General features: G+C 71.9%; 49 protein-coding genes and 1 riboswitch. Of the genes, 20 read left to right on the top strand and 29 right to left on the bottom strand.

Going from position 1 to position 56,769, the window contains the following annotated elements; all coding sequences use genetic code 11:
• From OERS_RS12620 to OERS_RS12590, 7 genes are all read right to left on the bottom strand, one after another.
• The coding region (locus OERS_RS12620) for a hypothetical protein (RefSeq protein WP_211268478.1) at positions 1-554 on the bottom strand (554 nt) is incomplete at its 3' end.
• Between the two features lie 116 nt (positions 555-670).
• The gene (locus OERS_RS12615) at positions 671-2,560 is read right to left on the bottom strand and encodes a heavy metal translocating P-type ATPase (RefSeq protein WP_068626024.1); all 1,890 of its coding nucleotides are present in this window, start codon (positions 2,558-2,560) and stop codon (positions 671-673) included.
• Positions 2,561-2,868: 308 nt separating this feature from the next.
• Positions 2,869-3,228: a hypothetical protein gene (locus OERS_RS21545; protein ID WP_068626023.1), complete on the bottom strand. Its 360-nt coding sequence runs from the start codon at positions 3,226-3,228 to the stop codon at positions 2,869-2,871.
• Positions 3,225-5,246 (bottom strand): ferrous iron transporter B, encoded by a 2,022-nt coding sequence (feoB, locus tag OERS_RS12605; RefSeq protein ID WP_083201425.1) that lies wholly within the window; start codon positions 5,244-5,246, stop codon positions 3,225-3,227. The genes OERS_RS21545 and feoB overlap by 4 nt, the downstream gene beginning before the upstream one ends.
• Positions 5,243-5,473, bottom strand: a complete 231-nt coding sequence (locus OERS_RS12600) for a FeoA family protein (RefSeq protein WP_056653215.1) — start codon at positions 5,471-5,473, stop codon at positions 5,243-5,245. Before OERS_RS12600 ends, feoB begins: the two co-directional genes overlap by 4 nt.
• A gap of 74 nt (positions 5,474-5,547) precedes the next feature.
• Positions 5,548-5,754 (bottom strand): hypothetical protein, encoded by a 207-nt coding sequence (locus tag OERS_RS12595; protein WP_056653206.1) that lies wholly within the window; start codon positions 5,752-5,754, stop codon positions 5,548-5,550.
• Between the two features lie 155 nt (positions 5,755-5,909).
• Positions 5,910-6,929 carry a LacI family DNA-binding transcriptional regulator gene (locus OERS_RS12590; protein WP_068626022.1) on the bottom strand — a complete coding sequence of 340 codons (1,020 nt, stop codon included), beginning with the start codon at positions 6,927-6,929 and terminating at the stop codon, positions 5,910-5,912.
• Between the two features lie 187 nt (positions 6,930-7,116).
• Here OERS_RS12590 and OERS_RS12585 point away from each other — a divergent pair, with 187 nt between their 5' ends.
• Genes OERS_RS12585 through OERS_RS12565 form a run of 5 tightly spaced genes read left to right on the top strand, consistent with a single transcriptional unit; the run spans position 7,117 to position 14,669 of the window.
• Positions 7,117-8,427: an ABC transporter substrate-binding protein gene (locus OERS_RS12585; RefSeq protein WP_211268477.1), complete on the top strand. Its 1,311-nt coding sequence runs from the start codon at positions 7,117-7,119 to the stop codon at positions 8,425-8,427.
• A gap of 22 nt (positions 8,428-8,449) precedes the next feature.
• Positions 8,450-9,370, top strand: coding sequence for a carbohydrate ABC transporter permease (locus OERS_RS12580; protein WP_068626021.1), 921 nt, complete (start codon positions 8,450-8,452; stop codon positions 9,368-9,370).
• Positions 9,370-10,332, top strand: a complete 963-nt coding sequence (locus tag OERS_RS22005; RefSeq protein WP_082609097.1) for a carbohydrate ABC transporter permease — start codon at positions 9,370-9,372, stop codon at positions 10,330-10,332. Before OERS_RS12580 ends, OERS_RS22005 begins: the two co-directional genes overlap by 1 nt.
• Before the next feature lie 7 nt (positions 10,333-10,339).
• Positions 10,340-12,850 carry a beta-xylosidase/alpha-l-arabinosidase gene (locus tag OERS_RS12570; protein ID WP_068626020.1) on the top strand — a complete coding sequence of 837 codons (2,511 nt, stop codon included), beginning with the start codon at positions 10,340-10,342 and terminating at the stop codon, positions 12,848-12,850.
• A 49-nt stretch (positions 12,851-12,899) separates the two neighbouring features.
• Positions 12,900-14,669 carry a glycoside hydrolase family 43 protein gene (locus OERS_RS12565; protein ID WP_068626019.1) on the top strand — a complete coding sequence of 590 codons (1,770 nt, stop codon included), beginning with the start codon at positions 12,900-12,902 and terminating at the stop codon, positions 14,667-14,669.
• 75 nt (positions 14,670-14,744) lie between these two features.
• On the opposite strand, the gene OERS_RS12560 is transcribed toward OERS_RS12565, so the two are convergent.
• The 4 genes from OERS_RS12560 to OERS_RS12545 form a co-directional block, all read right to left on the bottom strand.
• Positions 14,745-15,101: an iron chaperone gene (locus OERS_RS12560; RefSeq protein WP_068626018.1), complete on the bottom strand. Its 357-nt coding sequence runs from the start codon at positions 15,099-15,101 to the stop codon at positions 14,745-14,747.
• Positions 15,102-15,182: 81 nt separating this feature from the next.
• Positions 15,183-15,764: a VanZ family protein gene (locus OERS_RS12555; RefSeq protein WP_068626017.1), complete on the bottom strand. Its 582-nt coding sequence runs from the start codon at positions 15,762-15,764 to the stop codon at positions 15,183-15,185.
• 163 nt (positions 15,765-15,927) lie between these two features.
• Positions 15,928-16,665 (bottom strand): HEAT repeat domain-containing protein, encoded by a 738-nt coding sequence (locus OERS_RS12550; RefSeq protein ID WP_068626027.1) that lies wholly within the window; start codon positions 16,663-16,665, stop codon positions 15,928-15,930.
• Between the two features lie 187 nt (positions 16,666-16,852).
• Positions 16,853-17,455 (bottom strand): TetR/AcrR family transcriptional regulator, encoded by a 603-nt coding sequence (locus OERS_RS12545; protein WP_068626016.1) that lies wholly within the window; start codon positions 17,453-17,455, stop codon positions 16,853-16,855.
• A 185-nt stretch (positions 17,456-17,640) separates the two neighbouring features.
• Between OERS_RS12545 and OERS_RS12540 the strand changes: the two genes are divergently transcribed.
• Both OERS_RS12540 and OERS_RS12535 read left to right on the top strand, forming a co-directional pair.
• Positions 17,641-18,717 carry an alkene reductase gene (locus OERS_RS12540; RefSeq protein ID WP_068626015.1) on the top strand — a complete coding sequence of 359 codons (1,077 nt, stop codon included), beginning with the start codon at positions 17,641-17,643 and terminating at the stop codon, positions 18,715-18,717.
• A gap of 108 nt (positions 18,718-18,825) precedes the next feature.
• Positions 18,826-19,539, top strand: coding sequence for an SDR family oxidoreductase (locus OERS_RS12535; RefSeq protein ID WP_068626014.1), 714 nt, complete (start codon positions 18,826-18,828; stop codon positions 19,537-19,539).
• A 118-nt stretch (positions 19,540-19,657) separates the two neighbouring features.
• On the opposite strand, the gene OERS_RS12530 is transcribed toward OERS_RS12535, so the two are convergent.
• The 9 genes from OERS_RS12530 to OERS_RS12490 form a co-directional block, all read right to left on the bottom strand.
• A complete protein-coding gene (locus OERS_RS12530) occupies positions 19,658-20,461 on the bottom strand; it encodes a strictosidine synthase (protein WP_248948543.1) in 804 nt (267 codons plus the stop codon).
• Positions 20,462-20,492: 31 nt separating this feature from the next.
• Positions 20,493-21,350: an alpha/beta fold hydrolase gene (locus OERS_RS12525; RefSeq protein WP_068626013.1), complete on the bottom strand. Its 858-nt coding sequence runs from the start codon at positions 21,348-21,350 to the stop codon at positions 20,493-20,495.
• 47 nt (positions 21,351-21,397) lie between these two features.
• A complete protein-coding gene (locus OERS_RS12520) occupies positions 21,398-22,393 on the bottom strand; it encodes an NADP-dependent oxidoreductase (RefSeq protein WP_068626012.1) in 996 nt (331 codons plus the stop codon).
• Between the two features lie 43 nt (positions 22,394-22,436).
• Positions 22,437-23,174 carry an alpha/beta fold hydrolase gene (locus tag OERS_RS12515; RefSeq protein ID WP_211268476.1) on the bottom strand — a complete coding sequence of 246 codons (738 nt, stop codon included), beginning with the start codon at positions 23,172-23,174 and terminating at the stop codon, positions 22,437-22,439.
• A gap of 351 nt (positions 23,175-23,525) precedes the next feature.
• Positions 23,526-24,290, bottom strand: a complete 765-nt coding sequence (locus OERS_RS12510) for an SAM-dependent methyltransferase (protein WP_068626010.1) — start codon at positions 24,288-24,290, stop codon at positions 23,526-23,528.
• A 104-nt stretch (positions 24,291-24,394) separates the two neighbouring features.
• The gene (locus OERS_RS12505; protein ID WP_068626009.1) at positions 24,395-25,231 is read right to left on the bottom strand and encodes an MBL fold metallo-hydrolase; all 837 of its coding nucleotides are present in this window, start codon (positions 25,229-25,231) and stop codon (positions 24,395-24,397) included.
• A 136-nt stretch (positions 25,232-25,367) separates the two neighbouring features.
• On the bottom strand, positions 25,368-26,120 hold the full coding sequence (locus tag OERS_RS12500; protein WP_068626008.1) for a DinB family protein: 753 nt from the start codon (positions 26,118-26,120) through the stop codon (positions 25,368-25,370).
• Between the two features lie 48 nt (positions 26,121-26,168).
• On the bottom strand, positions 26,169-27,185 hold the full coding sequence (locus tag OERS_RS12495) for a diacylglycerol kinase catalytic domain-containing protein (RefSeq protein WP_068626007.1): 1,017 nt from the start codon (positions 27,183-27,185) through the stop codon (positions 26,169-26,171).
• A 1-nt stretch (position 27,186) separates the two neighbouring features.
• Complete coding sequence (locus tag OERS_RS12490) at positions 27,187-28,239, bottom strand: SPFH domain-containing protein (protein ID WP_068626006.1); 1,053 nt, start codon at positions 28,237-28,239, stop codon at positions 27,187-27,189.
• Positions 28,240-28,336: 97 nt separating this feature from the next.
• Here OERS_RS12490 and OERS_RS12485 point away from each other — a divergent pair, with 97 nt between their 5' ends.
• Positions 28,337-29,131, top strand: a complete 795-nt coding sequence (locus OERS_RS12485) for an NUDIX hydrolase (RefSeq protein WP_068626005.1) — start codon at positions 28,337-28,339, stop codon at positions 29,129-29,131.
• 4 nt (positions 29,132-29,135) lie between these two features.
• Here OERS_RS12485 and OERS_RS12480 read toward each other — a convergent pair whose 3' ends face one another.
• Positions 29,136-30,116 (bottom strand): helix-turn-helix transcriptional regulator, encoded by a 981-nt coding sequence (locus OERS_RS12480; protein WP_068626004.1) that lies wholly within the window; start codon positions 30,114-30,116, stop codon positions 29,136-29,138.
• Positions 30,117-30,224: 108 nt separating this feature from the next.
• Here OERS_RS12480 and OERS_RS12475 point away from each other — a divergent pair, with 108 nt between their 5' ends.
• The 4 genes from OERS_RS12475 (at position 30,225) to OERS_RS12460 (ending at position 37,146) form a co-directional block, all read left to right on the top strand.
• Positions 30,225-30,701 carry a VOC family protein gene (locus OERS_RS12475; protein ID WP_068626003.1) on the top strand — a complete coding sequence of 159 codons (477 nt, stop codon included), beginning with the start codon at positions 30,225-30,227 and terminating at the stop codon, positions 30,699-30,701.
• Positions 30,702-30,874: 173 nt separating this feature from the next.
• Positions 30,875-32,125, top strand: a complete 1,251-nt coding sequence (locus tag OERS_RS12470) for an inorganic phosphate transporter (RefSeq protein WP_082618509.1) — start codon at positions 30,875-30,877, stop codon at positions 32,123-32,125.
• Complete coding sequence (locus tag OERS_RS12465) at positions 32,122-32,403, top strand: hypothetical protein (protein WP_068626002.1); 282 nt, start codon at positions 32,122-32,124, stop codon at positions 32,401-32,403. Before OERS_RS12470 ends, OERS_RS12465 begins: the two co-directional genes overlap by 4 nt.
• 273 nt (positions 32,404-32,676) lie before the next feature.
• Entirely contained in the window at positions 32,677-37,146 is a 4,470-nt protein-coding gene (locus OERS_RS12460) for a DUF5979 domain-containing protein (protein WP_083201424.1), read from the top strand.
• Between the two features lie 75 nt (positions 37,147-37,221).
• On the opposite strand, the gene OERS_RS12455 is transcribed toward OERS_RS12460, so the two are convergent.
• From OERS_RS12455 to OERS_RS12440, 4 genes are all read right to left on the bottom strand, one after another.
• On the bottom strand, positions 37,222-39,582 hold the full coding sequence (locus tag OERS_RS12455) for a HelD family protein (RefSeq protein WP_169834222.1): 2,361 nt from the start codon (positions 39,580-39,582) through the stop codon (positions 37,222-37,224).
• 161 nt (positions 39,583-39,743) lie between these two features.
• The gene (locus OERS_RS12450) at positions 39,744-40,853 is read right to left on the bottom strand and encodes a threonine aldolase family protein (protein ID WP_068625999.1); all 1,110 of its coding nucleotides are present in this window, start codon (positions 40,851-40,853) and stop codon (positions 39,744-39,746) included.
• 19 nt (positions 40,854-40,872) lie between these two features.
• Positions 40,873-41,508 (bottom strand): hypothetical protein, encoded by a 636-nt coding sequence (locus OERS_RS12445; RefSeq protein WP_068625998.1) that lies wholly within the window; start codon positions 41,506-41,508, stop codon positions 40,873-40,875.
• 56 nt (positions 41,509-41,564) lie between these two features.
• Positions 41,565-42,011 carry a YchJ family protein gene (locus OERS_RS12440; RefSeq protein WP_248948541.1) on the bottom strand — a complete coding sequence of 149 codons (447 nt, stop codon included), beginning with the start codon at positions 42,009-42,011 and terminating at the stop codon, positions 41,565-41,567.
• A 28-nt stretch (positions 42,012-42,039) separates the two neighbouring features.
• On the opposite strand from OERS_RS12440, the gene OERS_RS12435 reads away from it, so the two are divergent.
• On the top strand, positions 42,040-42,504 hold the full coding sequence (locus tag OERS_RS12435) for a VanZ family protein (RefSeq protein WP_068625997.1): 465 nt from the start codon (positions 42,040-42,042) through the stop codon (positions 42,502-42,504).
• A gap of 85 nt (positions 42,505-42,589) precedes the next feature.
• Here OERS_RS12435 and OERS_RS12430 read toward each other — a convergent pair whose 3' ends face one another.
• Positions 42,590-44,179, bottom strand: a complete 1,590-nt coding sequence (locus tag OERS_RS12430) for an asparaginase (protein ID WP_068625996.1) — start codon at positions 44,177-44,179, stop codon at positions 42,590-42,592.
• A 179-nt stretch (positions 44,180-44,358) separates the two neighbouring features.
• On the opposite strand from OERS_RS12430, the gene OERS_RS12425 reads away from it, so the two are divergent.
• Complete coding sequence (locus OERS_RS12425; RefSeq protein ID WP_056653118.1) at positions 44,359-45,105, top strand: SDR family NAD(P)-dependent oxidoreductase; 747 nt, start codon at positions 44,359-44,361, stop codon at positions 45,103-45,105.
• Positions 45,102-45,644, top strand: coding sequence for a MarR family winged helix-turn-helix transcriptional regulator (locus tag OERS_RS12420; protein WP_068625995.1), 543 nt, complete (start codon positions 45,102-45,104; stop codon positions 45,642-45,644). The genes OERS_RS12425 and OERS_RS12420 overlap by 4 nt, the downstream gene beginning before the upstream one ends.
• Before the next feature lie 86 nt (positions 45,645-45,730).
• On the opposite strand, the gene OERS_RS12415 is transcribed toward OERS_RS12420, so the two are convergent.
• Positions 45,731-46,360, bottom strand: a complete 630-nt coding sequence (locus OERS_RS12415; RefSeq protein ID WP_056653112.1) for a hypothetical protein — start codon at positions 46,358-46,360, stop codon at positions 45,731-45,733.
• Positions 46,361-46,541: 181 nt separating this feature from the next.
• On the opposite strand from OERS_RS12415, the gene OERS_RS12410 reads away from it, so the two are divergent.
• Positions 46,542-47,312, top strand: a complete 771-nt coding sequence (locus OERS_RS12410; RefSeq protein ID WP_056653109.1) for an SDR family oxidoreductase — start codon at positions 46,542-46,544, stop codon at positions 47,310-47,312.
• Between the two features lie 79 nt (positions 47,313-47,391).
• On the opposite strand, the gene OERS_RS12405 is transcribed toward OERS_RS12410, so the two are convergent.
• Positions 47,392-49,287 carry a glycosyl hydrolase 53 family protein gene (locus OERS_RS12405; RefSeq protein ID WP_083201423.1) on the bottom strand — a complete coding sequence of 632 codons (1,896 nt, stop codon included), beginning with the start codon at positions 49,285-49,287 and terminating at the stop codon, positions 47,392-47,394.
• Positions 49,288-49,395: 108 nt separating this feature from the next.
• Complete coding sequence (locus OERS_RS12400; protein WP_068625994.1) at positions 49,396-51,465, bottom strand: beta-galactosidase; 2,070 nt, start codon at positions 51,463-51,465, stop codon at positions 49,396-49,398.
• A 201-nt stretch (positions 51,466-51,666) separates the two neighbouring features.
• On the opposite strand from OERS_RS12400, the gene OERS_RS12395 reads away from it, so the two are divergent.
• The 4 genes from OERS_RS12395 (at position 51,667) to OERS_RS12380 (ending at position 56,217) form a co-directional block, all read left to right on the top strand.
• Positions 51,667-52,980 (top strand): ABC transporter substrate-binding protein, encoded by a 1,314-nt coding sequence (locus OERS_RS12395; protein ID WP_068625993.1) that lies wholly within the window; start codon positions 51,667-51,669, stop codon positions 52,978-52,980.
• A gap of 161 nt (positions 52,981-53,141) precedes the next feature.
• Positions 53,142-54,104, top strand: coding sequence for a carbohydrate ABC transporter permease (locus OERS_RS12390; protein ID WP_083201422.1), 963 nt, complete (start codon positions 53,142-53,144; stop codon positions 54,102-54,104).
• Positions 54,105-54,106: 2 nt separating this feature from the next.
• A complete protein-coding gene (locus OERS_RS12385; RefSeq protein WP_082609057.1) occupies positions 54,107-55,048 on the top strand; it encodes a carbohydrate ABC transporter permease in 942 nt (313 codons plus the stop codon).
• A gap of 134 nt (positions 55,049-55,182) precedes the next feature.
• Entirely contained in the window at positions 55,183-56,217 is a 1,035-nt protein-coding gene (locus tag OERS_RS12380) for a LacI family DNA-binding transcriptional regulator (protein ID WP_056653599.1), read from the top strand.
• A gap of 130 nt (positions 56,218-56,347) precedes the next feature.
• A riboswitch (SAM riboswitch) is annotated at positions 56,348-56,467 on the top strand.
• Positions 56,468-56,769: the final 302 nt, after the last annotated feature.

Raw genomic sequence — 56,769 nt, 5'->3', positions numbered from 1 at the left:
GCCCAGAGCCACCCCGTGCGCGCGCCCACCCCCGCGTCCGGCAGCCCGCGCAGCAGCAGGACCACCCCGCCGAGCAGGCACAGCGAGCCGAGCGGCTCGAGCAGCGTGATGCGCTCGGCCCACGCCGCGGCGAACGAGACCGCGTACAGGACCCCGCCCACGACCGCTGCGGTGGTCCCCCAGCGTCCGGCGATGCGCGTCACCAGGACGGCGTTCGCCGCCCCGACGAGCATGACGCCCACGCGCGCGGCGACCAAGGCGTCGCTGTCGCTCGTCCACGCGGTCAGGGCCGCGAACGGGGTCAGGGCGAGCATCGAGCCGGGTGGGTGCAGGAGCGTGAAGTCGCGGTAGGGCACGAGCCCGTGCACCAGGGCGACGGCCGAGGAGAAGTACACCCCGTCGTCGTACCCCGTGTAGTCGCGGACGCCGACCGTCCCGCCCGCGAGGCTCCAGCGCACCGTGAAGGCGAGGACGGCGACCCCGGCGGCGACGATCCAGCCCGTCGCGCGGGTGGGGCGTCGGGCGGTGCGGTGGGTGCGGGGCGCCGGGCTCACTCGTTCGAGTCTGCCCGGCTTCGGCGCGGGGCGCCCGGGGGGACGGGGGCCGCGCCCGGGACGGACCTGCGTGCCCGACGGCGGCGCTCGCCTCGGGGGCTCGGGTCCGGCCGGGCTCAGCGCGCGGCGACCGCGGGTTCGGCCGGCGAGGGGGCGTAGGCAGTCTGCGGAGGACCGGAGAGGCGCGCGCCGCGGCTCGCTCGCAGCGCCCAGAGGATCGCGACGAGGTCGACGCCCTCCTGCATCCAGGCGCCCGCGAGCGCGGGGAGGTACCCGAGTGCCGCGACCAGCATGAGCGCGACGCTGAGCCCGATGCCGACCCAGATGCTCTGCAGCGCGACCCGGAGCGTGTCCTTGCTGACCCGCACGGCTGCTGCGACGGCCGAGACGTCGTCGCGCAGGACGACCGCGTCGGCCGAGTCGCTCGCGGCCGTGGCGCCGCGCGCTCCCATGGCGATCCCGACGTCGGCCGAGGCCAGGACCGGCGCGTCGTTCACACCGTCGCCCACCATGACCACGGGGCGCGCGGGGGCGTCCCGGACCGCCTCGACCTTGTCGAGCGGCAGGCACTCTGCGCGCACGTCGTCGATGCCCAGGGCAGCCGCGACGTGCTCGGCCGTCGTCCGCTGGTCGCCCGTGAGCATCATGACGTGGTCGACGCCCAGGGACCGGAGCGTGCTCACCGTGGTCGCGGCCTCGGCCCGCACCTCGTCGCGCAGGACCAGCGCCCCGACGGGGACCCCGTCGACCGCGACGTGGACCGCGAGCTCGCCGGGCTGGAGCACGGCGGGCTCGACCGCGGTGCGGGTCTCGGCGGCGACGTAGGACCGTTTCCCCACCACGACCTCCCGGCCCGCGACGAGAGCCCGGACACCGTGCGCCGGGACCTCGTGCGCGCCGGTGCCCTCGGTCGGCAGGAGCCCGCGCTGCCGTGCGCCCTCCACGACGGCGTCGGCCAGGACGTGGCTCGAGTACTGCTCGGCCGACGCTGCCAGCCGCAGCACCTCGTCGGCAGCCAGGCCCCCGGTGGTCTCGACGCGCGCGAGCGCGGGACGACCGTGGGTGAGGGTCCCGGTCTTGTCGAAGGCCACGGTGCGGGCGCGGTCGAGCCTCTCCAGGGTCTCGCTCGACTTGACGATCACGCCCTCGCGCGCGGCGCGGCTCATCCCGCCCATGAAGGCGACCGGCGCCGCGATGAGCAACGGGCACGGTGTCGCGACGACGAGAACTTCCGCGAACCGGGTGCCGTCCCCGCTGACCCACCAGGCGAGCCCGGCGATCGCGAGCGCGACGAGGGTGAAGGGGACCGCGAAGCGGTCGGCCAGCCGGACGGTCCGTGACCGGCTCGTGGTCGCCTGCTCGACCAGCGCGACGATCTGCTGGTACTGGCTGTCGCGGGCCGACCTGGTCGCGCGCAGCGTGACGGCCTGCTGCCCGTTGATGCCACCTGAGGGGACCTCGTCCCCGCGCTGCCGCTCGACCGGCAGGGGCTCGCCCGTGAGCGACGACTCGTCGAGGTCGGCTCGGTCGCTCACGAGCTCGCCGTCGACCGGGACCACCTCGGCCGGACGGACCACGACCAGGTCGCCGGGGCGCACGTCGTCGACGCGGACGTCGCGCAGCGAGCCGCCGTCGAGCACGTGCGCGGTCGCGGGGGCGCGGGACATGAGCGCCGAGAGGTCGCGGCGGGCCCGGTTCGCCGCGTAGTCCTCGAGCGCCTCGCCTCCCGTCAGCATGAGCACCACGACGAGGGCCGCCCAGTGCTCGCCGACGACGACTGCGGCCGTCACGGCCGTCACCGCGAGGATGTCGATCCCGGCGTGCCCGCGGAGCAGGTCACGGAGCATACCCACGCCCGTCCATCCTGCGACGGCCAGCGCGTAGGCGGACACGAGCCACGGGACGGCCGGGGACCAGGGGGTGAGCGAGAGGACCCCGGCGACGGCCGCGACCAGGACCGTCGCCATCACCAGCGGATACCGCCCGAGGTTCTTCACTGTGGTCATACCACGTTGTCTAGCATTTCGTGCACATTCTTTCCAGCAAGGAAAGGCTCGCCTGGGACTGTGTGAGGAAAGGCATTCCTTCGCTGGGGTCCCCACATTTCTTCGGGGCTTCTCGGGTGGCCCCGGTGTCGCGACATGAGTGCCAGGAGCCGCGAGATGCCGCCGATCTTCGGTGCTTGCGCCAGGGGTGGGTCAGCGACAACGCGGACCTTTTCGGCGAATGTGGCGATCGTGGCGGCGCGTGGCGCAGGAATGTCCCGCCGGTGCGCGAAGAATGTGTTGGTGCGGGGTTCTGCCGTAGGTGGGTGTCAGCAGCGCCGGGGCGACGCAGACGCGAGCGGGCACCCCGCGCACGCCAGGGGGATCCGGCGCCGCGTGCCCGCCGCGGGTGGGGGCGTGCAGCCCGGGCCTCCGGCACCCGTCGCGCAGCCGAGGGCGGGTGCCGTGCCCGGCCGCGTCGGGCGGGGTCCCGCGACCTGCGCGAGCCCCAGGCGGACGAGCTGAGCGACCGCCGCGTCGACGAGCCGCGGGTCGAGGCCCAGGTCGGCGGCCAGGGCGCCGACCGCGACCCCGGCGCGGAGCCGTGCCAGCACGGGCCGCAGGAGCTCGCGGGGTCCTGCGCCGTCACGGAGGCCGAGCTCCTCGCTCGGCGCCGTCGGGGCGCTCACCAGACGAGCCGCAGGAGCTGGAAGGTCGCGACCGACAGGACCCACGCGACGCTCAGCTGGATCGCGACGGCCCCCAGGGTCCAGCGCCACCCGAACATCCGCTGCTGCTCGGCGACCGTCGCGAGGCACGGCGTGTAGGCGAGCACGAAGACCATGAAGGCCAGTGCCGCCGCAGGGGCGTGACCGCCCGACGTCTCGTCGAGCGTGGCCCGGAGCTGCTCGCCGAGCTCGCCCGGCGACGAGCCCACTGGCTCGTCGACCGCGTACGCCTGCGCGAGCGCGCCCACTGCGACCTCCTTGGCCACGAAGCCCGTGACGAGCGCGCTCGTGGTGCGCCAGTCGCCGTAGCCGGCGGGGGAGAAGACGGGGGCGACCTGGTCGGTCAGGCGCCCGTAGGCCGAGTCGTGCACGGGCACCTCGCCGAACGTGTGGCCGGGCGTCACGGGGACCGAGAGCAGGAGCCAGACGACGACGAGGACGCCCACGATGATCGTGCCCGCCCCGCGCAGGAACGCGAGCACACGACGGCCCGTCGTCACGAGCAGCGGGACCGGGCGCGGCACGTGGTAGGCGGGGAGGACGAGCGCGAGGGGCTCGTGGGTCAGGTCGCGGAACAACGTGCCTCGCAGCACGAGCGCCCCGACGAGCACGAGTGCGACGCTCAGCACGTACATCGCGAGCACCACGAGCCCGGTGTGCCGCGGGAAGAACGTGCCTGCGAGCAGGACGTACACCGTCAAGCGGGCGGGGCACGAGGCGTACGGGATCAGGAGGCCCGTGAGCAGCCGCTGCCGCGCGTTCGGGAGCGTGCGCGTCGCGGCGAGCGCCGGGAGGTTGCACCCGAAGCCCACGATCAGGGGCATGATGACCCGCCCGTCGAGTCCGACCGACCGCATGAGGCGGTCGGCCAGGACCGCGACCCGCGCGACGTAGCCCGAGTCCTCGAGCAGCCCGATCGCCAGGAACATCAGGGCCATGAGCGGCGCGAACGCGACGACGACGCCGACGCCCGCGACCAGGCCGTCGACCAGGAGCCCCTCGAGCCACCCGCCGCTCAGGCCCACGCCGTCGAGCGCCCAGGTCACGAGGCCCGCGACGGGCCCCGTGACCAGGGCCTCGGTCGCGCCCATGATCGGTGCCGCGACCCAGGTCGCGAGCTGGAACAGCGCCCAGAGCGTCACGACGAAGACCGGCAGGCCCACCCAGGGGTCGAGGAGGAGCGCGTCGATCCGGTCCGCACGGCTGCGCGTCGCGGAGCCGTGCGCGCCGACCGACTCGACGACGTCGTCCGCCCACCCGAGCAGCGCGTCGATGCGGTCGAGCTCGTCGTCGGGTGCGGTGCCCGGTGCTGCTGCGCCCGGCAGGCCCGGGACGGGCCGAGGGTGCTCGGACACCGCGCGGACCGCCGCGACCAGCCCGTCGGTCCCGCGCCCCGTCCGAGGATCGACCTCGACCACGGGCACGCCCAGACGGGCGGCGAGCCGCCTGGGGTCGACCGTCACCCCGTCGGCCGTGGCGACGTCGGTCATCGTGAGGGCCACGACGACGCGCTCGGTCCGCGCCCCGACCTGACCGAGCAGGAACAGGGCGCTGTGCAGCTCGGCCGCGTTGGCGACGAGGAGCGTCACGGTGCCCGGCTCGGCCCCTGCCCGGTCGATCTCGGCGACCGTCACGGCCTCGTCGGGCGAGACCGGGGTGAGCGAGTAGGTGCCGGGGAGGTCGACGAGCGCGAGCGGGGTCGCGGTCGTCGTACCGGCACCGGTGCGGGGCCGCCAGGTCCCCCGGGCCAGGTCGACCGTGGTCCCGGGCACGTTCCGGGTGGTCTGCCGCGCGCCCGTGAGGTGGTTGAAGAGCGTCGACTTCCCGGCGTTGGGCGTGCCCACGAGCAGCACCCGCAGGACGGGAGCGGGAGCCGTGGTCGCGCCACCGCCCGGGGCGCGGCGACCGCGGGGGTGAGCGGCGCCGTCGGGCCCCTCGTGCGTGCGCGGTGCGCCGCCCTCGCAGCGCGGACAGCTCACGGGGCGGTCTCGAACCGGCGGACCGTCGCGGCGTCGAGCGCGATGCGCCGGCGCCCGACGAGCACGACGCGCCCGCCGAACGGGGTCCGGAGCGCGACGGTCACGCCCGCGCCGGGGCGCAGGCCCAGCTCGCGCAGCCGCACGTCGGACGTCGGGGTGAGCCGCGCGCCCGCGCGCGCCGAGGTCAGGACGACGTGGGTGCCCGGGGGGACCTCGGCAAGGTTCATGCTGCCGACGCTAGTGATGAGGTGAGGCTTGCCTCAGATGCCGGAGGTCCTGGCGCTGCGGGCCGTAGGTCCCGTCAGAGGCTCAGGAGCGCGCCCGTCCCGATCCCGGCGAGCGTGCCGACCACGATCGTCACCGCGGCGATGGCCACGGGGTGCGCGGGCGTGCCGTGCAGGCGCTGCCACAGGCTCGGGGTCGCGGGAGCGGTCGCGGCATGGTGGATCTCGCGGCGCGAGAGTCCCGCGGTCACGGGGGCGGGCTCGGTGACGTGCTGCGTGCTCATGGTTCTACCTCCTGGAGATCTGCTTCTGGGAGGAGAGACGCCGTCCTGCGGTCGGCATGACGCGGAAGTCGTGGTGAGGAGAGTCACGCGGCCCCCGGTGGCGGAGCGACCGGCTCCGGCGTAGGGCCGCCCGCCGCAGGGCGAGCCTGCCCGGCCTAGGCGCTCGCGGGCGCCGCCGTGCTCCCGCGGACCACGAGGCTCGTCGCGAGGTCCATGCGCGTGTTGGTCACGGCGCCCTCGCGCGCCTTGAGGACGAGCCGGGCCGCTTCCTGGCCCATCTCCTGGAGCGGTTGGTGGACCGTGGTGAGCGCGGGGCTCGACCAGCGGGCCACGGGGACGTCGTCGTAGCCCACGATCGAGAGGTCCTCGGGCACGCGCAGGCCGTGGCGCCGGGCGGCCTCGAGCACGCCGAGAGCCTGGAGGTCCGAGCCCGCGAAGATCGCGGTGGGCGGCTCGGGCAGGCTGAGGAGCTCGTCGGCGCGGTCGGTGCCGCCCTGGGGGTGGAAGTCGCCGAACCGGACCAGGTCCGGGTCCGCGGTGAGCCCGGCCGTGCCGAGGGCCGAGCGGTAGCCGTCGAGGCGGGCGAGCGAGCACATCATGTCCTCGGGCCCCGTGATGACGCCGATGCGGCGGTGGCCGAGCTCGATCAGGTGCCGGGTCGCCATGAGGCCGCCCTGCCAGTTCGCCGAGCCGACCGAGGGGACGTCGGGCTCGGGGTCGCCCGCGGGGTCGATGACCGCGAACGGGATGGCGCGGGACCGGAGCTGCTCCTTGACCGCGGCCGGGAGGGTCGAGAAGACGAGCACGACGCCGAGCGGGCGGCGCGCGAGCACGCCCTCGATCCACTCGGGCCCCGGAGCGTGCCGGGTGCCGGACTCGGTCAGCACGACGCTCGCGCCGTTCTCCCGCGCGACGTCCTCGACGCCGCGGATGAGCTCCATGGCCCAGATGCTCTCGAGCTCGTGGAACACGATCTCGATGAGGGGGGCCGAGGCGGTGGGGCTCTTGCGGCGCCGGTAGCCGTGCTGGACCAGGAGGGCCTCGACCCGGTCGCGCGTCCCGGCCGCGACGTCGGTCCGCCCGTTGAGCACCTTGGACACGGTCGAGAGGGACACCTGGGCCTCGGCGGCCACGGCGGCGAGCGTGACCCGCCCCGGAAGAACTTCGTCGGTCATGCCGGTCAGCGTAGCGCCTCGGGGGAAAGTTTCGAAGGGTGGGCAGCCGTGTCTCGGTGCGGAGGTCCCAGTCTTCTCCCAGTGGATAACGGTTGGGACTCGTTGTTGACCCCGGCGGATTCGCGTCTTAGAGTCCAGGACAACCGAGTACTTTCGGCGCAGGCGCCGAAACTTTCGAAAGGGTTCGATGATGAACACAAGAACGCGGAAGTCGCTCACGGCCGCGGCCGTGGCGTCGGCGCTGGTCCTCCCGCTCGCAGCGTGCGCGAGCGGCGACTCCGGCGGCTCCGGCCGTCCCGAGAACGAGATCCACGTGATGGTCTACGGGGACGCGACCAACAAGGTCGAGCAGCAGATGGTCGACACGTTCAACAAGACCTCGGACGTCAAGGTCGTCCTCGACACCATCCCGGGCGCCGACTACCAGCAGAAGCTCCAGACGATCATCGACACCAACGCGGCGCCGGACGTCTTCTTCAACTGGGGCGGCGGCTCGATCGAACCCTTCGTCGACGCCGACCTGCTGCTCCCCCTCGACGACTTCATCGCCGAGGACCCCCAGCTCAAGGACGCGTTCCTGCCCGCGGTGTTCAACTCGGCCGTGATCGACGGGAAGTCCTACGGCATCCCCATGCGCGGCACGCAGCCCGTCATGCTGTTCCACAACAAGCAGGTCCTCGCGGACGCGGGCATCGAGGCCCCCCAGACGTGGGACGAGCTCCTCGCCGCGGTGGAGACCCTCAAGGCGCAGGGCGTGACCCCGATCGCGCTCGGCGGCGCCGACCAGTGGCCGACCCTCATGTGGTACCAGTACGCGTTCGACCGCGTCGCCGGCCCCGAGCTGTTCGAGAAGGCGCTCGCGGGCGACACCGACGTGTGGGACTCGGCCGAGAGCCACGAGGCGCTCGACAAGCTGTCCGAGCTCATCGACGCGGGCGCGTTCGGCACCAACTTCGACTCGGTCAAGTTCACCGACGGCGGCTCGCCCGCGCTCCTGCGCTCGGGCAAGGCCGCGTTCGAGCTCATGGGCTCGTGGAACTACTCGACGCACTACGACGTGGACCCCGGGTGGACCGACGCGAACCTCGGCTACACGGCGTTCCCCGCGATCGACGGCGGCAAGGGCGACGCGGCCAACATCACGGGCAACACCAACAACTTCTACTCGGTGCTCGCCAAGACCCGCTACCCGGACGCCGTGCGTGACTTCCTCAAGCTCATGTACTCGGACGAGTTCGTCGAGGCGCAGCTCGCGATCGGGAACCTGCCGACCACGACCAACACCGAGCAGTTCCTGGACCAGGCCGCGAGCCCCGAGTACGCCGCCTTCCAGTTCGACCTCGTGAAGAACGCGCCGCACTTCCAGATGTCCTGGGACCAGGCGTACCCCCCGGCTGCCGGCACCCCGCTCAAGATCGCGGTCCAGCAGTTCTTCAGCGGCCAGATCGACGCCGACGGCTTCATCGCTGCGATGAAGTCCCTGCCGGCCTCGCGCTGACCGGTCCCGGACGGAGATCGTCATGACCACCCGCGCACCCCAGGGGCGCACGCGCTCGGGCGCCGCCGACCTCCAGGTCGGCCGCCCGGGCGTGGTCTGGGCCCTGCCCGCCGCCCTGTTCTTCGGGCTCTTCGCCCTCCTGCCCATGGTCCTCGTGCTCGTGCTGTCGTTCACGCAGTGGAGCGGCCTGGGCAGCCCCGAGTTCGTCGGGACCGAGAACTGGTCCCGCCTCCTCGACGACCCCGTGATGCTCAAGAGCATCGGGCTCTCGCTCGTGCTGACGGCGCTCGGCGTCGTGACCCAGACCCCGGTCGCGATGCTGCTGGGCGTGTGGGCCGCAGGGCACCAGTGGAACCGCGCGGTGCTCTCGGCGATCTTCTTCGTGCCGCTGCTGCTGTCCGCGGCCGCGGTCTCGGTCCTGTGGCGCGCGGTGCTCGACCCGAACTTCGGCGTCCCGGCCCAGATGGAGTGGCTGTTCGGCGACGGCAACCTGTTCGGGAACCAGTCGACCGCGATCGCGGTCCTGGTGTTCGTGAGCCTGTGGCAGTTCACGCCGCTGCACGCCCTGATCTACCAGGGCGCCGCGAAGGCCGTGCCACCCATGCTCTACGAGGCGGCCGAGATCGACGGCGCGGGACGCGTGCGCTCGTTCTTCGCGATCACGCTCCCGCAGCTGCGGAACACCATGATCACGTCGGTGATCCTCATGGTCGTCGGCGGCCTGACGACGTTCGACACGGTCCTCATCCTGACCAACGGCGGGCCCGGCACGGACACGACCATCACGGCCTTCTACATGTACCAGAAGGCGTTCCGCGGCTTCGACTTCGGTCTGGCCTCGGCGATCGCCGTGGTCCTGGTCGTCGCGGCGACCGCGATCTCGCTGGTCATGGTCCGCCTGTCCGGGTACGACAAGATGCGCAGCGAGCTGGAGGGCGTGTGATGAGCAACGACCTGAGCGTCACCCCCGCGGAGCAGGTCTCCGGCCCGACGACGTCACCCACCTCGGGTGGTGCGCCCCGCCCGGGCGCGACGCAGGACGGCGGCGCGCGACGCCGTCGGGCAGGCGGCCGGGCTGGAAAGGGCAGCCGCAACCGACCCAACTGGGGCGCGGGCATCGCGGTCACGATCTGGCTCCTGATCGTCGCGATCCCCCTCTACGTGCTGGTCACCGCGTCGTTCCAGACGCAGGCCGGGTACGCCGAGGGCGGCCCGCTGTCCCTGCCGACCACGTTCACGCTCGACAACTTCACCAACGCGTTCGACCAGGGCTTCGGCCGCTACTTCCTCAACACGCTCGTCGTGACGGTCGCGGTGGTCGGGATCGTGGTGCTGCTCGTGCCGCCGCTGTCGTACGCGATCGTGCGCAACCGCTCGCGGGCCACCACGGGCATCTTCCGGATGTTCCTCCTGGGCCTCGCGGTCCCCGCGAGCGCCGTGATCGTCCCGATCTTCTACGTGATCTCGGTCGTGGGCCTGTACGACAACCTGATCGGCGTGATCCTGCCGACCGCGGCGTTCTGCCTGCCGATCTGCACGATCATCCTCAGCGGCTCGATGCGTGACATCACCAACGAGCTCTACGAGGCCATGGCCCTCGACGGCGCGTCGCCCAAGCGCGTGTTCCTGCAGCTCGTGCTGCCGCTGTCCAAGGGCGGCGTCGCGACGATCGTCGTGTACTCGGCCCTGCAGGCGTGGAACGGGTTCCTGTTCCCGCTGATCCTCACGCAGTCCGAGTCGACCAAGGTCATCACGCTCGGCCTCTTCAACTTCCAGACGCAGTACGGCGTCAACATCCCCGGCCTCCTCGCGGCGGTCGTCATGTCGATGATCCCGATCCTGCTCGTGTACCTGTTCGCCCGGCGTGCCCTGGTCCAGGGCCTCATGGGCGTCGGCGGAAAGTAGCTCCACGATGACTCTTCAGACGAACCTGCCGTCCTCTGCCGTGCCCGGCCCCCGTGGGGAGACCCTCCCTGTGTGGTCCGACCCGTCGGTCGACACCGCGACCCGCGTCAAGGCGCTCATGGCGGAGATGACCCTCCGCGAGAAGGTCGCCCAGCTCTTCGGGGTGTGGGTCGGTGCGTCGGCCGAGGGCGGCGAGGTCGCCCCGCACCAGCACGACATGGAGGACGGCGTCGACCTCGACGCACTCCTGCCCGACGGGCTGGGGCAGCTGACCCGCCCGTTCGGGACCAACCCCGTCGACCCGGCCCTGGGTGCGCTGTCGCTGCTGCGCACGCAGGAGCGCGTGCGGTCGGCGAACCGGTTCGGCATCCCCGCCGTGGCGCACGAGGAGTGCCTCGCGGGCTTCTCGGCCTGGGGCGCGACGGCCTACCCCGTGCCGCTGTCGTGGGGCGCGTCGTTCGACCCCGCGCTCGTGCGCCGCATGGCCGCCGCGATCGGTCGCGACATGCGCTCGGTCGGCGTGCACCAGGGCCTGGCCCCCGTGCTCGACGTCGTGCGCGACGCCCGCTGGGGTCGCGTCGAGGAGACCATCGGCGAGGACCCGTACCTCGTGGGCACCGTCGCCACGGCGTACGTGCAGGGCCTCGAGTCCGAGGGCATCGTCGCGACGCTCAAGCACTTCGCGGGGTACTCGGCCTCGCGCGGCGGACGCAACCACGCGCCCGTCTCGATGGGCACGCGCGAGCGCGCCGACGTGATCCTGCCGCCGTTCGAGATGGCCGTCCGTGAGGGCGGCGTGCGCTCGGTCATGCACGCCTACACGGACACCGACGGCATCCCGTCGGCCGCGGACCGTGAGCTCCTCACGGGACTGCTGCGCGACACGTGGGGCTTCGACGGGACCGTGGTCGCCGACTACTTCGGGATCGCGTTCCTCAAGATCATGCACGGCGTGGCGGGCGACTGGGCAGATGCCGCCGCGGCGGCGCTCGCGGCGGGGGTCGACGTCGAGCTGCCGACCGTCAAGACGTTCGGCGAGCCGCTCGTCGCGGCCCTCGAGGCCGGGGACGTCGACGTCGCGCTCGTGGACCGGGCCCTGGAGCGCGTGCTGCGCCAGAAGGTCGAGCTCGGTCTGCTCGACGCCGGCTGGGACCCCGTCCCCGAGGTGCTGCGCGACGTGCCCGCGGGCGTTCTGGCAGCCGTCGCCGGGGCGGGGGCCGACGCGCAGGACATCGATCTGGCCGCGCTGCGCGGGACCGTCGACCTCGACGGCCCCGCCAACCGCGCGCTGGCCCGCGAGGTCGCCGAGCAGGCCGTGGTCCTGCTCGCGAACGACGGTGTGCTCCCGCTCGGTCCGGACGTGCGCCGGATCGCGCTCGTGGGTCCCACGGCCGAGGATCCCATGGCCGTGCTCGGCTGCTACTCGTTCCCCGCGCACGTGGGCCTGGCCCACCCCGAGATCCCGCTCGGGATCTCGCTGCCCACGCTCGCCGCGTCGCTGCGCGCCGAGCTGCCGGGCGTCACGCTCGACGTGCTGCCCGCGATCACGCTCGACGGCACGAGCGACCCGTCCTCGACCGGGGCCGTGAGCACGGCCGAGGTCGCGGCCGCCGACGCCGCAGGCATCGCGGCAGCGGTCGAGCTCGCCCGCGAGGCCGACGTCGTCGTGGTCGCCCTGGGCGACCGGGCCGGCCTGTTCGGTCGCGGCACGAGCGGCGAGGGCTGCGACGCCGAGTCGCTGCGCCTGCCCGGTGCCCAGCAGGACCTGCTCGACGCGCTGCTCGCGACGGGCCGCCCCGTGGTCGCGACGATCCTCTCGGGTCGTCCTTACGCGCTCGGCGCGGCCGCGACCCCCGCGCCGGGGGAGCCTGGCGCTGCGGCGATCGTCCAGGCGTTCTTCGCGGGCGAGGAGGGGACCCCCGCGGTCGCGGGCGTCCTGTCGGGGCGCGTGGCGCCGTCGGGCCGGCTGCCCGTGAGCGTGCCCGGGACCGAGGGCGCCCAGCCCACGTCCTACCTGGCCGCGACGCTCGCGCAGGCGACCGACGTGTCGAACATCGACCCGACCGCGGCCTTCGCGTTCGGCCACGGGCTCACGTACACGAGCTTCGACTGGTCGGACCTCGTGGTGAGCGCGGCCGAGGCTGCGACCGACGGGGCCTTCGAGGCGTCGTTCGTCGTGCGGAACACGGGCGGGCGCGACGGCGTCGAGGTCGTGCAGCTCTACGCGCACGACCCCGTGGCGTCGGTCGTGCGGCCCGTGCAGCGGCTGATCGGGTACGTGCGCGTGCCGCTCGCCGCGGGCGCCTCGGCGCGCGTGAGCGCGACCGTGCCCGCCGACGTCCTGTCCTTCACGGGGCGCGACGGGCGTCGGATCGTCGAGCCGGGCGCGATCGAGCTGCGGTTCGGGGCGTCGAGCGCCGACGTGCGGCTCGTGGCTCCCGTGTCGCTCGTGGGCGACGTGCGCGTGGTCGACCACACGCGCGAGCTGCACGCGCCCCTCGTGGTGGGCGAGGTCTGAGGTGACGGACCCGAGGTCGGTCAGGCGATCGGCCGCGCAGCCGATTCCCGTGGTCCGGCCGCCCTCGGGTCCGGCAGCCCGGACCTTCGCGAACCCCGTCCTGCCCGGCACGCACCCCGACCCGAGCATCTGCCGGGTCCCGGGGGCCACCCGGGCGGACGGGACCCTCGCGCCCGACGACTACTACCTCGTCACCTCGACGTTCGAGTACTTCCCGGGCCTGCCGGTCTTCCACAGCCGCGACCTCGTGACGTGGACGCCGGTGGGCCCCGCGATCCACCGGACCGACCAGGTGGACCTGTCGAGCGTGCCGTCGTCGGGCGGGCTCTACGCCGCGACGATCCGCCACCACGCCGGGACCTTCTACGTCGTGACGACGCTCGTCCACACGCAGGGCCAGGGTGGGCACCTCCTCGTGACCGCGACCGACCCCGCCGGGCAGTGGTCCGACCCGGTGTGGCTCGAGGGTGACGGGATCGACCCGTCGCTGTTCTTCGACACCGCGGGTCCCGACGACGGCGCTCGCGTGTGGCTCACCGCGACGCGCCTCGCAGACCCGGGGGAGTGGGAGGGGCAGACCGAGGTGTGGCTGCGCGAGCTCGACCTCGTGGCCGGGGCCCTCGTCGGCCCTGAGCGCGTCCTGTGGCGCGGCGCGCTGCACGGCGCGGTCTGGGCCGAGGGCCCGCACCTGTACCGCGTGGGCGACCACTACTACCTGCTGGCCTCCGAGGGCGGCACCGAGCACCAGCACGCGGTCTCGGTCGCGCGGGCGGACGCGGTGACGGGCCCGTACACGGGGAACCCCGCGAACCCGGTCCTCACGCACCGCCACCTGGGCCGGGACTTCCCCGTGGTCGGGGTCGGGCACGGGGACCTCGTGGAGACCGCGGCCGGCGAGTGGTGGATGGTCCTGCTCGGCAGCCGCCCCTACGGCGGCTACTTCCCCAACCTGGGGCGCGAGACGTTCCTCGCGCCCGTGGTCTGGGAGGACGGGTGGCCCGTGGTCGCCCCGGGCGTGGGCCACGTCGCGGCGAGCTTCCCCCTGCCCGACGTCGGAGCGCGGCTTCCGGGGGCAGACCCGGCGGCGCGCGGAGTCGCTTCTGCGTCGGGGGCCGGCGTGGCGGTCCCGTGCGAGGTGTCCGCGGAAACGCCTGGTGACACGTCCGTGGAGGCGAGCGCCGTCGTCGTGCGGGAGACGTTCGACGGCTCGTCGGACGATGCGCTGGGCCTCGCGTGGAACCAGGTGCGGACCGGGGACCGGTTCTGGTCCCTGACCGAGCGGCCCGGGCACCTGCGGCTCGCGCTGCTGCCCGCGACGCTGTCCGACGTCGCGACCCCCGCGTTCCTGGGGCGCCGGCAGGAGCACAGGGACGTGGACCTCACGGTGCGCGTCGACGTCGACCCGGCCGGGCCGGGCGAGTGGGCCGGGCTCGCGGTGCGCCAGTCCGAGGAGGCATGGATCGCGGCGGTCGTGACGCGGGCGGCGCCCGGTGCGGCCGGTGCGCCCGGCGGGCGCGAGCTGCTCGTCGTCGAGCGCTTCGGAGGCGAGGAGGTCGTCGTGGGCCGCGCGGCGCTCGGGTTGCTCGGCCTGGCCCAGGGTCCCGTGGACGTGGTGCTGCAGGCCGCAGGGCAGGAGTACGCGTTCGGCGTCGAGACCGGGGACGGGTTCGTCGCGGTCGCGACCGTGCACGGCGGGCGGCTCAGCTCGCCCGAGGCCGGAGGGTTCCTGGGCGTGTGGCTCGGGCCGTACGCGACGGGCCGCGGGACGGCGACGGCGACCGTGGCGGACGTCGAGCGGGTGGAGTACGGAGAGCTCTAGCGCGCGACCAAGGCCTCGGCGGCCCAGGTCGGAGGCCGACGCTGTCCGCAGGGGCGCCGCTCCCAGGCTGAGGCGTCAGGCCCCGGCCGTGTGGCGTGACGCCGACGCCAGGCGTTCGACGAGGTCGTCCGGGATGGGTCTGCGCGGCGAGAAGGTGATGCCGGTCTTGGTCGCCTGGAGACCGGCGGCTGCGATCTCGTCGGCATGTGCCGTGATGGCGCCCGGGAGGACGTAGAGCCCGCACTGCTTGCTGAACGCCGCGTAGCTCGCGACGACCGAGCCGTCGACGGCAAACCCCGGCATGTCGTAGGCCACGATCTCCTCCGCTTCCGGCAGGGTGCGGGACAGCAGCGCGCGCAACCGTCTCAGCGACGGCTGGAAGACCTCGGGCGCTGCGGCGATGTAGGAGTCGTGGTCGGCTGACGTCGTCATGGGCTGTCTCGCTCTCGGCTGGTGCTGTGGAGGCTCGGTCGTCGGGCCGTGGGGCAAGCCTCCCGCGGGCCCGCTCCGGTGTCACCCGCGCTGTGCCGAGCCGACCTCGGCTCCGCGGACCTCGATCGCGTGCCAGCGGAACCGGTCGACGAAGGCGCTGAAGGACGGGACCTTCACGAGCGCCGAGAACACCGCGAAGCCGACTGCCCCACCGGTGACGTTGAAGAGCAGATCGTTCACGTCCGCGATGTGACCGCCACCCACCAGGTGCGCCGTCACGAGCTGGGTGACCTCGATCGTCAGGCTGAGGACTGCTGCCGCCACCATGACCTTCCTCCACGAGGCCCGGGGCACGAGCAGCGGCACGAGGACGCCGACCGGGACGAAGACCAGGACGTTCATGACCGCGTCAGCGATCTCGTAGTCCGCGAACGGCACGACGGCGAGATGGCTGCCCCAGGGGGCGCTGCTGACGGGCTTGTCCAGGAAGAGGGGGAAGACGGTGTTCGCGACGATCCCGGCGACGTAGACGCCGAGCGCGAGGGCGACCGCGGCCCGCGGCACGGAGAACCGCCCGCTGCGGATCAGGGACCACATCGACCCCGCGAGCACCGCGGCGGCCAGAGGGATGACGACCGGGAGGACCGGGACCTGCTGGAACACGGATGACCTGCACCTTCTCCGAGACACGAACGCGGCTGGTGCCGCGGCTCCACGCAACGGTGCCCGCTGTCCGACGAGCTCGGCATCCGTCTGTGGTCGGATCCCTGGGGACGGTGAGTGCGACCGTCGTCCCCTGGGCGGAGCGTGTGCGCGCGGCGCCCGATCAGCCGGACGGCACGTCGGGCGGGTCGAGCAGGCGGCGAAGGCGGGTCTTCTTCTCGTTCTCGCGCACGATCCACGCCACGTCCGGGTCGTCGGAGCTGCGCAGCGCGGCGAGACGCGGCAGACCGGCAGCCGGGTCGCCCGCGACGGCGACGCTCCAGCAGTACCCGAGGGCCTGGCGCAGCGCCCGGACGCCGGTGTCGCGGCGGGCGTCGGACGGGAGCGCGCCGATCGAGGCGGTGGCGGCCGCACAGACGTCCAGGGCGGTGGTCGCGGTGGCGGGTGTTCGCAGGAGGCGTGGCTCGCAGATCCCAGCGACCGCGGCTCGGCGAACCAGCGGGTCCTGGTCGCCGACCCAGGACGCCACGAGCGCGCCGAGGGTCGTGGGCTCAGCGTCGCCGATGCGCTGCAGCGCCATCGCGACGGCCTCGCGGACACGCCACGACCCCTCGGCGGCGCGGTCACTCAGCAGGGCGACCAGTTCAGTGCGCGCATCGGCGGGGACGTCGACGACGAGCCGGCCGAGGCCGACCGTCCCGCAGCAGCGCAAGTACTCGTCGGGGCTGTCGGCCAGGGCGAGCACGAGGCCTTCCGTCGCGACGTCGGCGAACGCGCCGATCAGCTCGAGGTTCGCCCGAGGACCGGGCAGCCCGGAGCGGGCGGTGAGGTAGGCGCACACGGCAGCAGGATCGCCGTCGAGCGCGCGCAAGGCGGCCCGGTGCTCTTCACGCACGCTCATGACCAGCACGCTAGGGCTTCCACCCCCGCCCGGGGTAGGGCCGTTCGGCCGATGCTCAGCTGCCGAAGGGCCTGTCTCGGCCCTGGGTCCGGCGTGCAGGCGGACTCACGGGCGCCCGATGCGTTCTCCACGACGACGTCGCGCTCGTCGACGCCATCCCGCGAACCTGTCGGTCGGGTGTCGTGGGTCAGTCTGGTAGGAGCGCGTCCACCTGGTGTGCGATCTCCTGCACGATTGCCTCGACGGGGCGTGCGGCGTTGGCCGTCGCGGCCATGCTGAGCAGCATGATCGCCGAGACGATGTGAGCGAGGGTCGCGGCCTTGGCGGGGTTGATGCGTTGGTCGCGTTGCAGCACGGCTGCGATGGCTTCTTCGGTCTGAACGGTCAGTTCGAGGGCCCTGCGGTGGTGAGGCTCGTCCGGGTCGCCGAAGACGATCTCGCGCAGGTAGGTGCGGCCGTTGGAGATCTGGGCGCGGTTGCACTCCACGACAGGGCGGACGATCGCCATCACGGCGTCGAGCGGGTCTTCTGCGTGGTCGGCGGCTGCCCTGCCGCGGGCGAGGGCGTCGGCGTAGGAGGAGTTCTGGACGAGCAGGAGGAGCTCGCCCTTGGTCTTGGCGTACAGGAACAGGGTGCCGGTGCCGATGTCGGCCTTGTCGGCGATCTGCTGGGTGGTGACGTCGTCGACGCCGTGCTCGGAGAAGAGCTCTCGGGCGGCGGCGGTGATGCGGTCGAGCTTGTCCTGCTTGTTCCGTTCGCGTCGACCGACGGGCTGGGGGGCGACTGACATGGGACGGTGTCCTTCGGGAATAGAACCTGACTGTGCTCAGTTCCGAGCATAGTCACTACTGTGTGGGCTCGGAAGTATCGGGCCTCATTCTCCCATTCTCGGGGGACACCTTGGTGTCCACCGGCTGGTGGGTGCTGGGCGGCGGTGGCGTTCGCGACCCCTCGATGTGAAGGACGAACAGCCTCATGACCACGTCTTCTCTCTGGCAGCCGTTCACGCTCGGCCGCGTGGAGCTTGCCCACCGGCTCGCACTGGCTCCCATGACCCGCAGCCGGGCGAACCCGGACGGCACCCCTGGGCCGCTGACAGCCCGCTACTACGGGCAGCGCGCCTCGCTCGGGCTCGTCATCACCGAAGGGGTCCAGCCCTCGGCAGATGGGCAGGGGTACCTGAACACCCCGGGCATCTACACCCCGGAACACGTCGCGGGCTGGCGCGAAGTCGCCGACGAGGTGCACGCGAGCGGGGGCGCGCTCTACATCCAGCTGATGCACGTCGGGCGCGTCTCACACCCGGACAACACCCCGCATCACCGTCAGCCGGTCGCGCCGTCGGCGATCTCCGCCGAGCAGGACATGTTCACCGCCACTGGCCCGCAGAAGACTCCGGTGCCCCGTGAGCTGAGCATCGACGACATCCAGACCACGATCGTGGACTTCCGTCACGCGGCAGCCTCTGCGATCGCCGCCGGCGCGGACGGCGTGGAGATCCACGGCGCGAACGGGTACCTGCTGCACCAGTTCCTGTCCCCGAACGCGAACCACCGCACGGACTCCTACGGCGGATCGGTGGAGAACCGGTCCCGGTTCGTGATCGAGGTGGCTCGTGCGGTGGCCGAGGAGATCGGAGCCGACCGCGTGGGCATCCGTCTGTCGCCGTCGATGCCCTTGGGCGGGATCGACGAGGGTGACACCGAGCAGGTGCGCGCCCAGTACCGGCACCTGGTCGGCGAGCTCGCGGGACTGAATCTGGCCTACCTTCACCTGCACCACGTCGGCGACGACGAGCTGCTGCGTTCGTTCCGCGACACCTGGCCGACCGCGGTGCTCGTGGTGCGGTACGGGCGTTCACGCGAGCAGATCTCCGACGACATCGACGCGGGTCTGGCAGATGTCGCGCCATTGGGCCGGTTCGCCCTGGCCAACCCCGACATCGTCGAGCGCCTGCGCACCGGCGCCCCGCTGAACGAGGTGGACCCCACCACCTTGTACGGCGGCGGTGAGGCCGGGTACACGGACTACCCGGCCCTGACACGCGCCTGAGCGCGTGCCCGTGAGCCGCCCGCCCTGCCCCGCCCCGGCGGGGGTGGGCGGCGCACGCCTCCGCACATCGCGTCCACACACGATCCATCCAGAAGAAGGAAGCAGAACATGTCATCACTGAACGGCGCCGTCGTCCTGGTCACCGGAGCCAACGGCGGGATCGGGACCCACTTCGTCCACCAAGCACTGGCCCGAGGAGCGAGCAAGGTCTACGCCAGCGCGCGCACCCCCCGCACCTGGGGCGACGAGCGCATCGTCCCTCTTGCCCTCGACGTCACCGACCCCGTGTCGATCGCGGCCGCGGTCCAGGCTGCCCCGGACGTGACGGTGCTGATCAACAACGCAGGCGCATCGGTGTCCAGCGCCGGCATCCTCACCCACACCGATGAGGAGATCCGTGCCAACGTCGAGACGAACTTCCTCGGCCCGCTCTTCCTCACCCGGGCTTTTGCCCCGATCCTCACGGCGAAGAGCGAGTCGGTGATCGTCGACATCCACTCCGCGCTGAGCTGGTACGCGGTCGCCGGCATCTACAGTGCGACCAAGGCCGCCCTGTGGTCGGCCACCAACTCCCTGCGACTCGAGCTCGCCCCTGCCGGGGTCCAGGTCGTGGGAGTGCACGTCGGCTATGTCGACACCGCGATGGCCGCGCACGCCACCGACCCCAAGACCGACCCGGCCGACCTCGTGCGCATCGTGTTCGACGCCGTCGAAGCGGGTGAGTTCGAGGTCCTGGCCGATCAGACGTCCGTGCAGGCCAAGGCCGGGCTCAGCGCCCCCCTCGAGCTGGTCTATCCCCAGCTGGTGAACGCGAACGCCTGATCCTACGAGCGGGCTGCGCCGCGGTGCCGGTGACCGCGGCGCAGCCCGCACCAGTCACGACGAACAGCGCAACGGCGGGCGCTGAGCTCCGGTGCACCGAACTTCTTCTGCCGGCTGGCTACTCCTCGTAGTGGGGCAGGATCTTGCCGTTCCTCACGTAGGTCAGTGCGGCGTCCGCGTCATAGGCGTGGATCGCGGACACGTGCGGGGCGAGCAGCTCGGTGAGGTGGCCGGCGTGATCGTCGTAGAACGCGTCGCGGGCAGCGTCGTCGCTGAAGCCGAGGATGACCGAGGCGTGCAGGTGCTGGTCGTCGGGGTTGTCGTGGGCGACGTTCGGGGTGTCCCACGTCTTCTCGTTCCACGGCAGGAACACCTGGGTTCGCAGCTCTTTCAGGCCGCCCGTCGTGAGGAGCGCGGGGGTGAGGTCCTTCTTGACGAACGTGTGGAACGCGACCGTGCCCTCGCCGTCCCCGCGGCGCAGGTAGATGATCGCGCGGGACCCGGGCTTCCCGCCTGGGGCGACGTCGTACCAGCGGGAGGATCCGGGAGGGCCGGCATGCAGGAGCGTGCGACGGAAGATGTTCACCTCGTCCTCGAACGCCAGTGCGGTCTGCTTGCGGCCGACCAGCGGGGACAAGGCGTTCTCGAAGGTGACCTCGGCGATCCCGTCGATCCGCCGATCCTCCGGGATTGCCGTCTCGATGCCGGAGGCGTTTGGCCAGCGGCCGGGGTTGTGCTCGGCGAGGTGGATCTGCCGGTACTCGAGAAGGCCGGGGGTGGCGGAGATGATGCCCGAGTGAGGGCCCTTCCACCGGTCCATGCCCGCTTGCCGGGGCTGGTCGGTGCGCATCCACAACAGGATGGACGAGGTGAAGTGCTTCGACACCTCCGGTGTCGTCGTGACGTTGCCGCTCATCTTCATGCCGTCCGTTCTCTTCGTGTGCCGTCGGGCGCTAGTCGGTGAGGAATTTCGCGGCGACCGGGGCGAACTTCTCCCAGTACTGGAAGATGCCGCCGTGGCCGGAGTTGGGGTAGATGATCAGCTCCGAACCCTTGATGCGCTGGTGCAGGTCTGCGGAGAGGATGGAGGGCACCATGCGGTCGTTGTCGCCGTTGGCGATCAGGGTCGGCTGAGTGATCACCGAGAGATGCGACGGGGCCGAGCGGCCGTACCGCTGGATCGCTTTCAGCTGCGTGCCGAACGCCTTGTTGGAGATCGGCGCGTCACGGTCGACGGTGCGCTCCTTGAGGCGTTCCACGAACGCCTTCCCGGCCTTCTTGCCGACCTTGTCCCGGTTGAAGAAGAGGAACTCCTTCGGGTCCGACCGGGTGATGACCGACCGGAAGATGTCCCAGTACGTGACTCCCACGACCTTGTCGATGTTCCTCCCGCCGCGGGGGCCGGTGCCGGTCAGGACGAGCTTGCGGACCAGGTCAGGGTGCTTGACGACCAGGTCCTGGGCGATCATGCCGCCCATGGAGAAGGAGAAGATGTCGATCTTGTCGAGACCGAGCGCGGTGATGAACGTGTAGGCGTCGTCAGCGGCCGCCTCGAGGGTGTGGGGGACGGTGCCTGAGGAGGCGCCGACGCCTCGCTGGTCGAACGTGATGACGTGACGGGTCTTCGCGATGGCATCCACGATGCGTGGGTCCCAGTTGTCCAGGGTCGCGGCCAGGTGGACGAAGAACACGACCGGGATACCGCCCTTCGGGCCGAGCTCACGGTAGGCGAACGTGACCTCTCCCGCGGTGATGCTCTTTGCCGGGGCCTTCGCGTAGGACGTGATGACGGGCTCTTGGCTGGAGGTCATGATGTCTCCCTCGAGGTTGGTCGTGATCAGGACTCGTCGGAGACGGGTCAGGGGTTGGTGATGACGGCCTTGCCGCGAACCTTGCCGTGGGCAAGGGCGTCGAGGGCCTGAGCTGTCTGGTCGAAGGAGAACGTCTTCCCGACGACGGGGCGCAGCGCCCCCTTCTCGACGAGGGCGGTGATCTGGCGCAGCTGGTCGCCGCTGGCGCGCATGAGCAGGAACTCGTAGGTCACGCCGAGCTTCTTGGCCTGGCGACGGATCGTGGCGCTCAGTGCGGTGATCGCGAGGCGCAAGACCGGGTTCAGGCCTGCCTCGCGGGCAAAGGCCGGGTCCGGGGGGCCCGAGATCCCGATCGCCTTCCCGCCGGGCCGGAGCACGCGCAAGGACTTCTCGAGGTTCTGCCCGCCCAGGCTGTCCAGGACCAGGTCGTATCCGTCGAGGAGCTCCTCGAAGTCCTGGCTGCGGTAGTCGATGACGGTGTCCGCGCCGAGCTCACGGACGAAGTCGGCGTTGGCCGCGCTGGCGGTCGTGGCGACGTGCGCACCCAGGTGCTTGGCGAGCTGGATCGCGATCGTGCCGACGCCGCCGGCGCCGGCGTGGATGAGGACCTTCTGGCCCGGTTGCACCTTCCCGCGCTCGACCAGTGCCTGCCACGCGGTCAGGGCCACCAGCGGCAGGGATCCGGCCTGCTCCAGGCTGATCGATGCGGGCTTGAGTGCCAGGTCGGCTTCGTCGACGGCGATGCGTTCGGCGAAGGTGCCGATCCGGCCGTCGCGCGGGCGAGCGTAGACCTCGTCACCCGGCTCGAACCCCTGCACCTTCGCACCGACGCGGACCACGGTCCCGGCGAGGTCGTGGCCGAGGATCAACGGGAGCTTGTACGGCAGGATCTGCTTGAACTCGCCGGTGCGGATCTTCTCGTCGAGCTGGTTCAGCCCGGCGGCCTGCACCCGTACGAGCACGTCGTGCTCGCCGACGGCCGGTTCAGAGACGTCTGTCTCCTGCAGGGGGCCCTTGTACTTGTCGAACACGAACGCTCGCATGATCTCTCTGTCTCCTACGGATCTGTCGGTGGGGTGATGGTGGTCAGCGACGCAGGAAGTCGCGCGCGGCGGCGACGAACGCGCTGTGATGCTGAAAGACCGCGCCGTGCCCTGAGTCCGGGTACATCGTGACCGAGGCGGCAGGCAGGAGGCCTGCCAGGGCGGCGGCGTTGGCCGGTGGCACCATCCGGTCGCTGTCGCCATGGACGATCCACACGGGCCCCGACCACACCGACAGGTCAGCGGGCTGCTGGCGGCCCCAGCGATGCACGGCGGCCAGCTGTGCCCGGTAGACGCCAGGACTGACGCCCTTCTCTCGCATGCTCCTGCGCTCCCTGAGCCGCACGATGTACTCGCGAGCGGCCAGCCTTCCAGCAGGAGTGCGGGTGAAGAACAGCAGGACCCTCGGATCGGTGAACGTGACCGCAGCACGAAGCACGGTGCTCACCATGACGCGAGTCATGGCAAGAATCCCCGGCCCACCCGCAGGCCCGGAGCTTGCCAAGATCAGTCGATCGATCGATCCCGGAGCCTTCGCGGCCATCGCCTGGGCGACCATGCCGCCCATCGACAGACCGAACAGATCGATCCGATCGAACCCCAGGCCCTGGATCGCTCCCATCGCGTCCGCGGCCATCTCCTCGATGGAGTCGCGAACCTGCCCGGTCGATTCCCCCACACCGCGGTAGCCCAGAGCGATGACGCGACGATCCTGCGAGAGCCCCTCCAGGATCCGCGGATCCCAACCGTCCAGATTCGCCCCCAGATGCGTCAGAACCACCAACGGGACCCCAGATCGCGGCCCCAGATCGCGATACACGAGACCCGCACCCGCAACGTCGACCACCCGGGTGGGCGCCTCCGAGAGACCAACGGCCCTTGCTGCTCCGACATGCCAGATCCCCTACCCGACGACCGTCCCGACTCCACTCAAGTCTGAGCGTAGTCAGAATTGCTGTCAAGGGCATCGCCGATCCGACCCGCACCGTGGCGGGCTGACGCAGTCTTGCGGCGAGAGAGCCATGTTCTCCCTGGCGACGAGCCGGGTGGGAGTCTGTAGCAAGGAGGTGGCGCGGCAGGGGCAGTCTGGGTGCGTCGGACCTGGATCTCGACGCTACCTGGAGACGGATCTTCAGGGACTCGTGACGGTCGCCCGGCCCGGGTGCAGGACCAGCGTGACGAACCCCAGACCGCCTCGGTACCCCTGGAGCCAGCCGTTGCGGTGCTTCTCGACCTCGGAGAGCACCTCACCCGCGTCAGGGTGGTCCGGGTTCTCGACCGCCCAGCGTGCCGGAGCCCCGGTCCACGCCCACTCGTAGTCGTCCCACTCCTCGAGCGTGCTGACGTGCCCGTGCACCGTCGCCCACCCGTGCCGCGTCACGAGGTCGACGGTGCCGGGCAGGTCGAGGTACTCGTCCGCCGAGAGGCCACCGAGGCCGTCGAGGACGGCCGCTGTCGGAGGCGCAGGCCAGAAGCAGTCACCGAGCAGGAGCAGACCGCCGGCGGCGAGGTGGCCGCGCGCGGCCTCGAGCGTGGGGCCGAGGCCCCCGAACGCGTACGCCGCGCCCACGCTGAGCACCGCGTCGAACGGCGCCTCGCTCACGTACTCCCGGACGTCGCCCTGAACCAGCGTCAGCCGGTCCGCCATGCCCGCGGCAGCAGCCTTGGCCCGCGTCTCCTCGAACCCGACGTCGGACATGTCCACCCCCACCGCGGTGAGGCCGGGTTCCCGGCCCAGCGCCCGCAGCAGCCACGTGCCGTCACCGCACCCGAGGTCGAGCACGCTCCGTCGGCCGCCCGTCGTCCGGTCGAGGAGGCCTTCGACGCGGGCATCGCTCAGCGGCGACGCGATCGGGTGCTCGGAGTGCGCCAGGCGAAAGAGGGTGGATCGTTCCATCCCCGGACCCTATGCGAGGAGCGACGGTCGCTCTGCCGGTGCGGATCGGCGCTCCGTAGGCGTGATCCTTCTGCGGTGCGTCAGCGGCTCGTGAGTCGGAGCCTCTAGCCGGGCAGCTCGTCGCGCTCTCTTCGTCGTGCGACGCCCTGGGCCTGTCCCTCGTGGATGTCGTTCACCCATTCCCAGCCGGGCTTGGCCGATGGGCCGATCCGCGGGTCATCGGTAGCGGTTCCGTCTCGTAAGGCATGCACGTACGACCGGTCCAGGTCGATCCGTGCACGTACCTGATCAGCTCCGCAGACGGACCCATGGCCAGGAACGAGGACGGCGACGTCGTCCGCCGCGTCTTCGAGCACCTGGAGCCCCACGAGGTACTCCTCGATCGGATCGTTGGTCTCTCCGAAGTCGTCGAGCATGGGGACGAAGAGGTCGGAGAGCATGTCGCCGGCGACGAGGACGCCGCGCGCTTCGATCAGCAAGGCGGCATGACCGGGAGCGTGCGCCGGATGCTCGACGATGTGTGCCTCCGGGCCGTCCCACGGGATCCGCGCGGTTCCGGCGGGCAGGCCGGTGATGAGGCCGTACCCCTCCAGCGGTGTCTCTTCGGCGATCTCTGGTGGCAGGCCATCGGCGGCGCGGTCCCTCCAGTCCGGCTGCGACCGCACGTCGCGCATGACGGCCGCGCAGCGAGCCGTCCCGTAGCGGGGGGCGTCGCCGAGGCCAGGGTGCCAGAGCACGTGATCCCAGTCGGGATGTGTCGAGAAGCCGGCCACGACCGGCATGCCCAGCTCGCGCAGGTCCTCGGCCAGGCAGGCCATCTCGGAGCGCGTCAGTCCCGGGTCGACGACCAGGACGCCGGTCTGGCCCTGTACGACGACGGTGTTGATCTGGAGCAGCTCGCTCCGATGGACCATCACGCCCTGCGCAACCTGCTCCAGCATGGGTGCTTCCTCTCGCTCGCTCGCTCCCAGGTCTGACCGTGGTGCGGGGCGGAACTCATCGCCGGGCGGCGCAGTGTTCGTAGGCGACGAGCTCACGACGGCAGGAGTGTCCCCTCGGGCCCACCCGGCCCGGGCCTCACGGCGACGCGAGCGGGGCCCCACGCAGCAGAGCGAGATCCCGCCGGACGTAGCGCAGGTGCGCCCACTCCTCCTCCAGGATCACGCGCACGCAGTCCCCGACGCTGGGATGCCAGTCTCCGCCGCCCCAGGGGTCGTCGCGTTCCTCCGCGAGCAGCTCCGGGGTGGCCGTGGCCAGGAACGCGGTCACCTGCCCCTGCCGCTCGGCCCGCACCGCGAGGATCTCCTCGTACGTCGGTGTGTCCGTGCGGAAGATCGACATGTCGAAGCCCATCTCGCCGGCGCCGGTGAAGATCTGCCCGATCTCGTGGAACGGTTGCTCGATCCGCAGGATCCCACCGCGGAGCCAGGCGTCCGTCGCCAGGACGAGGTGACGCAGGGTCTGGGCCAGCGACCACTCGTCCTCCACGTGGGCGTCCACCAGGTCCGGAGGTGTGCGCTCCACCGTCTCCTGCCACGCGGACTGCACGGCGACCCACCCCTCGCGCAGCCCTTCGACCGTCTCCGACTTCTGCAGCTCGCGGCCCGGGAACTGCCGGTTGAGCTCGGCGTCCACGAACGGCACCACGTCGACCCCGTTGACGATCAGGCTGCCGAAGAACAGGTCGTGGCTGTCGACGTCGAGCCCGTCCAGGTCGACGCCGCGCATCCTCACGCCGCTGACGTCGGAGAACCGCAGGGTGGCGCCCTTGAAGCTGGCCCTGACGAAGGTCGCGCCCTCGAACTCCTTCGTCCCGGAATAGGTCGTCATCCCTCCACCATGACCGACCTCGGGCGGTCCTGCCCGGCGACGACCAGGTCACCCCACGACCAGCCGCAACCGGTTCTCCCCGACCCGCACCGTGACCTCCTGGCCCCACGACGCGACGAGCCGGTCCGACTCGACGCCGTCGCCGAACACCACGAGCTGGTCCGACTCGACCGTGAGCCGGAGCTCGCCGCCCGCGTCGAGCAGCCCCTCGGTCAGGTCTGCTCCCGTCGCGGGTGACGGCCACGCCTCGCGCACGAACCATGCGAGTGCCGGGTCGGTGGGGCCGGGGAGCCGGCGTCCGCCGCGCTCGCGAGCGATCGACGCGCACCACCCCGTGGCCCCGGCCCCCGTCGCGACGATGACCCCTGACGAGGACTGGCGCTCGTTCCTGACGGATCCGCGGGTCACGCCTCGACCGCCGGACGCGTCGCCCGGACCGTCCGCCGCGATCCGGTAGCGCGCCGACTGGTGCGACGGGTGACCGACGAAGACCTCGTTGAGCGCGGTGAGGACCTGACCGTCGTCGAGCGACGCCCGGACCGTGGTGAGGTCCTCGGTCCGCAGCCCGAGCACGTGGCTCGTGGCGCCGTCGTCGGGCCCGCTGGGCGCGCGCCCGCCCGTCTCGTGAGCTGCCGTCGCTGCTCGCGTCGCGCGGCCCGCGCGCTGCAGGAGCCCGACGGCCGTCGGGACGTCGAGCCGGACGAGCGCGCCAGCGTTGGTCCCCGGCTCGGGGTCGACGCCCAGCACGGGCTGGTCCGTGAGGTACTTGGCGACGTTCGCGACCAGGCCGTCCTGCCCGACCACGACCACGACGTCCTCGGGGGCCACGAGGAACCGGCCGAGGTCGGCCCGCTCGACGTCGGCACGACGCCACTCCTCGGGGATCGCGGCGGCGACCCGGGCTCGCGCCGCGGTCACGGTGTCGTGCCGCTCCTGGACCGCGGCAAGGGTGCGGCCGCGCGAGCGGAGGAAGAACTCGGCCTGCCCACGGGTCGCGTGCCGGTCGAGGAGCTCGTCGAGCTCGGTGCGTCGGTGCACGACGACGGCCCGCCGCTGGAGGGGCACGTCAGGCTCCCCGGTGGGCGGGGGCCACGGGGCCGCCCGCGCCCGCGCCGGCGGCCGAACCCGCTCCCGTGAGCGCGGCGAGCGCCCCGCTGAGGAGGTCGGGCGTGATGGTCAGGCTGCCGATCTTGGGCAGGGCCCCGGCGAGGTCGCGCATCGCCACGGCCAGGATGGTCGACCGGTCCATTCCCTCGTAGACGTCCATGACGGTCCGGAACTTCGCGTTGTTCGCCTCGCCGATCCGGCGGATCTCCTCGGCCTGCGCGAGCGAGGTCAGGTCGCGCCGCTCGGCCGCGGCCCGGGCCTCGACGAGGGCGGCAGCCGCCGCCTCCTCGGCCTCGCGCCGCGCGTTGGCCCCCTCCTGCGCGACGAGCTGCTCGCGCCGCGTCGCGAGCTCGATCCGGCTCGCGAGCTCGTTCTCCGAGATGGTGCGCTCGCGCTCGACCGCGAGCGCCCGCCGCTCGTACGTCGACCGGTCGGCCTCGGCCTGGACGTGCTCGCGCAGCGGGGTCTGCAGGGCGCGCTCGACGTCGCCGTCGGGACGGACTGCGAGCACGTGGACCCCCAGGACCTCGATGCCCGTCGAGGCCAGCCGGGCGTCGGACCCCAGCGCCTCGACGAGCTGGGCCCGGACCTGGCTCACGCCCTGCTCGAGCGCGGTCGTGAGCGGCACGGCTGCGAGGTGGTCGATCGCGTGGCTCTGCGCGAGCTGGCCGATGATCGTCGCGACCTGGTCCCGGCCCGTCGTCGTGGCGGCGCCCGAGTCGGGGTCGATCCCGAAGTCGAGGCGCTGCGAGACGACCGCCGGGTCGGCGAAGCGGTAGGTCACGTTGACCTGGACCGTGACGTCCTGGTGGTCACGCGTCGTGGCGTGGAAGAGGACGGGCAGCTCCTGGTCGTCGACCGGCACCTCGCTGAGCACCGACGTGCCTGGCCGGAACCAGAAAGCCTGGCCGATCCCGTGGTGCGCGACCCGCCCCGCCTTGAGGTGGATCACGGCGCCCGTGGGGCTGCCGAGGAAGTGTCGCAGCCAGGGGTAGCGCTTGATGGTGGCCATGGGAGGCTCCGTCCGTCGTCGGTATTTGTGTCACATTGACGATAAGCCTCGAACGTCTTTAGAGTCAACTTGACGATAAGCAGGTAGGGTGGGGAGCATGAGCCCTCGCGAGACGCCCGCGTCACCCGCGGCAGCCACGCCGCCTTCGGCCGCCCGGATCCCCGTCACGGTCGACGTCGTCGCGCTCACGGTCCGCGACGGCACGCTCCAGGTGCTGCTCGTGACGCGCCTGCTCGACCCGTTCCGCGACCGGCTCGCCCTGCCGGGCGGGTTCGTCCTGCCCGCCGAGACGCTGCCACAGGCCGCGGCTCGCGAGCTCGCCGAGGAGACGGGCGTCGCGGTCCCCGGGCACCTCGAGCAGCTGCGCACCTACGGCCCGCTCGACCGGGACCCCCGCGGCCCCGTGCTCTCGGTCGCGCACCTGCTGCTCGCGCCCACCTACGGCCTGCCGGCCGCGGGCAGCGACGCCGCGCAGGTCGGCTGGTACCCCGTGGACGAGGCGCTCGCGGACGGCGCCGGCCTCGCGTTCGACCACCACCGGATCCTGCGCGACGGTGTCGAGCGCGCCCGCGCCAAGCTCGAGTACTCGACGCTCGCGACGGCCTTCTGCGGCCCCGAGTTCACGATCGCCCAGCTCCGCGCGGTCTACGAGGCCGTGTGGGGCACGCGCCTCGACCCCCGCAACTTCCACCGCAAGGCCGTCGGGACCCCGGGGTTCCTCGTCGAGACGGGGGAGTCGACCTCGGGCGGGACGGGCCGGCCCGCCGCGCTCTACCGGCTCGCGCCCGAGGCGGAGCGGGCCGCCAGGGCGCGTGACGCCGTCGGGAAGGACGAGGCCCCTGCGTCGGTGCCCGCCGTGCTCAACCCGCCCCTCATGCGGCCCGCCGGGTGACCGGCTACGGCGTACCTGCTCCACCCGCCGGCTCGCGCGCGCCCGCCGAGTAGAGGTCGGCGAGGCGCCGCAGCAGGTCGCGCAGCTCGGGCGGGTCGAGCACCTCGAACGGGGTGTCGATCGTCGCGAGGAAGCCCGCGACGTCGATCAGCGAGTCCGAGCCGGTCTCCAGGACGCACGTGCCGTCGTCGGACCCCGTGAGGATGCCTGCGGTCGGGGTGACGCGCGCGGCGATCTCCGTCGCGGGCGCAAGGAAGCGGATGCGCGGCCGATGACGCCAGGCGGTCGACCCGACGCCCCGCACGACGTGCTGGGCCACGTCGGGCTCGGGCGGCTCGCGCGGCGTGAACCGCGGTCCGCCCGGGGTGCGCGGGCTCATGCGGTCGGCACGGAACGTCCGCCAGTCCTCGCGCGCGGTGTCCCACGCGAGCAGGTACCAGCGGCGGCCCGTGTAGACGAGGCGGTGCGGCTCGACGTCGCGCAGGGTTGCCAGGCCGTCGCGCCCGACGTAGTCGAAGCGCACGCGCTCCCTGCGGCTGATCGCGGTCGAGACCGCGGTGAGGACCTCGGCGTCGACCGTCGGGCCGCCCGCCGCTGCCGACACGGTCGCGCGGCGCAGCGCGTCGACGCGGTGGCGCAACCGCGACGGGAGCGACCGCTCGAGCTTGGCCAGCGCCCGCACCGACGTCTCCTCGATGCCCGTGACCGACCCCGCGGCCGCGGCCTGGAGGCCCACGGCGACCGCGACGGCCTCGTCGTCGTCGAGCAGGAGCGGCGGCAGCTCGGAGCCCGCCGCGAGGCGGTAGCCGCCCGCGGTCCCGGTACGCGAACGCACCTCGTAGCCCAGCAGGCGCAGGCGTTCGACGTCGTTGCGCACCGTGCGCGTCGTGACGTCGAGGCGCGCCGCGAGGTCCGCGCCCGACCACTCTCGCCGCACCTGGAGCAGCGACAGCAACCGCAGGAGCCGTACCGAGGTATCCAGCATTCCTCGAGTCTCGCAGCGATTGAGGAACCGCACGTTCCACAAGGGTCTCTAGCGTGGGAGACATCAGCACGAACCGTTGCTGGACCGCCCCGGACGAGGAGCCCGACGATGAGCGACACGACCCGCACGACCCCGAGCGCGACCACCGCACGCACCGCTGCCACGACCCCGCGCGGCCTGACGACCGTGAGCTTCTGGTCCGACGACGTCCCGGCCGCGGTCGCCTGGTACATCGAGGTGTTCGGCGTCGACCCGTACTACGTCATGCCGCCCGCGCCGGCCCCGGCCGCGTACGTCGAGTTCCGCGTGGGCGACTACCAGCACGAGCTCGGCATCATCGACCGTTCGTACGCGCCCGCGGGCGCCGCGACGCAGCCCGGCGGGGCGGTCGTCTACTGGCACGTCGACGACGTCGCGGCGACCTACGAGCGACTGCTCGCGCTGGGCGGGACCGAGTACCAGCCCGTGACCCCGCAGGGCGACGGCGGGTTCGTGACCGCGGCCGTCGTGGACCCGTTCGGCAACGTGCTCGGCGTCATGGAGAACCCGCACTACCTCGCGGTCCTGGAGGGGCGCGAGGGGTGAGGAGGATCGGCTGTGCAGTGTCCGGATGGCGAGCCGGAACCGCCCATCCGGCCCGCTCCGCGCAGCCCCCACAGACCCTTTTCGAAGGGCCTTCGAACGCCAGATGAACACCAGGTGAACAGTCGTCGAAGACTCGCCGACTTGGTTCATTCCCCCGTCGAGCACCATTCACCATGGAGTACGTGACCGAGACGATCCTGCTCGCGCTCGTGGTAGTGACGGCCCTGGCCTTCGACTTCACGAACGGCTTCCACGACACCGGCAACGCGATGGCCACGTCCATCGCTACACGTGCCCTCAAGCCCAAGACCGCCGTCGCGCTGTCTGCAGTCCTCAACCTCGTCGGGGCGTTCCTGTCCCTGGCCGTGGCGGCGACCATCGCCAAGGGGATCGTGGACGCGAACATCATCACCCTCGAGGTGGTGCTCGCCGGTCTGGTGGGTGGTATCACCTGGAACCTGCTGACCTGGTTGCTGGGTATCCCGTCGAGCTCCTCGCACGCCCTCATCGGCGGCGTCGTGGGCTCGGTCCTGGCTGCGGTCGGTACGAGCGGGGTCCTGTGGACCGGCGTCCTGTCCAAGGTGATGATCCCGGCGCTGCTCGCGCCCGTGATCGCGATCGGGGTGGCCGCGCTCGGTACCTTCCTGGTCGCGCGCATCACCAAGGACCTGCCGCAGGACACGACGAGCCGCGGCTTCCGCTGGGGCCAGATCGGGTCCGCATCGCTGGTCTCGCTCGCGCACGGCACCAACGACGCACAGAAGTCGATGGGCATCATCCTGCTCGCGCTCATCGCGGGCGGCGCGGTCCCGGCCGACTCGGGCGTCCCGTTCTGGGTGGTCCTCGCCTGCGCGACCTTCATGGCCCTGGGTACCTACCTGGGCGGCTGGCGCGTCATCCGCACGCTCGGCAAGGGCCTCGTCGAGATCGACTCGCGCCAGGGCATGGCCGCCGAGACGTCCTCGGCCGCGGTCATCCTCCTCTCGAGCCACTTCGGCTTCTCGCTCTCGACGACCCACGTCGCGACGGGCTCGATCCTCGGGTCCGGCGTCGGCATGCCGGGTGCGAAGGTCCGCTGGGGCGTCGCGGGCAAGATGCTCGCCGCCTGGGGGCTGACGCTCCCCGCCGCGGGCCTGGTCGGCGCGTTCTGCTTCTGGCTCCAGGACGTCATCGGCGGCGTCGGCGGGACCGTCGCGGTCTTCACGCTCCTCATCGGCGTCTCGGCCGCGATCTGGATCGCCTCGCGCCGCAAGCCGATCTCCGCGGACAACGTCAACGACGAGTGGGACGGCGACGAGACGCCGGCCGCCGTGGTCGACGCCGCCGAGACCTTCACCGTCGTCGCCGCCGAGGCGACGGCCGAGGCCGAGGCCACGGTCGCCGCAGCCCCGACCACCACCCGTCGCGAGGGAGTCCCCGCATGAGCGAGTTCATCCAGTTCGACGCGCTGCTCCAGGTCGTCGTCGCCGGTGCGATCGTCGGTGCGGGGCTGCCCGCGCTGTTCGCGCTGGGCGTCCGCCTGCTCGCCCCCGCGGGGGGCGCCGCGCTCGCGGTGGAGGGTGCGCCGTCGGGCACGGACGCCGCCGGCCCGACGACGGCACGCCCCTCGGGCGTCCGTCTCGCCGCAGCCGTGCTGTGCTTCGGGACCGTGCTGGCCGCGTGCGCGGTGGGCATCTGGTTCCTGGCCTCCGGCGGGCACTAGCAGCGCCACCATTCCCTGACGCGCAGGAGGCCGTCCCGTCGTCACGACGGGGCGGCCTCCTGCGTCGTGAGGTCAGGCCGCCGAGGAGGCGGGCCGCGACGTGGCGTGGATATACCACGTTCGTCATGCAATGTCCGTCATATCGCCTCCTGGGGCGCGATATTGCACGGATCTGTGACAGAGGGCACATCGAGCTCGCGTCATGCCGGAGGGTTTGCGAGGTCTCCTGAGTAGGAAGTTGGACGACCGTCCACGAAACACCAGGAGAGTGTCATGAGTACCCCCTTCAGGGTTCGCAGCCGAGCGGCCTCCCCGCTCCAGCGAACCGTCGCTGCGGCGACGTCCGCGCTCCTCGCCCTGACGGGAGCCGTCGCCCTCGGGGCCGGGCCGCTCGCCGCGCCCGCCGCGGCGGCACAGTCACCGATGTGCCCGGCGCCGGGACTGGAACCGCCCGTGCACATCGGCACCCCTGTCTTCACCGACAACAACGTCGCGGTGTGGACGGGGGGCGACTACACCGCGCAGTACACGGCGGCGGAGTCCGAAGGGGTCCTCGTCGTCGATGGTCGGGCCACGTTCGATGCGCCGGGCAACTTCAGCATCGGTGCGGTGGGAGCCGGGTCGCAGATCGCGCCGGCCGATGGTTCGACCATGCTCCACGTCGGCGGCGACATGACGATCGCGGCAGGCACTGGCCTCACTGTTGGATCGACTCAGCCCAACGGGGGCGGTGTGGAGGTCGGCGGTACTCTCACTGCCGACGGGACACTGAGCACCACGGGCACCGTCTCGGCTGCACCGATCGTCACCGGGGTGGGCGCAGCTACAGCACTGTCACCGTGGAACGACTACCGCTCGATCGTCGACGACGCCTCGGCGACGATCGCGTCGTGGGGCGGGACGTCAGTCACCCGGTCGGGTGAGCAGCTGACGTTCACAGGCTCGGGGGCGAGCGACCCGCAGGTGTTCACGCTCTCCGCCGCCGAGCTCAACGGCGCTAGGGACTACAGCTTCGTCGGCATCCCCGACGGCGTGGCGATCGCCATCAACGTGACCGGGACGGACCCCGTCGACATCGCGCCCAACGCCTGGGCAGGGAACGGCTACACCCCGCTCAACTGGGCCGACTCGCGCAACCCGCAGTTCGGGCTCTGGTCCGCGCGGATCCTGTGGAACTTCGCCGAAACCCCGTCGCTGACGATCGGTCGGGGTGACCAGTTCATGGGTTCGATCCTTGCCCCCCGGGCGGATGCCACGATCGCCACGAGCACCAACGGTCGCGTCCTCGTCGGCGGAGACCTCACGTTCGGGGCGTCGAACGTCCCGGGCGGCCTGGAGATGCACAACTACCCGTGGATCGGTCCCGGCCCCTTCGCGTGCCGAGACGCCTCGGGGGCGACGTTCTCCGTGGCGAAGAGCGTGACCGGCAGCGGCGCGGACGCCGTGCCGGCCGGGACCACGTTCGAGGTCGACTACTCCTACGTCCTGGACGGCACGACCATCACGGGCACCCTCGACGTCCTCGCGGACGGCACAGCGGTCACGGGTCCGCAGGGCCTGCCCGAAGGCACGGTCGTCACGCTGTCCGAGCCTCGCCTGCCCGAGGTCCCCGGCGTCGAGTGGGGAACACCCACGTTCGAGCCGAGCAGCCCGGTCACGCTGGGTGCCGGTGGCACCGTCGCGGTCCGCCTCACGAACACCGCGAACCTGGTCGACGCCCCGGCCGGCGGGTTCTCCGTCGCCAAGGAGCTGCTCGGTTCCGCGGCCGGGCTGGTCCCCGAGGGCACCGAGTTCACGGTCGCCTACGCCTACGAGCTCGACGGCCAGACACAGCGTGGCACCCTGACGGTGCTCGCTGACGGGACGTTCGTCGACGGTCCGCAGGACCTTCCCGTCGGGACGGTCGTGACCTTCACCGAGATCGACCTGCCCGACGTGGCCGGCGTGGTGTGGGGTGCGCCGACGTTCAGCCCGGAGTCCGTCACGATCAGCGACGGTGTCGACGCCCAGGTCACGGTGACCAACACCGCGGCCCCCGTGGTCGTCCGCGTGGGTGGCTTCTCGCTCCAGAAGGCCGTCACGGGTGAGGCCGCCGACCTGGTGCCCGAGGGCACCGAGTTCACGGTCGCGTACTCGTACGAGCTCGCGGGCGCCCCCGTGACGGGCACGCTCGTCGTGACGGCCGACGGTACGGTCGTGAACGGCCCGCAGAACCTGCCCGCAGGGACCGTGGTCTCGTTCGACGAGGTCTCGCTTCCCAACGTCGACGGTGTGGTGTGGGGCGCTCCGGTGTTCAGCCCGGACACCCTGACCGTCGCGGCGGACGAGAACCCCACGATCGTCCTGACCAACACCGCGACCGATGCGCCCGCGGGTGGGTTCTCGGTACAGAAGGTCGTCACGGGTGAGGCGTCGGACCTCGTCCCGGCGGGCACACAGTTCTCGGTCGTCTACTCCTACGAGCTGGACGGTGTTCCCACCTCGGGCACGGTGACCGTCCGCGCGGACGGCACGGTCGTGAACGGTCCGCAGAACCTCCCCGTCGGCACCGAGGTCACGTTCGGCGAGGTCTCGTTCCCGGCCGTCGACGGCGTCGTGTGGGGTGCGCCGACGTTCAGCCCCGCGACCGTGACGATCGTCGACGACGTCAACGCCGAGGTCACGGTGACGAACACCGCGACCGACGTCCCGGCGGGTGGCTTCTCGCTGCGCAAGACCGTCACCGGTACGGCGTCGGGACTGGTCCCCGCAGGTACCGAGTTCACGGTCACCTACTCCTACCAGCTGGACGGCGTGCCCACCTCGGGCACGGCGACCGTCCTCGCGGACGGCACGGTCGTGAACGGCCCGCAGAACCTGCCGGTGGGGACCGAGGTCACGTTCGGTGAGATCAACCTGCCGACCATCGACGGTGTGGTCTGGGGCGCCCCGGCGTTCAGCCCGGCGACCGTGACCGTCGCGGACGACGTCGATGCCCAGGTGACCGTCACCAACACGGCCGACGCCGTCGTCGTCCCCGTGGGCGGGTTCTCGCTCCGGAAGGTCGTCGAGGGCGCTGCGACCGGCCTGGTCCCGGCGGGCACCGAGTTCACGGTCGCGTTCTCCTACGAGATCGACGGGACCCCCACGAGCAGCCGGCTGACGGTCCTCGCGGACGGCACGGTCGTGAACGGTCCGCAGAACCTGGTGGCCGGCACCGTCGTGACGTTCGAGGAGGTCGCGCTGCCGGAGATCCCCGGCGTGAGCTGGGGGACCGCGATCTTCAGCCCGGAGTCCGTCACGATCGAGGACGGCACCAGCCCCGAGGTCACGCTGACGAACCGTGCCGACCTGGTCGTGGGTGGCTTCTCGCTCCAGAAGGTCGTCACGGGCGAGGCCGCTGACCTCGTGCCCGAAGGCACCGAGTTCACGGTCACGTACTCCTACGAGCTGGACGGGGTGCCGACGTCGGGCACGCTGAGCGTCCTCACGGACGGCAAGGTCGTGGACGGCCCGCAGAACCTGCCCTTCGGGACGGTCGTCACGTTCGACGAGCTCGACCTGCCGTCGATCGACGGCGTGGTGTGGGGCGCCCCGGTGTTCAGCCCCGAGACGCTCGCGATCGGTGATGGCACCAACCCGAAGGTCACGCTGACCAACACCGCGACCGACGCCCCGGCCGGCGGGTTCTCGCTCCAGAAGGCCGTCACGGGCGAGGCCTCCGGCCTGGTGCCGGGCGGCACCGAGTTCACGGTGGCGTACTCCTACGAGCTGGGTGGCGTACCGACGTCGAGCACGCTGAGCGTCCTCGCGGACGGCACGGTCGTGAACGGCCCGCAGAACCTGCCGGTCGGGACCGTCGTGACGTTCGAGGAGATCGACCTGCCGTCGATCGACGGCGTGGTGTGGGGCGCCCCGGCGTTCAGCCCGGCCTCGGTCACGATCGAGGACGACGTCACCACCGAGGTCACGGTGACCAACACCGCGACCGACGAGCCCGCCGGCGGTTTCTCGCTGCGCAAGGTCGTCGCGGGAGCTGCTTCGGGAGCCGTGCCCGCGGGCACCGAGTTCACGGTCACGTACTCCTACGAGCTGGACGGCGTGCCTACCTCGGGCACGGCGACCGTCCGCGCGGACGGCACGCTCGTCGACGGCCCGCAGAACCTGCCGGTCGGCACCGTGGTGACGTTCGGGGAGGTCGACCTGCCCGAGCTCTCGGGCGTGGTGTGGGGCGCCCCGGCCTTCAGCCCGGCCACGGTCACGGTCGCGGACGGCACGTCCGCCGTGGTCACGGTGACCAACACGGCCGACGTCGTGGCGGCCCAGGTCGGCAGCTTCTCGATCCTCAAGAAGGTCGAGGGCCCGAACGCCGCCAAGGTCCCCGCGGACACCGAGTTCACGGTGACCTTCTCCGGGACCGTGAACGGTGAGCACCAGGAGGGCACGCTGACGGTCCGCGCCGACGGCACGGTCGTCGACGGCCCGGCGAACCTCCCGGCAGGGACGGTCGTCGAGCTCGAGGAGACGGGCCTGCCGAAGATCGACGGCGTCAGCTGGGGGACCCCGGTCTTCACGGTCGACGGCGAGAAGGTCTCGTCGATCACGATCGGTGCCGGACAGGTGGTCGAGGTGACGCTCACCAACACTGCGGGCAGCGGGCTGGCCGTCACCGGTACGGGGGCACTGGGGATCGCCGCGGCGGCCCTGCTGCTCCTCGGGGGAGGTGCCGTGCTCCTGGTGGGTGCGCGCCGCCGTCGGGCCTGAGCGCCTGACGGGCCTCGCGCCTGACCGACCGTCCGAGCGGGCGTGACCTCCGGGTCACGCCCGCTCGGGCGTTGTTTACTCGGGCCGCTCCTCTTCGATGACCCGCAGAGCCTCCCGCAGGATGTCGCCCCACAGGGGCTCAGGTGCCGAAGCCATCAGGTCGTCGCGGATCGTCGCCGCCTGGAACGTGATGGTGCGACGCTGAGCGGGCGTTCGATCGTTCGACGTCGCGTTCTGTGCCTCTGGAAGCAGAGTTCCGGAGGGCAGCGGCGACATCGTCGCGGGATGCTCGTGCACGGGCGGACCTCCGACGCCGCTCTGGGCTGGCACCTCGCGTTGCTCGCCTTCCGGCCTGGTGGTCGGCGCGGGTGATCCGGTCGACGCGTCTTGTGGTCCGAGAACTGCAGGGAGAGTCCCCTGCGGGTACACGATGTCGAGGTACTTCGTCGTGCGGGTCAGTGCAATGTAGAGCATGCGTTCGCCCTGCGGACCGGCGGCAACGATCCCGGCAGGGTCGACCACGACCACCGCATCGAACTCGAGCCCCTTCGACGCGACTGGGCTCACGAGGTTGATCGCTGTACTCAGCCCACCTTTGTCAGCATCGTTCCAGTTGACCTCGGCGAGCATGAAAGCGATCTCAAGATCTTCACGCAGGGCATCGGGACAGATGACCCCGACGAAGTTTCCCTTTCCGCTCAGCGCTTCGACGATGCGAACGGCGGAGGTTGCGAGGTCCTCCGCGGGAGGAACTGACGTGAGGACCGGCGGTCGCTCCACATCTCGCACGACCACTGGCGGGAGAATTCCCGGGGCAGCAATCGGGAGCAGAAGCGCCGCGAGATCCATGACCGACCGCGGGACCCGGTAGCCGTAGGTCAGTTGCTCGGTTCGGGTGGGCAGCGGAGTCGACAACAGCTCGATGACCTCGTCCCACGAATCACGGGCCCAGTGGCCTGTGGACTGGGCGATGTCCCCGACGATGGTCATGGCGCCGCGCTCAGACCTGCGACGGACCGCGAGCCACTGCATTGGTGAAAGGTCCTGGGCCTCGTCCACCACGATGTGGCGATAGGAATCTGGGTCTCCAGAGATCTCGGCACCTGCCTGATCGAGGAGCACGAGGTCCTCGCGTGTCCACTGTTGCTCGCTGAGCTTCGGTGCCGGCGTCCGGCGTAGAAGCTGGACCTCGTCAGCGGTGAGGGTCCCGCTCGCCGCGGCGAGCAGTCGGTCGGTGTTGCCGAAGAGGTCTCGGAGGAATGCCTGGGGCGAGAGCGAGGGCCAGACGCGCTCGACGAAGTTGTCGATCTCGGTCGGATCGAGCAGGCCTTGTGGGTCGCCGGCAAGTGGTGAACGGTCTGCGCGAAGCTGGCGTCGGATCCGTGTGCCGAGGTCGGAGAGAAGGGCAGTGCGAAACCTGGTGCGGCCGACGGCATATCGCTCGAAGAGAAGCGGTGTGAATACCGCCTCGACCTCTGACGGGTCGAGCGACACGCGCCACGACACGCCCCTGATGGAGAAGCTCGTGTGGTCCTTGGGCCTGCGGACGCGCTGGACGAGACCCTTGCTGATGACCTCGACCATCCGTTCGTCGCCTTTGAGCCGAGCGGTTGCGGCGCCGTCCTTTGCAGTGGCCTTGACGTGCGCCTCGAGCAACTTGTGCAGGTCGGTCTGCGCGACCGCAGCGTCGCCCAACTCTGGGAGGACGCGGCTGATGTACCGGGTGAAGGTTGCGTTGGGACCGATCACGAGAACCTGCTCCGGGCGGATGACGTCCCCTGCGGCGTGCATGGCGGTTTCGCTGTAGTTGTAGAGGATCGCTGAAACGCGATGCAGCGCGACAGCGGTCTTCCCTGTCCCGGGCCCACCCTGAATCACGAGCAGAGAATGGGCATCCGCACTGATCAGGGTGCTCTGGGCCGCCTGGATCGTCTCGACGATCTGTTGCATCTCGGTGCCGCGTGCGCGACCGAGCGTTTCCTGCAGCATCGCGTCGGTCTCGATGAACGTGACATCGTCGCCCTCAAGTGCCGCGATGCGTGCCGCAAGCTCAGCGAAGACGACGTCTTGCATCGTGGTGATCTGGTTGCCGTCACCCATCGCGAAGTTGCGGTGCCGGACGACCTCCCCTGGCGCGTCGTGCGTGGCCGCCCGCAGGCCAAGGATGAAGTTCGACTGCCAGTTGTAGACGAGCCGGTCATTCATCCGGTCACTCAGGCTGTGATAGCCCACGTAGAAGCACTCGTCACCCGCGACGTCGATCCGCATGAAGGCAACCGGGTCCTGCGGGTTGCCGAGCGTCGAGTCCTTGGCGGCGTTCGCCTTGAGCCGCGCAGCGGCCTTGTTGTCGCCAGCGGCCAGAGGGGCCGCGAGCCGAGTCTCCCTCTTGTGCTCACGCTCGTCGCGGACCAGGTCGAGGTGCTTCTGCTCCTCCACCTGTTGAGCGGTGGCTGGCGGGGGAGAAAGCGGCATTGCTCATCACCTGTCTCTGTCGTACGGGTTCAACCCGTTTGCCCAGAGGGTAGCGGTGGCTACCGACGCTCATCGAGGTCCGAGAGGGCGAAATCTCGTTGAAGCCTGGCCGATGCCGAAGAGAGTCAATCGAAACGGGCTGTGCGGACCGCGGCCGCGAACGCGTCGACGTCCTCGGGGGTCGTGTCCCACGAGCACATCCAGCGGACCTCGACGCGCTCGTCGCCCGTGACGGGGTCGGGAGCGGCGGCCGCCCAGTCGTAGAACGCGAAGTCCGCGCGCAGAGCCTCGGCCACGGCGCGCGGGAGCACCGCGAACACCGCGTTCGCCTGGGTGGGCTGGGAGAACGTGAGGCCCGACGGCGCCGCGGGCGTCCCGCCGTCGGGCACCTCTCCCGTGGTCGTCGCGGGCGAGAGCGCCGCACGCAGGCGCGTGGCCATCGCGTTGGCGTGCGCCGCGCTGGTGCGCCACAGGTCGTCCTCGAGCAGCGCCGTGAGCTGCGCCGAGACGAAGCGCATCTTCGACGCGAGCTGCATGGTCATCTTGCGGACGAAGTCCACGCCCTGAGCCGCGTCGGGGTCGAGGACCACGACGGCCTCGCCGAACAGCAGGCCGTTCTTGGTGCCGCCGAAGGACACGACGTCGACGCCCACGTCGGTCGTGGTCTCCCGCAACGACACCCCGAGCGCGGCCGCCGCGTTCGCGAGCCGCGCGCCGTCGAGGTGGACGCGCAGCCCGGCGGCGTGCGCGTGGTCGCTGATCGCGCGGATCTCGTCGGGCGAGTAGACCGTGCCCAGCTCGGTCGCCTGCGTGATCGAGACGACGAGCGGCTGCGCCCGGTGCTGATCGCCCAGGTCGCCCACGAACCGGTCGATCGCGCCCGGCGTCAGCTTCCCGTCCGGGGCGGGGACCGTGAGGAGCTTGATCCCGCCGACGCGCTCGGGGGCGCCGTTCTCGTCCTGGTGGACGTGCGCGTGCTCCGACGTCACGACCGCGCCCCAGCGCGGCAGCATCGACGTGAGCGCGACGACGTTCGCGCCCGTCCCGTTGAAGACCGGGTAGGCCGTGGCCGCCTCACCGAAGTGATGCCTGACCGACTCCTGGAGACGCTCGGTCCACGGGTCCGCGCCGTACGAGCCGGCGTGGCCCACGTTCGCCGCGGTCAGGGCCGCGAGGACCGCCGGGTGGGCAGGGGCGTAGTTGTCGGACGCGAACGAGCGCTGGGTCGAGGGCACCTGGCCAGGGTAAGCCCGGTCAGGGCAGGGCGATCCGGTGATCGAGCAGGACGAGGACAGCCGACCCGTCGTCGGTCGTCTCGACCCGGAAGTCGCCCTCGGCCATGGGGCGTTCGTGACGGGTCCTCACGTCGAGGAGTCCGGGGACGTCCGCTCGGTAGTAGACGTCCGGGCCGCCGCGCCAGACCCCGTACGTCATGTGACCGTGGAGCGAACGGCGCTCCTCGACCAGGAGCTGCTCGCCGGGCGGCCGGGCCACCTGGTCCAGCGGGACGTAGGAGCTCATCGAGGAGCCGACCGACATCAGCCATGCGTAGAACACCACGCACAGGAGGACGAGCAGGACGACTCCCGTGGCGAGCCACGCCAGGACGCCGATCCGGAAGGGGTGGTTCATCGACACCCGGACAGCCAGCACCATGCAGACGACGCCCGCGCATCCGCAGATCGCCAACCAGAGCCAGGCGGTCACCGTCGCCGCTTCGTGGCCTCGGACGAGCAGCAGTCGTCCCGAGTCGACATACGGGGCGAGGAGGAAGATCCCCACCGCGGCGATCACCGCGACCACGGCGGGAGTCCCCAGCCAGACGCGCCACGCCCAGCGGGAGTTCCGCGCAGAGGGCGTCGTCGTGTCCGGCACGGTCGTGGTGCTCACGACCGCAGTCAACCAGAAGCGTTCGCGGGGCGGAACCGCACGCCGGGTCGAACCATTCAGCCCCTGTGCTCCCCGTCCACGTAGAACCAGCGCCCGTCCTCGCGCACGAACGAGCTGACCTCGTGCAGCGTCCCGCGCTCGCGGGTCTCCGCGGAGCGGAAGTGGGCCACGAACTCGACGACGCCCGTCCGGTCGAGCGGGCCGCCCGCGCTCGTCGCCACGACGTCCAGACGGCGCCACGCCACGTCGTCGTCGAGGTCCAGGTCCGCGGGGCGCGTCGAGGGGTGCCAGGTCGCGAGCAGGTAGTCCGCGTCGCCGACCGCGAACGCCGCGTAGCGTGAACGCATCAGGGCCTCGGCCGTCGGAGCCGTCACGGCGTCGGGACCGGCCGCACCCGGACCCGCGGCGAGGCCGGCGTGGAAGCGTCCGCAGCACGCCCCGTACGTCTCGCCGGACAGGCACGGGCAGCGGGCGTCGTCGGGCAGGGGCGAGGTCGCGGTCACCCGCCCATCCTTCCGTAGGGTGTGAGCCGTGCGCACCCTCCGCTGGACCTTCGCGGTCTACCTCGCCGCCGTCCTGGTCGTGACGTGCTGGCCGTCGCCCGAGTCCACGGCAGCCCCGGGCTGGGCGCTCGCGGTCGTCGACGCGTTCCGCGCGGTGGGGCTGCCCATGACCGTCGCGTTCCTCGAGGCGGCGTCGAACGTGGTCATGTTCCTGCCGTTCGGCGTCCTGGGGCTCCTCCTGCTGACCGGGCCCGACGCCCGGGGCGACCTCGCGGCCGATCCCGCGCGTGGGCTCTGGCGGCGCGCCGGGCTCGTGGTGCTCGCGGGCTTCGCGCTGTCGCTCGCGATCGAGCTGACCCAGCTCCTCATCCCCGGCAGGTACTCGACCGTGCAGGACGTCGTGCTCAACACGACGGGGGCCGCGCTGGGTGCGGCTGCGGCGGCCGGGCTCCTCGCGCTGCGGCGCGCACGGCCGGCCCCCTCGACGCCGTAGGCGACCTGCACCGCGGCGCTGCGGGCGACCCGCGCCAGAGCGGCGCCCACCCCGGAGGGTGAGCGCCGCCGTCGGGCCGGTGGTGCTACCGGCAGGTGACCGCCGCGTGCGCTGCAGTGCTGGTGCTCTGCACGCCCGCGCCGTCCACGTTCTTGTAGGCCACGAGCTTGGCCTCCCCGGCGTCGAGCGACGCGCCCCGGGTCAGGGTGTGCTCGACCGTGCTGCCCACGGGGATCTTGCTGAACTTGTGCTCGCCCGCGGCCGAGGTGACCCGGACGTCGATCGGCACGCTGTCCGTGTTGGTGACCGTGACCCGGATGCTCGCCGTCCGCCCGTTGCACGCGGCCGTCGCGGTCGACGTGAGCAGGACCGAGGTGCCGCCCGGGCCGGCCGGGATGGTCGACGCGGCGCCCGACTGCTCGAAGGTCGGCGTGCCGAACGTCGCGAACCAGTCCTTGGCCTGGTTGAAGTCCTCGGTGAAGGCCCGCGACAGGACCAGGAGCAGGCGGGCCTTGACCGCCGTCAGGTCCTCGCCCGCGAGCACCCCGTTGCTGCCCCCGTAGCTCGACCCGGACCCGGTCCGCGTCGTGCTGACGAACCAGACCCCCTTGGCCACGGCCTTGCTGCGCTCCGAGCTCATGGCGCCCGAGATGCCGCCGGCGCCCGTACCCGCGGTGACCATGCCCTTGACCCCGGCGTCCGCGAACGCCTTGACGGCCTCGCCCCCGGCCTGCTGGTAGGACATGACGATCTCGACGCGTGGCAGCGTCTTGGGGTCGACCTTCGAGACGTCGAACGGCGTGAACCACGACTCCTGGTCGCAGCTCATGACGCGGGCCGGTGCCCGGCCCAGGGTGATGTTGGCGCCGTCGATCCAGCCCAGGACCCCGTACTCGCGCGTCTGGAACGTGTCGGTGCGGTAGGCGTTGGTCTTGGTGACCTCGCGTGCCGCCTGGATCTCGTCGTTGAGCATGAGGACGGTCCCGAAGCAGTACGTCTGCTGGCTCGCCGCGAGGCGCACGGCGTTGTAGAGGTTGGCCGGTGCGTCGGACCCGAAGACGGCCTTGTCGGCCGGGGTGTCGCCCGCGCCCCAGGGACGCATCGAGCCCGAGGTGATGACGGGCTTGCGGGACTGGACCGTGAGGTCGAGCCAGTAGGCGAACTCCTCCTGGGTGTCGGTGCCGGTCGTGACGACCACGGCGTCCGCGGTCTCGAGCTGCTTCTCGACCTCGAGCGTCAGGGCGTGGAACTGCTCCATGGTGTAGCCCGACGACCCGGCGTTGCCGAACTGGACCGCGGTGACGTCGGCGATCTGGTCGATCTCGGGGCGGAGCGTGTCGAGCATGTCGGACATGAGGTAGGTGCCTGCGCGGTAGCTCGTGAAGCCGTCGCGCGTGCTGGCCTTGCCGGCCATGGTGCCGCCGGTCGCGACGACCACGACCTTGGGCTTGGACGTCGTGGCGGCCGCGGTCACGGCCTGGTAGCTGCTGGACGTGATGCCCAGCGGGGTCGTGCCCGAGGCGAGGACCATCGGCTGCTGCCCCTGCGCAGCGGCCGTGGTGCGGGACTCGGCGATCGAGTAGGCGACGACGGAGACGAGCGAGACCAGGGCGAGGAGGAGTGCGACGCCGGCCGCGAGGGCGCGGCCGGACAGGGTCAGTGTCAGGGATCTCACGAGAGCCTTTCGGTCAGGGGGACGTCAGGGCTCGGACGCTATGCGCGGCCTGTTTCCTGGGCATTGCCTGGGTGTAAGAAGCACGGTTGTGCCGGATCGCGAGGGTTGTCGGGTGGGTGCGGGCGCCGCGTTCACGGGCATATGCTGTCGTGAAGACAGTAAAATCTGGAGGAGCACTCATGCAGTTCAGCAACAAGGTCGCGCTCGTCACGGCCTCCGGCGCAGGCATCGGGGAGGCCGTCGCGAAGCGGCTCGCCGCTCAGGGAGCGGCCGTCGTCGTCTCCGACGTCAACGACGAGGCCGGCGCGCGCGTGGTCGCCGAGATCGAGGCCGCAGGCGGCCGGGCCGCGTACCGTCGGGCGGACGTCGCCGACCCGGCAGACGTCTCCGCCCTCGTCGGGTTCGCGGTCGAGACGTTCGGGGGGCTGCACCTCGCGGTCAACAACGCGGGGGTCGGCACGCGCCCGTTCCGTCTCGACCAGATGCCGCAGGACGGCTGGGACCGCACGCTCGACATCACCCTGCGCGGGACCTTCCTGTCGATGAAGGCCGAGATCGCCCACATGCTCGCCCACGGCGGCGGCAGCATCGTCAACATCGCCTCGATCGCCGGCCTCAAGGCGTCGCCCGGCCTCTCGCCGTACTCGGCCGCCAAGGCCGGCGTCGTCTCGCTCACGCGGGGCACCGCGATCGAGTACGTGACCGACGGCATCCGCATCAACGCCGTCGCGCCGGGCGCGATCGAGACGGCAGCGCTCGCGTCGCTGCCCGAGGAGGCCCGCGCCGGGTATGCGGCCGACGTCCCCATGCAGCGCCTGGGCCGGCCGTCCGAGATCGCCGACGCGGTCGCGTTCCTGCTGTCCGACCAGGCGAGCTTCATCACGGGCGTGGTCCTGCCCGTCGACGGCGGCACGCAGGTCGCATGACCGACGCACCGCACCCCGGGGCGGGGCAGGGCTCCGGCCCTGCCCCCGCTCCGGGGTCCCCGGGGGGCGTGCTGGGCGACCCGCGCGTCCCCGGATACCGGTCCGACCTGCTCGACTCCCTGGTCCGGGTCATGGGCCTGTGGACGAGCGGCGACTTCCTCGCCGCGGTCGCGGCGCGCGAGGGGATCGACCTGGACTCGCCCGCCGTCGTGGTCCTCACCGTCGTGTGGCGGGAGGGGCCGCGGCGCCCCTCGGCGATCGCGGAGCACCTGTCCACCGGGCCGTCCAACGTGAGCAAGATCCTGCGTCGCCTCGACGCGGCGGGCCTCACCGAGCGCCGCGAGGACCCCGACGACGCGCGCGCGGCACGCGTCCACCTCACCGAGGCGGGGGCGCAGGTCGCGAGGACGTTCGTCGCCGCCGGCGACCGGCTGGTCGACGAGCTGCTCGACGGATGGGCCCCGGAGGACCGACAGGCGTTCGCGGATCTCATGCGCCGGTTCGAGCGAGCGAGCGAGGGGTTCCTCGAGCGGACGTGAGGGCCCTGGGCCGGTGTGAGCCGGCACCGCGAGCCCGGCGCCACTCGCCCGGCGCCGTGCGTCCCGGCCCGTATCCGGTGCGCCGCTCACGCCCACAGCAGCCGCCACCACGTCTCGTCCGGTGCCTCCGCGCGGTGGATGCGGTGGATCCGGTGCGGTGCGTGCTCGGCGTCGTCGAGCCCCAGCTCGTCGACCGCGTAGGCCCACAGGAGCTCGCACTCGCAGCCGGGGGCGTGGTGCTCGGTCACGAGCAGGTCGGCCTCGAAGCGTACGAGCGCGCCCTCGGACACGAGCCGCTCGTCGCAGCGCCCGGGGCCGAGCACGAACCCGTGGAGCGTGATCTCGCCGGGGTGGGCGACGGTCGCGCGCAGCTGGTTCCCGAGCGTGGGCGAGCCGTTCGACCGGTGGACGAGGTGCGCGGGCGCGAACCGGGCCAGCAGCGCCTCGGCGACCGGGGCGTCGAGGTGCGCGAAGAAGGTCGGTTCGAGCGGGTCGTCGTCGGCGTGCACGATCGGTTCCAGGAGCTCGGGCACCGCGTCGGCGAGCAGCCAGCCGTGCGTGTGCGGTCCGTGGAGGTGGTGGAAGCCGCCCGGGCCGCCGGCCTCGGCAGCCTGCCGTTCCCAGGTGGCGCGCAGGGTGCGCAGGCCCCGCGGCGAGACGGGGTGCCGGGGCGTGGTGCGGCGTCGGGGGTGCGAGGACCGGGTGCTGTGGGTCATGCGGGCAGCGTGGCGCAACCGCGTCCTCGCGCGCGGCGGGCCCGGGGTCATCTGTGGACACGACTCGCGACGTGGGGCTTGTGGATGACCTCCGACCCCGCAGAATGAACAGAAGGGCGGGCGAGGCGAACGCCCCCCAGCGGCACTCCCGCGCACGACGCGCGGTCGGAAGGGAACCCCCATGACCACAGCGCGTGCGACCACAGTTCTCGTGACGGGCGGCACCGGCACTCTCGGCACCCCCACCGTGAACCTGCTGCGCGAGGCCGGGCACGACGTCCGCGTCCTCAGCCGCTCGGCCGGCACGACGCCCGGCGTCGTGACGGGCGACCTCACGACAGGTGAGGGGCTGGGCGAGGCGTTCGACGGCGTCGAGGTCGTCCTGCACCTCGCGACCCGCGGGCCCCGCGCCGACGTCGAGATGGGCCGCAGGCTCGTGACCGCGGCCCGCGACGCGCGCGTGGGGCACGTCGTGTTCCAGTCGATCGTCGGCGTCGACCGCATCCCGCTCGGCTACTACCAGGCCAAGGTCGAGGTCGAGTCGATCCTCACCGCGTCCGGGCTGCCGCACACGATCCTGCGGGCCACGCAGTTCCCGCAGCTCGTCGTCGGGATGTTCACGGCGCAGCGCTTCTCGCCCGTCCTCCTCACGCCCGCGCTCGAGGTCCAGCCGATCGCCGTGCCCGACGTCGCCGCGCGCCTCGCGGAGATCGTCGCCGCCGGGCCCGCGGGCCGGGTCGGCGACATCGGCGGGCCCGAGCGCATCACGGGTCGGGAGGCTGCACGCGCCTGGGCGCGGGCGACCGGGAGCCGCCGACCGGTCGCGCGGGTGCGGGTCCCGGGGAAGACCTTCGCGGCCTTCGCTGCCGGGCACCACATGGTGCCCGGCGAGCCCTACGGGACGGGCACGTACGGGCAGTACCTGCTGGAGAGGTACGGCCGGGGGCGGTGACCGCGACGTCCTGCAGTGCGCGGGCACACGCCTCCCGGCCGTGCCAGACCTCGTCGGCCGCGCGCTCGCGCGGGGAACGTCAGCCGACGCGCTCCCACGGGCCCCACGCGGAGCCGTCGGGCTGCTGGTTCCTGGTCCACCAGCGCGCCTCGTAGGTCGCGCCCTCGAACGTCGCGCGCTCGCCCGCGACGTAGACGCGCGTCGCGGCCCACGGGCTCGTGCCCGCCTCGTCGGCTGCGGCCGCCTCCTGCCACGGCCCGTACGCCGAGGCGCCCGGCTCCTGACCCGAGGTCCACCACGACGCGACGTACGCGGCGCCGTCGTGCAGGACGACGTCACACGCCGTGTAGACGGCCGACGCGGTCCATGCCGACGTGGCCGCGTCCGGCGCGAGCTCGGCCGCGACGGGAGCCAGGAGGCGGCCGTCGAGGTCGAACATCGCCTGGTTCTCCCACGCGTTGCCCGACGACGCGTCGGCCGGGTCCCAGCCGTTGCCCTCGACCGACGTCCATGCCGGCTCCCAGTACACGACGCCCAGGCCGCGCCCGCCCGGGGCCGAGGCGACGACGTCCTGGACGGCGCGCAGCGCCGAGGCCTGTCCCGCCGGGGTCGCGGGGTAGCCGGGGACCAGGTCGTCCTCGGTCGCGATGACGTTCTCCCACGCGGGCGATCCGTCCTCGAGCGTGAACGGGTAGGCCGTCTCGACGACCATGACGTCACGGTCGTAGCGGTCGGACAGCGTCCCGACCGCGTTCTGCAGGTCGCCCAGGCTGCCGTGCCAGTAGCCGTAGTAGCTCAGACCGATCACGTCGAAGTCGACCCCGCGCGAGGTGACCTCGTCGAACCACCAGGTGAGGCCGCCGATCCCGTCGTCGATGTTCGTCAGGTGCAGGATCACCTGCGCCTCGGGGGTCACGTCGCGCACCGCCCGGGAGCCCGCGCTCAGGAAGGCCGCGAGCGAGTCCCACTGCGCGGTGTCGTACCCGTCGCCCGGGACCACGTCCCACGTCTGCCCGGAGGGCCACATCATGCCGGGGTTGATCTCGTTCCCGACCTGCACGTAGTCCGTGGTCACGCCCGCGTCCCGCAGCGCGACCAGGACGTCGTGCGTGTGGTCGTAGACGTCCTGCGCCAGCTCGTCGGTCGTCCCGCCGACCCACGCGGCCGGGGTGCCCTGGGCGCCCGGGTCGGTCCAGCGGTCGGAGTAGTGGAAGTCGATCATGACGTCCATGCCCGCGGCCTCGATGCGCCGGGCGCTCTCGACGACGTGCGTGATCTCGTTGTACCCGTCGGCCGGGTCGACCCACACCTTGAGGCGGCCCAGGTTCATGCCCGCGTCCGCGAGGATCTCGACCGGGTCGCCCGGCGTGCCGTCGGTGCTCGCGTAGGTAGCGCCGAAGGCCTCGTTCTTGGCGACGCCCGACAGGTCGCCGCCGCGCACGTCGCGCGTCACGCGCCCGCGCTCGAGCGTCACGTCGTCGACCGACGCCCACGCGCCGCCCGGGCCGTCGGTCACGACCGCGACCGTGCAGTCGCCGCCCGTCACGTAGGCCGAGACCGACAGGCGGACCCACTGGTCGTCCTGCTCGGTGACTGGGGTCGTCGTCGCGTCGTCGACCCCGCAGCCCGTGAGCTCGAGCCGCGTCGCGTCGAGCGCACCGCCCGACTTCACCCAGGCGCTCGCGGTCCACCATCCCGTGGCCAGGCCCTCGACGGTCTGGGCCGTCGTGACGTCGTAGGCGTCACCCGCCCAGTGCGTCAGCCGGCCCGACGACGCGCCGTGCCCGGCGTCCTCGACCTTCGCCCCGCCGTCGTGCCCCGAGGCGCTCGTGACGGTCCAGCCCGTGAGCCCGGCCTCGAAGCCGGGGTTCACCAGGGTGCCCGCCGCTGCGGGTGCGGCGACCGCGGGCGTGACGCCCGCGAGCGCGAGCGCGGTCACCAGGACCCCCAGGGTGCTTTTCCTCGTCGATCTCATCCGTCCTCCTTGACGTGGTGCGTTGATGGGTGGAGCAAGGCCCGCGGACGGTCGGGCCGACCAGGGGCGTGGTCGGCCCGACCGCCCGCGGGAGAGCAGGGGCGATCCTCAGGCGAGCGGCGAACGCAGCACGCGCACGGCCCCCGGGGCCACGGTCGCGGCGCCCGGCACGGCCTCGCCCGTCACGAGGTCGGTGGTCCCGTCGGCGAGGGAGGGGAGCGTGACCTCCTGGTCGGTGTGGTTGATCGCGACGACGTACTCGGCGTCCTCGCCGCGGCGGCGCACCACCTCGAAGCCCTCCGGCAGGCCCGACGGCGCCAGTCCCGCGTCCGCGTAGACGGCGCCCAGGAGCGTGCTCAGCGCGGCGACGTCGAGGCGCGTCGAGACGTACCAGCCCGTGCCCTCGCCGAGCGTGTGCCGCGTGATCGCGGGGGAGCCCGGGGCCGGGCCGTCGACGTACGTGCCCACGACCTGCGCGCCCTCGAGCGTGATGTCGTCGGCCCACACGTCCCCAGGGAGCGTGCCGGTCAGCGTCGGCGCGACCTCCCCGCCGTCGAGCGCGACGGTCAGCGACTCGCCCTCCCGCAGGGGCAGGAACTCCTCGACCGTGAGCCCGAGCGCACGGCGCAGCGGGGCCACGAAGCCGCCCGGGTGTACCGCGTCGTGCTCGTCGACCGCGGCCGAGAAGTACGAGACCAGGAGCGTGCCGCCGCCCTCGACGTAGCGCGTGAGGTTCTCGGCCGACTCCTCGGTCAGCAGGTACGACGCGGGCGCGACGACCAGGCGGTAGCCCGACAGGTCCTGCCCAGGGTGCGCGAAGTCCACCTGGACGCCGTCGCGCCAGAACCGGTCGTAGAACGCGTCGACGCGCTCGCGGTGCTGCGCGTCCACGCTCGGGCGCCACTCGAGGTCCTGCGCCCAGAACGACTCGGGGTCCCACAGGATCGCGACGTCGGCGTGCACGCGCGACCCGCGGAGCTCGCCGATCGCGCCGAGCTCGGCGCCCAGCGCCACGACCTCGCGCCACACGCGGCTGCCCGTCCCCGCGTGCGGCAGCATCGCCGAGTGGAACTTCTCGGCGCCGGAGCGCGAGGCCCGCCACTGGAAGAACATGATCGCGTCGGCCCCGCGGCCCAGGTGCGAGAACGCGTTGCGCGCCATCTCGCCCGGACGCTTGGCGACGTTGCGCGGCTGCCAGTTCACGCCGGACGTCGAGTGCTCGAGCAGCATCCACGGCTTGCCGCCCGCGACCGAGCGCGTCAGGTCCGCAGCCAGCGCGAGCCCCACCTCGTTGCGCGGGTCCGCTGCCCGCAGGTAGTGGTCGTTCGAGACGATGTCGACCTCGCGGGCCCAGGCCCACAGGTCGGTCGACGGGCACTCGCCCGCCATGAAGTTGGTCGTGACCGGCACCGACGAACGGGCGCGGATCGCGTCGCGCTCGGCGACGAAGCACGCCAGCAGCGCGTCGTTGGTGAAGCGGGCGAAGTCCAGGCGCTGCGCGGGGTTGACGACCGAGGCCGCGACCGCGGGCACGCCCACGTGCTCCCACTCGCCGTAGACCTGCCCCCAGAACCGGGTGCCCCATGCGGCGTTCAGACCCTCGAGGTCGCCGTAGCGCTCGCGCAGCCACTCGCGGAAGGCCGCGGCGCTCGCGGGCGAGTAGTCGTCCGAGACGGGCGCGCCGTACTCGTTGTGCACGTGCCACAGGGCGAGCGCGGGGTGCGATCCGTAGCGCTCGGCGAGCGCGGTCGTGATGCGGACGCACGCGCGGCGGTAGTCGGGCGAGCTGGGGGAGACCATGCCGCGCGAGCCGAACCCCAGGACAGTCCCGTCGCGGGTCACGACGCGCGACTCGGGGTAGGCGTGGAAGAACCAGGCCGGCGGCGACGCCGTGGGGGTGCCGAGGTCGACGCGGATGCCGTGCGCGTGGAGCAGGTCGAACAGGCGGTCGAGCCACGCGAGGTCGAGCTCTCCCTCACGGGGCTCCATGAGCGCCCAGCTGAACATCCCGATGCTCACGAGGTTCACCCCGGCCTGGCGCATCAGCGCGACGTCCTGCTCCCAGACCTCCTCCGGCCACTGCTCGGGGTTGTAGTCACCGCCGTAGCAGATCGCGTCGACGCCAGGCAGCCAGCCGTCGTAGACGGGGCCGACCGGGCGGGGCTTGGCGGAAGTCATGCGCTCTCCTCGAAACACGTTGCTGTGCACGATCACAGGTGTGATCGACCGTGCAACACCTAGGTAACAGCATGAAACATGATGTTGACAAGACCATGCGGGGCGTGAGTACTGTGACCGTGCACAGCCCCACACTGTCGTGAGTCGCCCTGGCCCAAGCCCTGGCGAGAAGCGCGATGGTTCCTTGACGAGGAGGACCTCATGCGCCTGTCCACAGGCACGAAGGCAGCGGCGATCATCGCCTCCGCCGCACTACTGATGACCGCTTGCAGCTCGGGCAGCGGCGGTTCCGACGCCCCGGCGGCCGACGGACCGGTCGAGCTGACCTTCTGGACCTGGGCGCCGAACGTGGACAAGGTCGTCGAGACCTGGAACGCGGCGAACCCCGACATCCAGGTCACGGTCAACAAGCAGGACGGCGGCGACCCCGCCATCACCAAGCTGCTGACCGCGGTCAAGGCGGGCAGCGGTGCGCCCGACATCATGCAGACCGAGTACCAGAAGATCCCCACGCTGGTCTCGGCCGACGCGCTCGCCGACATCTCGGGAGAGGTCGCGGACCTGGCGGACCAGTTCCCCGAGGGCGTCTGGAACGACGTGACCCTCGGCTCCGACGCGGTCTACGCCGTGCCGCAGGACTCGGGCCCCATGCAGTTCTACTACCGCGCCGACATCTTCGAGCAGCTCGGGCTGACCGTCCCCACGACGTGGGACGAGTACGCCGCGACGGCCGCCGCCCTGCAGGCCGCCGACCCGACCAAGTACCTCGGCACGTTCTCGGCGACCGACGCGGGCTGGTTCACGGGCCTCTCGCAGCAGGCCGGCGCCTCCTGGTGGGGCATCGACGGGGACGCGTGGACCGTCGCGGTCGACGACGAGGCGACGCTCAAGGTCGCTGACTACTGGGGCGGTCTCGTCGAGTCCGGCGTGATCGACAACAAGCCCATGTACACCCCCGAGTGGAACGCCGCGCTCAACAACGGCACGCAGATCGGCTGGCTCTCGGCCATCTGGGCGCCGGGCGTCCTCGAGGGCAACGCCCCCGACACCGCGGGCCTGTGGAAGATGGCCCCCATGCCGCAGTGGGACGCCGCGAAGCCGGCCACGGGCAACTGGGGCGGTTCCGCCACGGCCGTGACGAGCCAGTCGAAGCACCCCGCAGAGGCCGCGCAGTTCATCACGTGGCTCAACTCGTCGCAGGAGGGCGTCGACCTCCTCGTCGAGCAGACCGGGATCTACCCCGCGAACATCCCCGCGTCGGCCGAGGCGCTCTCCGAGCCCCCGACGTTCTTCGCGAACCAGCCTGACTTCTACGAGATCGCGGCCCAGACGGCCAAGACCGCGGGCAGCTTCACGTACGGCCCCAACGTCAACGTCACCTACTCGGCGTACAACGACGAGTTCGGCAAGGCCACCGAGGCGAAGTCGCAGGCCGCGTTCACCGCTGCGGTCGAGGCCATGCAGAAGGTCACGCTCGAGGACCTCAAGAGCTCCGGCTTCAACGTCAAGGAATAGGCCCGACGGCGGTCGCCCGGTTCGTCCGGGCGGCCGCCTCGCCCGTCGCTCGCCCCGAGCGGCGGCACCGGGAGCCCCGACGGGCGCCCGCACCACCCCTTCAGCTCCGTGCTTCAGCAGCCGCCTGCCCCCGTCCGGCGGAGACCTTCCGAGGAGAGATCGTGACCACGACCACGCCAGTGCGGCCCAGCGCGCCCCCCGCGGCGCGACGCCGCAGACCGGGTGCGTCCCGGCGCCAGGCAGCCCCCTGGGGCTTCCTCGCCCCGGCGATCGTGCTGTTCGTCCTCTTCCTCGCGTTGCCCATCGCGTATGCGGTCTACCTGAGCTTCCGGACCGAGAAGGTCAGCGGGCTGGGTCTGGGGTCGGGGGCACGGACCGAGGTGTGGAACGGGTTCGCGAACTACGCGGCGTCGCTCGCCGACCCGGAGTTCCTCGCGTCCGTGGGGCGCGTCGCGCTCTACGGCGTGATCGTCGTGCCGACCATGCTGGGCCTCGCGCTGCTCTTCGCGCTGCTGCTCGACTCGCGCCGGTCGCGGGCCACCAAGCTCTCGCGGATCTCGATCTTCCTGCCCTACGCGGTGCCCGCGGTGATCTCGTCGCTCCTCTGGGGCTTCCTCTACCTGCCGGGCGTGAGCCCCTTCTACTACGTGTTCGACCGGCTCGGCTGGGACGTCCCGTCCCTGTTCTCGTCGGACCTGGTGATCTTCGCGGTCGCGAACATCGCGGTGTGGGGCGGCGTCGGGTTCAACATGGTCGTGATCTACACGTCGTTGCGCGCGATCCCGTCCGAGCTGTACGAGGCCGCCGAGCTCGACGGCTGCAACCAGATCGGCATGGCGTGGCGGATCAAGATCCCCATCGTCGTCCCGTCGATCATCATGACGTTCGTCTTCTCGATGATCGCGACCCTGCAGGTGTTCGCCGAGCCCACGACCCTCAAGCCGCTCAGCAACACGATCTCCAGCACGTGGACCCCGCTCATGAAGGTGTACCGCGACGCGTTCATCCGCGGTGACCTGTACTCGGCGGCCGCGACCTCGGTCATCATCGCCGTCGCGACGTTCGTCCTCTCGTTCGGGTTCCTGCGCCTCGTGCAGAGCCGTGCCTTCGGTCAGGAGAAGTGACCATGACTACCGACGCTGCTGAGACCGCCCTCGTCGCCGAGACCTTCGACGCGCGCCCCGGGGCGGTCGTCAAGAAGTCCCGCAAGGCTCCGCGGACGGGTCACCGGTCCGCGGGCGAGCGCCCGAGCGGGACCGCGACCGCGATCCTGCTCGTGGGCGCCCTGTACTGCCTGCTGCCCGTGCTGTGGGTCGTCGTGGCCTCGACCAAGTCGGGGAGCGAGCTGTTCTCGACCTTCACGTTCGCGCCGTCCTCGCACTTCCTGGACAACGTGTCCGACCTCAACGCCTACCGCGGCGGTCTGTTCTGGCGGTGGATGGCGAACACGGCCCTCTACGCGGGCATCGGCGGGCTGCTCTCGGTCGTCGTCTCCGCGATGGCGGGCTACGCGCTCGCGAAGTACCGCTTCCGCGGGAAGACGGCGGTCTTCAACATGCTGCTCGCCGGCGTGCTCGTGCCCGGTGTGGTGCTCGCGATCCCGCAGTACCTGCTCCTGGCCCAGGCCGGTCTGACCAACACCTACTGGGCCGTGCTCCTGCCGAGCATCATCAGCCCGTACGGGATCTACCTCGCCCGTATCTACGCGGGGGCGTCGATCCCCGACGAGATCGTCGAGGCCGCCCGGACCGACGGTGCCGGTGAGCTCCGGACGTTCGCGCAGGTCGCGATGCCCATGATGGCGCCCGGCCTGGTCACGGTGTTCCTCTTCCAGTTCGTCGCGATCTGGAACAACTTCATGCTGCCGTACATCATGCTCGGCGACGACAAGCTCTTCCCGCTCACGGTCGGGCTGTCGGGTCTGCTGAACCAGGGGGCGTCGCAGCCCGCGCTGTACACGCTCGTGATCACGGGCGCGCTGCTGTCGATCGTCCCGCTCGTGGCCCTGTTCCTCCTCCTGCAGCGCTACTGGCAGGTCGACCTCGCCGCCGGCGCGGTCAAGGCCTGAGGATGTCCCTAGACTCACGTGTCGTGGAGCAGTCCGGGAACGACGTCGTACCCCAGCCCGTCGATGCCGTGCGCGAGGACGGTCGCGAAGCCGCGCGCGGCACCTCCCCGGGTGCGGGGGCGGGCGCCGGACCCGTGCGCGAGAGGCGGGCGGCGGCGTCGGGCAACGGGGCGAAGCGTCGCCCCACGATCCGCGACGTCGCGGACGTCGCGGGCGTCTCGCGCGGGACCGTGTCCCGCGTGATCAACGGTGGCCACTGGGTCTCTCCTGATGCCCTTGCCGCGGTCAACGAGGCGATCCGGACCACGGGGTACGCCGCGAACCAGCACGCGCGCAGCCTCGTGACGGGGCGGTCGAACTCGATCGCGTTCCTGCTGACCGAGCCGCAGCACCTGCTGTTCGAGGACCCCAACTTCTCGATCCTGCTGCGGGGCGCGGCCGAGGAGCTCGCGAAGCGCGAGATGCCGCTGCTGCTCATGGTCGCGGGGACCCCCGAGGAGCGTCGCCGCATCGGTGGGTACGTCGCGGCGGGGCACGTCGACGGCGTCCTGCTCATCAGCTCGCACCAGGGCAACCCGATGCTGGCCGAGCTGCTCAAGCAGAAGGTCCCGACGGTCGCCTGCGGTGTCCCGCTCGGGTACGAGGGGCGCGTCGGGTACGTCGCGGCCGACGACCGGGCCGGGGCGCGCACCATGACGCAGCACCTGCTCGACTCGGGGCGCACGCGCATCGCGACGATCACGGGTCCGCTCGACACCCCGGGCGGGACGCTGCGACTCGACGGGTACCGCGACGCGCTGGGCGACCGGTTCGACGAGTCGCTCGTCGCGCACGGCGACTACTCGCGCGAGCGGGGCCGGCTCGCGATGGCCGAGCTGCTCGAGCGGCGCCCTGACCTCGACGCCGTGTTCGTGGCGTCCGACCTCATGGCGGCGGGGGCGCTCGTCGCGCTCCAGGCCACGGGGCGGAGCGTGCCCGGGGACGTGGCCGTGGGCGGGTTCGACGACTCGGGGGTCGCCGCGTCGCTCCACCCGGCGCTGACGACCATGCGGCAGCCTTTCGAGCGCATCAGCGCCGAGATGGTGCGGCTGCTGCTCGAGGTCGTGGAGGGCCAGGAGCCTGCGGCCATCACGCTGCCGACGTCGCTCGTGGTGCGGGACTCGGCCTAGGGAGGTTCGGCCTTGCCCGGCCAGTCGCGGTCGTGTGCGACGGGCACCGAGGCGCTCGGGCACAGGGGCGCGCGCCGTGGCGCGCCGGGGTGATTTGTCCTTGTGTGTCCCGTCTGGCAGGGTGGTCATCGGTCACGAGTGACCGGCGATACGCCCTCCGCGTGCCGGTCCGGCAACCGCGTTCCCGCGCACGGTGCCTCTGAGGAAGACCCGCCCGACCCGGCATCCGGGCCTTCGGGAAGTGCGAGGTCGAGGTCGCGTTCATCGTGGCCTCGACCCTTGCCCTGAGGCCGCCTCTGCGCCCGCTGTGCCCGCTGTGCCCGGTGCGCCCGCTGCCCCGCTGCGCCGGGTCGCCCCGTCCCCCTCGCCGCCTGAGCCGCCCTCGCCTGTGCGCAGCGCGGTCCGTGGTCCGCTGTCTGAGATCGGCAGCTCAGGTCGCCGACGTCCTGCGGTGAGCATGTTGTCCACAGATCCTTGGCGTTCGCTCCGCGTGCCGTCCTGAGCCGCCATCCTGTCCGTGAGGCGTTCGTACAAGGGGGGGGGGGGGGGGGG

The organism is Oerskovia enterophila, from assembly GCF_001692445.1.
In the GTDB taxonomy this organism is placed as follows: domain Bacteria; phylum Actinomycetota; class Actinomycetes; order Actinomycetales; family Cellulomonadaceae; genus Oerskovia; species Oerskovia enterophila.
The sequence above is the reverse complement of the archived record's forward strand: the minus strand, read 5'-3'. Positions and strand labels throughout refer to the sequence as shown.

Coding starts and splice junctions, on each gene's coding strand:
- OERS_RS12615 (WP_068626024.1), bottom strand. CDS start 2,560: ATGACCACAGTGAAGAACCTCGGGCGGTATCCGCTGGTGATGGCGACG.
- OERS_RS12600 (WP_056653215.1), bottom strand. CDS start 5,473: ATGAACCTTGCCGAGGTCCCCCCGGGCACCCACGTCGTCCTGACCTCG.
- OERS_RS12595 (WP_056653206.1), bottom strand. CDS start 5,754: ATGAGCACGCAGCACGTCACCGAGCCCGCCCCCGTGACCGCGGGACTC.
- OERS_RS12590 (WP_068626022.1), bottom strand. CDS start 6,929: ATGACCGACGAAGTTCTTCCGGGGCGGGTCACGCTCGCCGCCGTGGCC.
- OERS_RS12585 (WP_211268477.1), top strand. CDS start 7,117: ATGATGAACACAAGAACGCGGAAGTCGCTCACGGCCGCGGCCGTGGCG.
- OERS_RS12580 (WP_068626021.1), top strand. CDS start 8,450: ATGACCACCCGCGCACCCCAGGGGCGCACGCGCTCGGGCGCCGCCGAC.
- OERS_RS22005 (WP_082609097.1), top strand. CDS start 9,370: ATGAGCAACGACCTGAGCGTCACCCCCGCGGAGCAGGTCTCCGGCCCG.
- OERS_RS12570 (WP_068626020.1), top strand. CDS start 10,340: ATGACTCTTCAGACGAACCTGCCGTCCTCTGCCGTGCCCGGCCCCCGT.
- OERS_RS12560 (WP_068626018.1), bottom strand. CDS start 15,101: ATGACGACGTCAGCCGACCACGACTCCTACATCGCCGCAGCGCCCGAG.
- OERS_RS12550 (WP_068626027.1), bottom strand. CDS start 16,665: ATGAGCGTGCGTGAAGAGCACCGGGCCGCCTTGCGCGCGCTCGACGGC.
- OERS_RS12545 (WP_068626016.1), bottom strand. CDS start 17,455: ATGTCAGTCGCCCCCCAGCCCGTCGGTCGACGCGAACGGAACAAGCAG.
- OERS_RS12540 (WP_068626015.1), top strand. CDS start 17,641: ATGACCACGTCTTCTCTCTGGCAGCCGTTCACGCTCGGCCGCGTGGAG.
- OERS_RS12535 (WP_068626014.1), top strand. CDS start 18,826: ATGTCATCACTGAACGGCGCCGTCGTCCTGGTCACCGGAGCCAACGGC.
- OERS_RS12530 (WP_248948543.1), bottom strand. CDS start 20,461: ATGAAGATGAGCGGCAACGTCACGACGACACCGGAGGTGTCGAAGCAC.
- OERS_RS12525 (WP_068626013.1), bottom strand. CDS start 21,350: ATGACCTCCAGCCAAGAGCCCGTCATCACGTCCTACGCGAAGGCCCCG.
- OERS_RS12520 (WP_068626012.1), bottom strand. CDS start 22,393: ATGCGAGCGTTCGTGTTCGACAAGTACAAGGGCCCCCTGCAGGAGACA.
- OERS_RS12510 (WP_068626010.1), bottom strand. CDS start 24,290: ATGGAACGATCCACCCTCTTTCGCCTGGCGCACTCCGAGCACCCGATC.
- OERS_RS12505 (WP_068626009.1), bottom strand. CDS start 25,231: ATGCTGGAGCAGGTTGCGCAGGGCGTGATGGTCCATCGGAGCGAGCTG.
- OERS_RS12500 (WP_068626008.1), bottom strand. CDS start 26,120: ATGACGACCTATTCCGGGACGAAGGAGTTCGAGGGCGCGACCTTCGTC.
- OERS_RS12490 (WP_068626006.1), bottom strand. CDS start 28,239: ATGGCCACCATCAAGCGCTACCCCTGGCTGCGACACTTCCTCGGCAGC.
- OERS_RS12485 (WP_068626005.1), top strand. CDS start 28,337: ATGAGCCCTCGCGAGACGCCCGCGTCACCCGCGGCAGCCACGCCGCCT.
- OERS_RS12480 (WP_068626004.1), bottom strand. CDS start 30,116: ATGCTGGATACCTCGGTACGGCTCCTGCGGTTGCTGTCGCTGCTCCAG.
- OERS_RS12475 (WP_068626003.1), top strand. CDS start 30,225: ATGAGCGACACGACCCGCACGACCCCGAGCGCGACCACCGCACGCACC.
- OERS_RS12470 (WP_082618509.1), top strand. CDS start 30,875: ATGGAGTACGTGACCGAGACGATCCTGCTCGCGCTCGTGGTAGTGACG.
- OERS_RS12465 (WP_068626002.1), top strand. CDS start 32,122: ATGAGCGAGTTCATCCAGTTCGACGCGCTGCTCCAGGTCGTCGTCGCC.
- OERS_RS12460 (WP_083201424.1), top strand. CDS start 32,677: ATGAGTACCCCCTTCAGGGTTCGCAGCCGAGCGGCCTCCCCGCTCCAG.
- OERS_RS12425 (WP_056653118.1), top strand. CDS start 44,359: ATGCAGTTCAGCAACAAGGTCGCGCTCGTCACGGCCTCCGGCGCAGGC.
- OERS_RS12420 (WP_068625995.1), top strand. CDS start 45,102: ATGACCGACGCACCGCACCCCGGGGCGGGGCAGGGCTCCGGCCCTGCC.
- OERS_RS12415 (WP_056653112.1), bottom strand. CDS start 46,360: ATGACCCACAGCACCCGGTCCTCGCACCCCCGACGCCGCACCACGCCC.
- OERS_RS12410 (WP_056653109.1), top strand. CDS start 46,542: ATGACCACAGCGCGTGCGACCACAGTTCTCGTGACGGGCGGCACCGGC.
- OERS_RS12405 (WP_083201423.1), bottom strand. CDS start 49,287: ATGAGATCGACGAGGAAAAGCACCCTGGGGGTCCTGGTGACCGCGCTC.
- OERS_RS12400 (WP_068625994.1), bottom strand. CDS start 51,465: ATGACTTCCGCCAAGCCCCGCCCGGTCGGCCCCGTCTACGACGGCTGG.
- OERS_RS12395 (WP_068625993.1), top strand. CDS start 51,667: ATGCGCCTGTCCACAGGCACGAAGGCAGCGGCGATCATCGCCTCCGCC.
- OERS_RS12385 (WP_082609057.1), top strand. CDS start 54,107: ATGACTACCGACGCTGCTGAGACCGCCCTCGTCGCCGAGACCTTCGAC.